Here is a 41285-nt window from a genome sequence, read left to right as displayed (position 1 = left end):
CCCTGACCGGGTTTCCGTCGGCCCCCCGTGCGGGTTTCGTGTGGCTTGGCGCGTCGTTTCTCGTGCCCCTGGCGGGGCATTGTTCCTGGGCCCCCGCCCGGGGCGCGGGGCTAGTGAGGGGGTGCCGTGTCTTCCAGGGCTTGGCCCTTTAGGAGGAACCACGCCGCCGCTGCCGTGGCGAGCAGGACCGCCGCTCCTACGCCCGACGCCAGGCGCAGGCCGTCGACGAAGGCCGTCTGGGCGGAGGCCAGCAGCGCGTCCGCCTGGTGGGCCGGGAGGCCGTCGACCGATTCCACCGCGCCGCCCAGGGACTCGTGCGCCGCCGACGCCACCTCCGGCGGGGTCCCCTGGGGGGCCGTGAAGTCGCGGTAGACGCCCGTGACGACGGAGCCGAGCAGGGCGATGCCGAGCGCGGCGCCCAGTTCGTACGCCGTCTCGGAGACCGCGGAGGCCGCCCCCGCCTGTTCCTTGGGGACGCTGGAGAGGATGACGTCGGCGGTCACCGTGAACGAGAAGCCCGCCCCGATGCCGACCACCAGCAGCGAGGCCCCGAGCAGCGGGTAGCCGGTGTGCTGGCTGAGCCCGGTGAGTACGGCGAGCGAGAGCCCCACCGCCGCGAGCCCGCCCGCGACGACGACGCGGACGGAGAAGCGCCGCGCGACCACGCCCGCGATCAGCCCCGCCCCCACCGCGCCGACGGCGGCGGGCAGTTCGGCCAGGCCCGCTTCGAACGGCCGCCTGCCCTGGACCAGTTGCAGGAACTGGGAGAGGAAGAAGACCAGGCCGGACAGGCCGAGCACGGTCAGCAGGTCGGCGAGGACCGCCCCGGAGAAGCCGCGGTTGCGAAAGAGCCGCATGTCCAGGAGCGGCGCGGGCAGCGTCAGCTGACGGCGCACGAACCAGGTGAGCGCCCCCGCGCCCACGGCCGCGGCGGCTGCGACGTCCCAGCGCACGCCGTGGGCCGCGGCCTCCTTGATGGCGTACACGACGGCGATCATGCCGATGAGCGAGAGCACGACGCTGATCAGGTCCCAGGGCCCCGGCGCCGGGTTCTTCGACTCGGGCAGCAGTTTGATGCCGACGAGGACGAGGACGGCCATGACCGGCAGGTTGATCAGGAAGACCGAGCCCCACCAGAAGTGTTCGAGCAGGAAGCCGCCGACGACGGGGCCGACGGCCGCGCCCGCCGAGGCCATGGCGCCCCAGATGCCGACCGCGAGGCTGCGCTCGCGCGGGTCGTGGAAGATGTTCCGGATGAGCGCCAGCGTGGACGGCATCAGCGTGGCGCCGGCCACGCCGAGCAGCGCCCGGGCCAGGATCATCAGCTCGGGGCTCGTGGCGTAGGAGTTGAGCACGGAGACCGCGCCGAAGGCGACGGCGCCGGTGAGCAGCAGCTTCTTGCGGCCGATGCGGTCGCCGAGGCTGCCCATGGACACCAGCAGGCCGGCGATGACGAAGGAGTAGACGTCGCCGATCCACAGCAACTGGGTGCCGGACGGCTTGAGGTCCTCGCTGATGTACGGCGTCGCCAGGCCGAGCACGGTCGCGTCCACGGCGACCAGGAGCACGGCGAGGACGAGTACGGCGAGCGCGAGCCAGCGGCCGGGGCCGCGCTCCACGTCCGCCTCGGCGGTCCGCTGATGGGTGCTGGTCATGATTCCACTCTCCGCCGTGCGCCGCCGATCAGCAGCTCGGCGATCATGTACGAGAAGTCCTTGGCGGCGACCCGGCCGTCCAGGACGGCCCAGGCGCCGGAGCCGATCAGGCCGTAGAAGGCCTCCGTGAGCCAGACCGGCGTGAGGTCGATGCGGAGCTCGCCGTTCTCCTGCCCCCGCCGGAAGAGGGCGGCCAGCCGGGCGTCGATGCGGGACCAGCCCTCGTTCTGCGTGCCGCCCTCGAAGAGCTGGTTCTCCGTGTAGAGGAAGGCGAGGAGGCCGGCGGCGGGCTCGACCTCCGTCACCAGGCGCCGCAGCGCGTCCTCGGCGCTGCCGTCGTCGAGAGCCGCCCGGTCCAGGGCCGCCTCGCACTCCTGGAGCCCCAGCCCCTCCAGGGCGAGTACGAGTGCCTCCCGGCCCGCGAAGTGGCGGTGCAGGGTGGCCCTGCTGATGCCCGCCGCGCGGGCGACCTCGTCCATGGTGGAGGTTGACTTACGGGTGAGCAGGGCCGCGGCGCTGCGCAGAACCTGCTCGCGATCGACTGACATGAGACAAGACTAGCCCCACTGAGACGGCCTTGTCTCAGCGGCGCATCGCATCGGCGGTGTGCGACGGTCTCGCCTCACCGGCATACCATCGCCTCGCCGCACACCCCTCGGCGGCCGCCGTTCAGTGCCAGGGCAGCTCCCCGCGCCGCCCCCAGTACGCCCCCGGCTCCTCCACCAGCCCCGCCAGGCGTTCCAGGCGGCCGGGGTCCAGGTCGACCGCCGCCGCGTGCAGGTTGGACACGAGCTGCGCGGAGGTCGCCGCCCCCGACAGGACCACGCCCGCCCACGGTTCGCGCAGCACGGCGGCCAGTGCCACCGCGTCACACCCGTACCCCGTCTCCTCGGCGACCTCGCGCAGCGCGGCCGGCGCGTGCGGGGCGGCGAGGCGGCCGTTGGCCATGCCCTCCTTGACGATCACGGTGAGACCCGCGTCGTACGCCTCGGCGAGCGCGGGGCCCGCCGAGGTCTCCAGGAGGTTGTACGTCGCCTGCACGGTCCGGAACAGCGGCGCTCCGTCGACAGTCACGGCGAGGGCGGCGCGGATCGCGGCCGCCTGCTCCGGGCCGCTCACGGAGAGGCCGACGGTGACGCCCTCGGCGGCCAGGGCGGCGAGGCGGGCGTGGAGTTCCCGGTCGGTGAGCGCCGGGCTCCCGGGCGTGACCGAGTGGATCTGGTAGAGGTCGAGCCGGTCGCCGAGCAGCTCGGCGCTCTCGGCGCGCTGCCGGTCGTACGCGGCGGCGCCGTGGTCCTTGACCTCGTGCGGCCCCTCGGCGTCGGTGCGCCAGTCCGCCGTGTACGTGTAACCCCACTTGCTGCCGACGACGACGTCACGGACGTCGGGCCTGGCCCGCAGCCAGTCGGCGAGGAACTCCTCGGCGCGGCCGTAGGAGCGCGCCACGTCGACGTAGCGCACACCCGAGGCGTACGCGGCGTCGAGGAGTTCGAAGGCGCGCTCGCGCAGGGCGGCCACGCCGCGGGACGGCGGCAGGTCGGCCTCGCGGCCCAGCGTGATGTAGCCGGGCCTGCCGACCGCGGCGAGGCCGAGCCCCAGACGCGCGGTCGGGGTGGTGGCCTTGGCCAGCCGGGCGAAGGACATCGCGGGCTCCTCGTCGTAGGGGATCTTCCCGCCAACGTAACCCGCGACGCCCTCGGCTCACCCGCGGGCCGCCGCCCACTCCTCCTGGAGCGCCAGGTCCGCCTTGACCTCGGCGAGCTGGACGGCGACGGCCGAGGGGGCGGTGCCACCGCGGCCGTCGCGGGAGGCCAGGGCGCCGGGGACATCGAGGACCGTGCGCACCTCGGGGGTGAGGTGCGCGGAGATCTTGGCGAACTGCTCGTCGGTGAGTTCGTCCAGCTCCTTGCCGTCGGCCTCGGCGACCTTCACGCACTCGCCTGCGACCTCGTGCGCGACCCGGAACGGCACGCCCTGCCTGACCAGCCACTCGGCGATGTCGGTGGCGAGCGAGAAGCCGGCCGGGGCCAGCTCCTCCATCCGCTCGCGGTGGACGGTGAGGGTCGCCATCATGCCGGTGAACGCGGGCAGCAGGATTTCCAGCTGGTCGCAGGAGTCGAAGACCGGCTCCTTGTCCTCCTGGAGGTCGCGGTTGTAGGCGAGCGGCAGGGCCTTGAGGGTGGCCAGCAGGCCGGTCAGATTGCCGATCAGGCGGCCCGACTTGCCCCGCGCCAGCTCGGCGATGTCCGGGTTCTTCTTCTGCGGCATGATCGAGGAGCCGGTCGAGAACGCGTCGTGGAGGGTGACGAAGGAGAACTCCTTCGTGTTCCAGATGATGATCTCCTCCGCGACGCGGGAGAGGTTCACGCCGATCATCGCGGTGATGAAGGCGAACTCCGCGACGAAGTCACGCGAGGCCGTGCCGTCGATGGAGTTGCCCACGCTGCCGCGCTCGAAGCCGAGGTCCTCGGCGACCGCCTCCGGGTCGAGGCCGAGCGAGGACCCGGCGAGCGCGCCGGAACCGTACGGCGACACGGCCGTGCGCGCGTCCCACTGCCGCAGCCGCTCCGCGTCCCGGGACAGGGACTGCGCGTGGGCGAGGACGTGGTGGGCGAAGAGCACCGGCTGGGCGTGCTGGAGGTGCGTGCGGCCCGGCATGGCGACGTCCGGGTGCGCCTCGGCGAGGCCCACGAGCGCGCCCTGGAGGTCGGCGAGCAGGCCGCCGATGATCCGCGCGTGGTCGCGCAGGTACATCCGGAAGAGCGTCGCCACCTGGTCGTTGCGCGAGCGCCCGGCCCGCAGCTTGCCGCCGAGGTCGGGGCCGAGCCGTTCGAGCAGGCCGCGCTCCAGGGCGGTGTGGACGTCCTCGTCGGCGATGGTGCCGACGAACGAGCCGTCGGCGACGTCCCCTTCGAGTTGGTCGAGCCCGGCCAGCATGCGGGTCAGCTCGTCCTCGGTGAGCAGGCCCGCCTTGTGGAGCACGCGCGCGTGGGCACGGGAGCCGGCGATGTCGTACGGCGCCAGACGCCAGTCGAAGTGGACCGACGCGGACAACTTGGCCAGGGCCTCGGCGGGCCCGTCGGCGAACCGTCCGCCCCAGAGCCGGACGTCACCGCCGTTGTTGCTGCTCACTGCACGTGCTCCTCATGGCTCATGGCCGTCACTCACCGGGTCACTCTTCTTGATGCATGAGTATGCAGAACTCTGCATGATTCGTCAATCGTTGCCTCGCGGCACCTGGGGCGCGGCGCCGCCACATTCATCGGCAGATTCATTAGACAGGCAAAGGTTTTCGGAGAATAATCCTTAGCCATGGGAAAGACCTACGAACACATAGACGGCCGGTTCCGCGCCTTCATCGAGGCGCAGCCGATGTTCTTCACGGCGACCGCGCCCCTCTCCGGGGACGGCACGATCAACCTCTCCCCCAAGGGCCTCAAGGGCTCCTTCGCGGTCATCGACGAACAGACCGTCGCCTACCTCGACTTCGCCGGCAGCAACGCCGAGACCGTCGCGCACCTGCGCGAGAACGGCCGCATCACCCTCATGTGGTGCGCCTTCCAGGGCCCGCCCAACATCGCGCGGGTGCACGGCCGCGGCGAGCCGGTCTTCCGCGACGACCCGCGCTTCCAGGAGCTGCTCGCCCACTTCCCCGACATCGACCCCGCCCCGCACGGCCTGCGCGCCATCATCGTCGTGACGGCCGAACTGGTCCGGGACACCTGCGGCTACGCGGTGCCCTTCATGACGTACGACGAGGACCGCGACCTGCACAGCAGGCGCTTCGCACGGGAGGACGACGCCTCGCTGAGCGCCTACTTCACCAAGAAGGAGCACATCGCGCGGAGCATCGACGGCCTTCCCGGGCTGCCGCTCCCGCTGCCGCCCACTAGCGTCTGAGCCATGCGCCCCAGAGCTGCCGTCCTCGCCCGTGCCGCCCTTCTCGCCGCCCTCGGCACGCTCGGGGCGGCGCCCGGCTCGAACCCGCCGCTGCCGGAGCGGATGGCCGACACGGGCGGCGGCAGCCAGCTCATCACCGCGCAGGCGCCCCGCGCCGACTCCACCACCGGCACGCTCACCTGGTGGGACCGGCGTGGCGGGCGCTGGGTGCGGGCCGGCTCCGCGCCCGCCCGCTTCGGCGCGAACGGACTGGCGGCGGGCGCCTCGCGCCGTCAGGGCACGGACACCACCCCCACGGGGCTGTACGCGCTGCCGTACGCCTTCGGGCTCGCGCCACGGCCCCCCGGCACCCACTACCCCTACCGGCGCGTGACGAAGGAGTCCTGGTGGTGCCAGGACAACCGCTCGCAGTCCTACAACCGCTGGTCCGAACCGCTCGCCGCCGACTGCCGGGCCGCCGAGTCCGAACACCTCGTCACCTACGACCCGCAGTACCGGCACGCCCTCGTGATCGGCTTCAACTACGACCGTCCCGTGCGCGACCGGGGCGCCGGGATCTTCCTGCACGTCAACGGGCGCGGTGCGACGGCCGGCTGCGTGTCGGTCTCCGAGGAGGCGATGCGCGCGGTGCTGCGGTGGGTGAGGCCGGACGGGATGCCGCACATCGCGATCGGCACGACGTCGGGACCGACGGCTCTGGCACAGAACTGACGTCACGTCACCCCTTAGGGCATGGCGCGACCACCTGACGTACATGTAGCGACCACATACCGAGACGGGGTTGCGCGGGCGCCGGGCCGCGGCGTTGCATCACGCCGTGCGACCCGAACAGACCATCCCCAGTGACACCGGCCCCGCCGACGGCGAGGGCGGGAGCGGCGGCGACAGGGCGGCCCGCCGGGCCGTCACCGTCTTCCCCGTCCTCGTCCTGGCCGCGGGCGGCCTCGGCATCGCCGCGCCGGGCGCGTTCGAGGGCTGGGGGACGAACGTCCCGTACCTGCTGGGCGTGGTGATGTTCTGCATGGGGCTGACCATGACCCCGCTCGACTTCCGGGGCGTGGTCAAGCGGCCCTGGGCCGTGGCGCTCGGCCTCGTCGCGCACTACGTCATCATGCCGGGGCTCGGCTGGCTGATCGCCCACGCGCTCGGCCTGTCGCCGCAGTTGGCGGCCGGGGTGATCCTGGTGGGCTGCGCGCCGAGCGGCACCGCGTCCAACGTGGTGACCTATCTGGCGCGCGGCGACGTGGCGCTGTCGGTGTCCGTCGCCACCGTCTCGACGGTCCTCGCCCCGCTGGTCACACCGCCGCTGACCCTGCTGCTCGCGGGCGAGTACCTGCCCGTCGACGCGGGCTCGATGGTCACGGACATCCTCAAGACCGTCCTGCTGCCGGTCGTCGCCGGACTCGCCGTGCGACTGCTCCTCGGGCGGTACGTCGACCGGGTGCTCGGCGCGCTGCCGTGGCTGTCGGCGCTGACCGTCGCCGCGATCGTGGCGATCGTCGTCGCGGGCAGTGCCGCGGCCATCAAGTCGGCCGCGGCACTGGTGTTCCTCGCGGTGTTCCTGCACAACGGCCTGGGCCTCGCGCTCGGTTACGGCGCGGGCAAGCTGGCCCGCCTCGGCCCGCCGGCGTCCCGGGCGATGGCCTTCGAGGTCGGCATGCAGAACTCCGGCCTGGCCGCGTCCCTGGCGACGGCGCACTTCAGCCCGCTGGCCGCGCTGCCCTCGGCGGTCTTCTCCGTGTGGCACAACGTGTCGGGGGCGCTGGTGGCCGCCTGGATGGCGCGCTCCCAGAAGTCACCGGACGGCTCCCGGATTTCGCCGGACGGGCGGATATCAAGCCCGCCCGGCGACTGAGGACGAGTCACTCGTTCGAGGCCAGCCGCAGCAAGTGGTCCGCCAGCGCCTGGCCCCCCGCGGGCTCCCTGCTGATCAGCATCAACGTGTCGTCGCCCGCGATCGTCCCGAGGACGTCGTGCAGCTCGGCCTGGTCGATGGCCGAGGCGAGGAACTGGGCCGCGCCCGGCGGCGTACGGAGCACGACGAGGTTGGCCGAGGCCTCCGCGGAGATCAGCAGCTCCGCGGACAGGCGCCGCATCCGCTCTTCCTTGGCCGACTCCCCGAGCGGCGCGCGCGGGGTGCGGAAACCGCCCTCGCTCGGCACCGCGTAGATGAGGTCGCCCTCGGCGTCGCGGATCTTGACCGCGTTCAGCTCGTCCAGGTCCCGGGAGAGCGTCGCCTGCGTGACGGTCAGGCCGTCGTCGGCGAGCAGCTTCGCCAGCTGGCTCTGGGAGCGCACCGGTTGCCGGTTCAGGATGTCCACGATCCGGCGGTGGCGTGCGGTGCGGGTCTGCGGCACGGCGGGACCCGCGTGGTCGCCGTGCTCGTTGCCTTGCGCCTGGCTCATCGTCGTCTCATTCTCCGGATCGTCCGTCCCCGTCGGCCTCGGCGGCCTTGTCCAGTACGCCGGGCAGGGCCCGGAGGAACGTCTCCACCTCGTCGTCGCGCACGTTCAGCGGCGGCATCAGCCGTACGACATCGGGGGCGGGCGCGTTGACCAGGAAGCCGGCGTCCTGAGCCGCCTGCTGCGCCCGTGGCGCGAGCGGCTCGGTGAGCACGATACCCAGCAGCAGGCCCGAGCCCCTGACACGGGCCACGAGCGGGTGGCCGAGTGACTCGATCCCGTCGCGGATCCTGTCGCCCGCCCGCTTGGTGTTCTCCAGCAGTCCCTCGGCGGCGATGGTGTCGAGGACGGCGAGTCCGGCGGCGCAGGCGACCGGGTTGCCGCCGAACGTCGTGCCGTGGTGCCCGGGCCGAAACAGCTCGGCGGCGGCGCCGAACGCGACGGTCGCGCCGAGCGGCAGACCGCCGCCGAGACCCTTCGCGAGTGTGACGATGTCCGGTTCCACGTCCTCGTGCGCGAGGTGCTCGAACCAGTGGCCGGTGCGCCCGATCCCGGTCTGCACCTCGTCCAGGACGAGGAGGGTCCCGGTGGCCCGGGTGATCTCCCTGGCCGCCGTGAGGTAACCCGCGGGCGGCATGACGACGCCGTTCTCGCCCTGGATCGGCTCGATGATCACGAACGCCGTCTCGCTGGTCACGGCAGTACGCAGGGCTGCCACGTCGCCGTACGGGACATGGGTGACGTCACCGGGCAGGGGCAGGAACGGCTCCTGCTTGCCGGGCTGGCCGGTGAGGGCGAGCGCACCCATGGTGCGGCCGTGGAAGCCGCCGTCGGTGGCGACCATGTGCGGGCGGCCGGTCAGCCGGCCGAGCTTGAAGGCGCCCTCGTTGGCCTCGGCGCCGGAGTTGCAGAAGTACACGCGGCCTTCGCGGCCGAAGAGCTGGAGCAGCCGTTCGGCGAGCGCGACGGGCGGCTCGGCGACGAACAGGTTCGAGACGTGGCCGAGCGCGGCGATCTGGGCGCTCACGGCATCGACGACGGCCGGGTGGCCGTGGCCGAGGGCGTTGACCGCGATGCCGCCGACGAAGTCGAGGTACTCCTTGCCGTCGGCGTCCCACAGCCTGGTGCCCGCACCGCGCACGAGGGGCAGCCGCGGGGTGCCGTAGTTGTCCATGAGCGCGCCCTGCCAGCGCTCGGTCAGCTCCTGGTTGCTCATGACTCCCCCTCGGTGTCGTGTGGCGGCGTGGCGTGGGCCGGCGCGTCGGGCACGACCATGGTGCCGATGCCCTCGTCGGTGAAGATCTCCAGCAGGATCGAGTGCTGGACCCGGCCGTCGATGACGCGGGCCGTCTCGACGCCGTTGCGCACGGCGTGCAGGCAGCCCTCCATCTTCGGGACCATGCCGCTGGCCAGCTCGGGCAGGAGCTTCTCCAGCTCCCTGGCGGTGAGGCGGCTGATGACCTCGTCGGAGTTCGGCCAGTCCTCGTACAGGCCCTCGACGTCGGTCAGGACCATCAGGGTCTCGGCACCCAGCGCCGCAGCGAGTGCCGCAGCCGCCGTATCAGCATTGACGTTGTAGACATGGTGATCGTCCTGGGAACGGGCGATCGAGGAGACGACCGGGATGCGGCCGTCGGCGAGGAGCGCCTCGATGGCGCCCGTGTCGATCTCGGTGATCTCGCCGACCCGGCCGATGTCGACCAGTTCGCCCTCGATGCGGGGCTGATGCTTGGTGGCGGTGATGGTGTGCGCGTCCTCGCCGGTGAGGCCGACGGCGAGCGGGCCGTGCCGGTTGAGCAGCCCGACCAGCTCGCGCTGCACCTGCCCGGCGAGCACCATGCGTACGACGTCCATCGCGTCCTCGGTGGTGACCCGGAGGCCCGCCTTGAACTCACTGACGATGCCGTGCCGGTCGAGGGCCCTGCTGATCTGCGGTCCGCCGCCGTGCACGACGACGGGCCTGAGGCCCGCGTGGTGCAGGAAGACGACGTCCTGGGCGAAGGCCGCCTTCAGCTCGTCGTCGACCATGGCGTTGCCGCCGAACTTGATGACGACGGTCTTGCCGCGGTGCCGGGTCAGCCAGGGCAGGGCCTCGATGAGGATCTGCGCCTTGGGCAGCGCGGTGTGCTTGCGGGCGGTGGGCTGGCCGCCGGCTTCCTTGCTCATGAGGAGTACGCGCTGTTCTCGTGGACGTAGTCGGCGGTGAGGTCGTTCGTCCAGATCGTGGCGCTCGCCCCGCCCGCGGCGAGGTCGGCGGTGACGACGATCTCCCGGTAGCGCATGTCGACCAGGTCGCGGTCCTCGCCGACGGATCCGTTCCTGCAGACCCAGACGCCGTTGATGGCGACGTTCAGCTCGTTCGGGTCGAAGGCGGCGGACGTCGTGCCGATCGCGGAGAGCACCCGGCCCCAGTTGGGGTCCTCGCCGTGCAGGGCGCACTTGAGGAGGTTGTTGCGGGCGATGGACCGGCCGACCTCGACGGCGTCGGCCTCGCTCGCCGCGTTCACGACCTCGACCTTGATGTCCTTGCTGGCGCCCTCGGCGTCGCCGATGAGCTGGCGCCCCAGGTCGTCGCAGACCTCGCGGACGGCCTCGGCGAACTCGGCGTACTCCGGGGTGACCTCGGCCGCACCGGAGGCGAGCAGGAGCACGGTGTCGTTGGTGGACATGCAGCCGTCGGAGTCGACCCGGTCGAAGGTGAGCCGGGTGGCGTCGCGCAGCGCCCGGTCCAGGGCGTCGGCCGCCAGGTCGGCGTCCGTGGTCAGCACGACCAGCATCGTGGCGAGGCCGGGGGCGAGCATGCCCGCGCCCTTGGCCATGCCGCCGACGGTCCAGCCGTCCCTGGTGACGACGGACGTCTTGTGGACGCTGTCGGTGGTCTTGATGGCGATGGCGGCCTTCTCGCCGCCGTGCGCGGACAGTTCACCGGCCGCCTTCTCGACGCCGGGCAGCAGCTTGTCCATCGGCAGGGTGACGCCGATGAGCCCCGTCGAGGCGACCGCGACCTCGCCCGCGTTCAGGGAGAGCACCTCGGCGGCCTTCTCGGCGGTGGCGTGGGTGTCCTGAAAGCCCCGGGGGCCCGTACAGGCGTTGGCGCCACCGGAGTTGAGGACGACGGCGGAGACGAGACCGCCCTTGAGGACCTGCTCCGACCACAGGACGGGCGCGGCCTTGACCCGGTTGGAGGTGAAGACGCCGGCGGCCGCCAGGCGGGGCCCGGTGTTGACCACGAGGGCCAGGTCCGGGTTGCCGTTCTCCTTGATTCCGGCGGCGATGCCCGCGGCCGTGAATCCCTTGGCTGCCGTCACACTCACGGCGCGACTCCGATCGTAGTGAGCCCGGTGGCCTCGTCGAGGCCGAGGGCGATGTTCATGCTCTGCAGGGCGCCGCCGGCGGTGCCCTTGGTGAGGTTGTCGATGGCGCTGATCACGATCACGCGGCCCGCCGCCTCGTCGTACGCGACCTGGACCTGTACGGCGTTCGAGCCGTACACGGCGGCGGTCGCGGGCCACTGCCCCGCGGGGAGCAGGTGGACGAACGGCTCGTCGGCGAAGGCCTTCTCGTAGGCGGCCCGCACCGACTCGGCGCCGACGCCCGCCCTCGCCTTCGCGCTGCACGTGGCGAGGATGCCGCGGGGCATCGGGGCCAGGGTCGGCGTGAAGGAGACGGAGACGGGGGTGCCCGCCGCGGCGGAGAGGTTCTGGATCATCTCGGGCGTGTGCCGGTGGGCGCCGCCGACCCCGTAGGGCGACATGCTCCCCATGACCTCGGAGCCGAGCAGGTGCGGCTTGGCCGCCTTGCCCGCGCCGGAGGTGCCGGACGCGGCGACGATCACCGCTTCGGGTTCGACGAGGTCGGCCGCGTACGCGGGGAAGAGCGCGAGGGAGACGGCGGTGGGATAGCAGCCGGGTACGGCGATGCGCCGGGCACCCGCCAGCGCGGCCCGCGCGCCGGGCAGCTCGGGCAGCCCGTACGGCCAGGTGCCGGCGTGCGAAGTGCCGTAGAACTTCTCCCAGTCCCCCGCGTCCTTCAGCCTGAAGTCGGCGCCCATGTCCACGACGAGGACGTCGGGGCCGAGCTGCTCGGCGACGGCGGCGGACTGCCCGTGGGGCAGCGCGAGGAACACGACGTCATGCCCGGCCAGCACGTCGGCGGTGGTCGGCTCCAGGACGCGGTCGGCGAGCGGGAGCAGATGCGGCTGGAGCCCGCCCAGGCGCTGCCCCGCGTTCGCGTGCCCGGTCAGGGCACCGATCTCCATCTCGGGGTGGGCGAGCAGCAGGCGCAGCAATTCGCCGCCCGCATACCCGCTCGCCCCTGCCACTGCTGCGCGTACCGCCATGGAACCCTCCTCCTGGATGGCATGACTATACGCAGAGCCGCACTTTTATGCAATCGCCGACCCTTTATGCGATCGGCTGCCGGGCTCCTTCGAACGCCATCGCCGTGAGCTCCTTCGCCACCGTGTCGGCGATGAGCCGGGAGTCCGCCGGGCGCAGGTGGCTCACGACGGTGAGGAGGTAGGTGTCGCCGTGCTGGGCGAGGCCGAGGTTCGCGGTGCCGGGCGGGGAGAGGGCGGGCAGGGTGACGATGCCGTTCAGGCGGCGGCCGTGCAGGCGGCTGGGGCCGTCCCGCCATTTGAACGCCGTGCACACCGCGGTGGTCACCTCCGGCCGGGCGATGCGCCGGGCCAGGGTCGCGGTCAGCCAGGGCGCGACCCGGGTGACGCCCTCCAGGATCGGCAGGACCACGTGGTGCGCCCGGGACCGCTCCTGGAGTGCGGCCAGCAGGTGCTGGCACGCGTGCAGGCGGCCGGCCGGGGTGTCGGCGCCCAGGGGCAGGGGGACGCGGATGGCGGTGATGAGGTTGCCGAGGTCGTCCGTCTCGTGCCGGGCGCGCAGGTCCATCGGCACCGTCGCGAAGAGCGCTGTGTCGCCGTCGGCCGGGGACGCGAGGGCGTCGTAGCAGGTGGGAAGGGCCCCGGCGAAGGCGCCGAGGAGCAGTTCGTTGAGTGTCGCGCCCCGCCCCGTGGAGGGCCGGCGGCGCGCGGAGCGCATCACGTCGGGGTCGAGCCGGGCGACGGCGACGGACGCCTGGGGCTCGCCGGGCGCCAGCGGCAGGTGCCGACCGCGGGCGTTGCTGTCGCGCCACTCCTTGAGCAGGGTGGCGGCCGGGACGCGGGGGCGCTCTCGCGGTGGCGTCGCCAGAGGCGCCGGGGGCCGCGTTCTGAGGTCGTCCATGAGCAGGCGGAGCAGGGTGAGGAGGGAGCTGCCGTCCAGGAGTGCGTGGTGGGCGAGCAGCAGCAGGGGCTGTTCGCCGCTCGGCGTGGGCTCGGGGACCAGTAGGTGCCACAGCGGCCGGTCGGTCGGCAGGCGCCGGGTGACCGACGCCGTCAGGAGCGGCTCCAGCTCCTGGGCGCAGGCGGTGACGTGTGCGGCGGCGTCGAACGGCGCCGGGGCCGACCAGCGGTGGCCCAGCAGCGCCGCGGTCCGCGACGGCTCGGGGAGCCGGCTCATCCGCTCCAGCGCGCCCCACCGTTCGCCGACGCGGGCGCGGAGTTCGGCCAGGTCGAAAGGGTCACCTGTGAACAGCACGGCCGCGCCGATCGTCTCGGGCAGTCCATTGCACAGGAAGCCTTCCTCCAATGCGGTCAGCCTCATGGGTGCGCCCCTTTCCGGTTGGTCGGCACAGTCCTCTTGGTCGGCACGGTCCTCGGCCTCGGTCCGCCCGCCGGGTCAGGGCCGGGGGGTGTCGAGGACGACGCAGGCGTTGTGGCCCCCGAAGGCGAAGCTGTTGCTGATGGCCGGCCCAGCGGGCACCTTGCGCGGCCCTGCGGTGATGAGGTCCAGGTCGCACAGGGGGTCGAGGCGGGTGAGGTTCGCGGTCGGCGGCACGAGTCCCTCGTACAGCGACAGAGCGGTGATCACGGCTTCCAGGGCTCCCGCCGCCCCGATGGCGTGCCCGGTGACGGACTTGCAGGCGGTCACCGGGACGGCGGCGGGCCCGAAGAGGTCGGAGAGGGCGCGGGCTTCGGCCAGGTCGTTCAGCGGGGTGCCGGTGCCGTGCGCGTTGACGTGGGTGATGGCGTCGGCGGGGGTGCCGGCGTCGGCGAGCGCCTGCTCCATGCAGGCCCGGGCGCCGACGCCTTCGGGCTGCGGCGCCGTGAGGTGATGGGCGTCGGAGGTGCAGGCGTATCCGGTGAGGGTGGCGTAGACCCGCGCGCCGCGGCGGCGGGCGTCGTCCAGCCGTTCGAGCACCAGGAAGGCCGCCGCCTCCGCGAGGAGGAACCCCTGGCGTCCGGCGTCGAACGGCCGTGCGGCGCGGGTGGCGTCGTCGCACTCGGTGACCAGGGCACCGGAGCGGCCGAAGGACAGCGCGGTCGTCGCGGTCATCGGGCTCTCGTGGCCGCCGGCCACGACGACATCGGCGCGCCCGGTCCGGATCAGCTGCATGGCCTCGCCCACCGCGTGGGTGCCGGAGGCGCATGCCGTGGAGAGGGTCAGGGTGGGGCCGGTGACGCCGAGCTTGTCGCTGAGCCAGTACGCGCCGGCGTTGTGCATGTGCCGGGGTGTGTACAGCACGTCGGGCTGCCCGACGCCCCGCTCCTGGCTGATCATTCCGCCGTAGGCGGTGCCGGTGACGACGGCCCTGCGGCCCGCCGGCGGGCGCAGCCCCCCGGCGTCGGCGACCGCGTCCGTGGCGGCGCACACCGCCAACTGCACGGATCGGTCCGTCCGCCGCACCTCTTTCACGCTCAGGTAGCCCTCGGGCGTGAACGCGGGCATGGGGCACGCGGGGCGCACGACGGTGCCCTCGTCGTCGAAGGCGTGCATCGTGGCCGCGGAACGGGAGTTGAGGAGGTTCTCCCACAGTTCGCCGACGGTCGCCCCTGCTCCGCAGCGGACCCCGAGGCCGGTGATCGCGACAGTGTCCTTGGGAGTCATGCAGTGACCACGCCCGGGGCGGCGACGGTGCGCAGCCGCGCGATGAGGTCGGCCACGTCACCGACGGTGCTGACGGCGGCGGGGTCGGTGCCCTTGAAGGACACGCCGAAGTGTTCCTCCGAGGCGGCCTGGAGTTCGGTGATGTCCAGACTGTCGGCTCCGAGGTCGGCCACGAGCAGGGCTTGCGGTACGACGTCCTGCGCCGGCACGGACATGATGCTCGCGCACAGGGTGCGCAACTCGTCCCAGAGGTCTAGCCGTTCTGTGTCCACGGTGCCTTTCCCTTGTCCTCGTGCCGTCCGGTGTGCCGGTGCGGCGTCGCCCGCGTCGCGGTGGCCATGCCCGGCACTCCGTACGCGTGTCGGCACGTCGTCCTCGTGACGGCGAGCGCGCGGGCGTTACGGTTCCGCGCCGCCGGGCCGACGGGCGGCCGACGCTTGAGACCGGCGCCGGGAAGGCCGACGCGGGCGCCCGGTGCCGGTGCTCACGGTCACAGAAGGGAACGAGTTACGGGGCGGCGGGTTACGAAGGGCGGGCGATCACCGTGCCGCGAGGGTGAGTTGGGGATCATGGTTCCCGAGGGCCGTCAGCTCGCGCCCGAACGCGTCGGCGAGGTTCTGCGCGTGACCGGCGGGGGTGTGGCCCACCACGCAGAGGGTGAAGGTGCGCGCGAGGTCCACGAGCGCGAGGGTGACCGTCCCCGGGATCGGCACCTGCGGCAGCGGGATCACCCTCGTCAGCGGCGCGCCGTCCAGGGACCGGGCGCCGCGCGGCCACTTGATGGCGATGCAGGTCACGGGGGCGTAACGGGGTCTCCTGGACTCCATGACGAGCAGGCGCAGCGCCCAGGGGCCGAGCGCGGAGGCGGCGCCGATCAAGCGGGTGGCGGTACTCGCGCCGTACACCGGTCCCGAACCGGAGAGCGTGGCGCGGCAGGCTCTCAGCCGCTCCCGTGGGCCGTCGGCCGCCACGGGCAGCGGGAGCCGCACCACCGAGACGATGTTGCCCAGTTCCTCGCTCCGCTCCGGGGTGCGCAGGTCCACGGAGAAGATGCCGAAGAGCGGGCGGGACGGTCCGGGCCAGGTGTCCGGCGCACCGTGGACGGCGCGCAGGGCGCCCGCGGAGCAGGCCAGCAGCACCTCGTTGAGGGTCGCCCCGAGCCCCGGCAGGGCGCGGCGGGCCGCTCGAACGGCGTCCGCGTCGAGATCCACCCAGGCGAGGTCCCGTTGCGCGCGGGGCGGACCGGCGTCGAGCGGCAGGGCGCGCCCGGGTCGCACGCTGTCCAGGACGCGGCCGGTGCGCTTGGCCCACCGGGCGGGCGCCTCGCGGACGGGCCCGGCGGCCTGGGGCGTACGGACGGACCGCGCGCCGGCGTACGCGCCGTCGCGGCCGGTGGCGCCGTCCAGGAGTCCGCTCAGCAGGCGCTCCAAGGAGCGGCCGTCCATGAGGGAGTGGTGGGTGGTCAGGACGAGCGCGAACGCCTCCCGGGGGGCGTGCTCGCGCCCCGCGTGGACCAGGTGCAGGCGCCAGGGCGGCAATCCGTGGGGCACCGGCTCGGCGACCAGGCGGCCGAGCAGGTCGGTGAACGCCGTGCCGTCCGCGTCCGCGTGCGGGACCTCGACGCGTGTCTCGACGACCTGGGCGCGGACGTCGAACGCGGCGGCCGGTGACCAGCGGTGACGGCGCGTCCAGGTGGGAGGCGGTGGCCGCAGCAGCGTCCGGGACAGCAGGGGGGTGCCGCCCCAGCGGTCGGCCACCCGGTCGCGCAGCTCATCGAGACGCGGCGGCCTTCCCTCGAACAGCAGGGCCATTCCGATGGGGGGCTCGGGGAGCGCGCCGTTCCCGCAGAGAAGTTCCTCGACGGGCGTCAGGACGGTGCCGCCGACGGGGCCGGGGCACTTCACGCTTCGCATGAGGCGTTGGCCTCGCGGGAGGCGTCGATGACGGCGGCGATCTGGCTCAGCGTCGTGTCCAGGGTGACCTGGTCGTCGCTGAACCTCAGGCCGGTCCGGTTCTCCAGGGCGACGGCGAACTCGACCTGTGCGAGCGAGTCCAGGTCCACGTCCTCCATCGTGGTGTGCGGTGTCAAGTCCCGCGCCACACAGTCGAATTGGCCGGACAGAACTTCCACGACAATGCTGTATCCCGTGCTCACTGCTGTCTCCTCGCGAGGTCACTCGAACCGGCTGCTGCCACCGGCTGTAACTCTCGATCCTCGCGACAGGGCCCGGGAATGACCGAACACAGGCGAACAATTCACCCGGACGAGGGGCCTGGGCGTCACCCTGACCCGTCGCCGTCCTCCATCACTCGACGGCGAGCACGCAGAACTCATGCCCCTCGGGGTCTCCCAACACTCCGGTCTAGCGGTTCTGGAGTGCGGTCATGGTCGCGTCGGTCCTGGTCAGGGAGCACAGCAGCACGGGGAACCCCTCGGTCCCTACGGGGGGCATGCCCATACCCCAAAATCCCCTCGCGGGCACGGTCTACACCGAGACCCTTCGGGGTGTGCGGTGCGTGCGCCTGTCCGTGCTCACCGACGAGACCACCAGCCCGGAGCGGCAGCGCGAGGCCGACGACAAAGTTGCGGCAGAACTCAACATCGACTTTGGGTCCGGTGACACGCTCCGCGAGGCCGTAGACCTTGACGTGTCGGCGAGCAAGATTGCCCCGTTCGACCGTCCCGCCCTCGGACAGTGGCTCGCGCGCCCCGAGCAATACGACGTGCTTGTCTGGTGGCGCTTTGACCGTGCCATCCGGTCTATGAGCGACATGCACGACCTTGCGAAGTGGGCGAAGCAGTACCGAAAGATGTTGGTCTTTGCCGAGGGCATCGGCGGGGGCAAGCTCGTTTTCGACTTCCGCAATCCGATGGACCCCACGTCGGAACTCATGATGATGATGCTTGCCTTTGCGGCACAGGTGGAGGCGCAGAGCATCACGGACCGCGTTACCGGCGCCATGGCTGCCATCCGGAAAATGCCGCTGCGGTGGGGTGGCGGTCGTCCGACGTACGGCTATATGCCCGCCCCGATGCCCAAGGAACACGGCGGTATCGGCTGCACCCTCGTCCCCGACCCGGACGCCGTTGTGATCATTGAACGGATCGTCCGTGAGCTGTTGGAGGGGGCGACCGTTTCGGCTATCGCAGTCGGGCTCAACGCTGACGGCATCCCGAGCCCGCGTGATCACTGGGCCGTGAAGATGGAGCGACAGAAGGGCGGAAAAACCGGCGGGGTCAAGGGGTCGTACGTCGTGTGTGACGTGTTCAAGTGGAAACCCACTGTTATCTCCCGGATGCTCCGCAACCCGACGTTGCTCGGTTGGAAGATGCACAAGGGCCACCCCGTACGCGACGCCGCGGGCGACCCGATCATGAGCACCGAGACGCCGATTATGACGCGCGAGGAGTTCGACCGCATCGGCGCGTTGCTCGACTCCCGCAGCATCGACAACCCGGAACGCAAGGACACGGACTCACTGCTGTTGCGCGTGATCCACTGCGACTCTTGCGGAGGCCGGATGTACCTGTCCAAGCCCACCAAGAACAGCGCGTCCGTGAACTCGTTCTACAAGTGCAACAGCTACACGCGGGGCGAATTGTGCGCGCTGCCCGCGAGCATCCGGGCGTCATGGGTGGACGAGCACGTTGAAGCCGAATTCCTGCGCGTGGTCGGCACGATCCAGACGACTCACGTGGTCGAGACTCCGGGGTACGACCCCGAGCCCGAGTTGCGCGCGACCGTGGCGGAGTTCGAGGAGCACCAGCGGCAGGAAGGGCGCCAGAAGTCCAAGCACGCCGCGCGGGCGTGGCAGGAACGGGCGGACGCGCTCGACAACCGCATAGCCACGCTGGAGGCAGCCGAAAAGGTCGAGCCGCGAAGGGTCGTCACCCCGACCGGCCGCACGTTCGCGGACGAGTGGGCCGAGAAGGACACCGCGGGCCGGCGAGCCATGCTGGTTGAAGCGGGCGTGCGGCTGGACGTGCGGCGCGGTGTGCGTGGCGGTTGGCGGAAGCTCGACGTGAGGCGCGTCACGTTCACTATGTCCGGTGAGCTGGACCCCGCCACGGAAGCCCTCGCGGGTGTCGCGTCCGCCCTTGAGTCGGCGGCACGTGGGGACGAGCCCACCCCAGGCGCGAGTGTGCGCTTGGTCGAGCCCGCGACGGCCGCCGAGCCCGCCCGCGAACTGGTGGCCGCGTAGCACCCCTGTGCAGCCCTCAAACAAACCCGGACTGGTCCCCGCGACCGCCGGGGCTGTTTCACGTCGTGCTACCCCTCGGCGGTACGCTGCCGCACGCGGCTAGTTCACCCAGGTTGTATGCGGTGCAGTACACCTAGCCGCGCAGTGCCCCGGTAGGTCCCCGTGGACTCGCCGGGGCTTTCTGCTGTCCGCCCTCGGGCGTGCGGGCCCTCGCCGACTGCCCCCCGGGCCGAGCGGCCCAACAGCGAGGCAGAAAGGTGTTGAGGGTGTCGAACTTCGACACTTTTTGAGGTAGCCAAGAAAAACCAAGAGAGAAGAGAAAACGGGGTCTCCGTCGGCACCCCAACACCCCTCGGCCCCTCGGCCCCTCGGGAAACCTTCGGTCCCTACTAGTGGGGCACCAGGGAGAGACCGAGAGCCCGACCGCCTACCGCACGATGCGGGCAGGGCGCGGGAAACCTTCGGTCCCTACTACTGGGGCAAGAGAGAGCGCAGGAATACCGCGCACCCACCCCGAGGGGGAAACCGGCGGTCCGAGTACCGGCGCTCTCTCACCAGCGTTGCCCGCGCACCACGCACCCGCGAGGGTGGCCGCAGGGGTCATGAGGCAACGCGCGGGGACCGCACCGCCCACCAGTAACCGCCCCTCGCGGGCGCTGAACAGGGTTGCAAGTTCGTGCGGTCCCCACGTCGTCCCCGACTCGTCCACGAGCGCCAGGACGACGACCAAGCCCGCTGACCCAACGGCAGAGGTGCGCGGTACCGGCCCCCTCGGGGAGATCCGTACGCAATCCGCAGAGTTCCCCGGTTCAAGTCCGGGGGCGGGCACGACGACGAGCGACCAGATGCCCAACAACACGCTGCCCATGGGGACCGGCATGTTGCCCATCCGGTCGCCCACCCATCCAACACGACCACAGGGGGCCGCACATGCGCTGTATCGACTGCACCGAGCCCGCCACGCACCGCGGGCGCTGCAACGCTCACCACGGGGCGTACGAGGGTCGTCCGAACGTCCGCTCGCGGCGGGCACGGGGACGACGACGGGCGAACCGCCGGGACGCTGCGGCTCGGCTCCGCCGGCGAGTGCAGGAACGGGGCAAGGCTTGGTGCGACTGGTGCTTGGGCGACTTCCCCGCGGACGGGGTGGACGTGGACCACGTGCGGCCCCTCGCCCTCGGTGGTGAGGACGTGGACAGCAACGTTCAAGTGCTGTGCCACGGATGCCATGGGCTCAAGACCCGTGCGGAGTTGAGGCGGTCAGCGTGAGAACGCTTCCCATCCTTGGGGGCCCTCATCACTCCCCCGCCAACGGGCGAGTACTTGTGTCAGCCCTTGCACCAGGTCCCGCGCGTCATCTTCCGTCAGGTACAGGCTGGACGGCTTTCCGTCCTCGCTGTGCCCCTCAAGGCGGATCGTGTGCCACGGGGTGTAACCGATGTGGGTCAGGTTCCGGGCGGGTTTTTCGGGCTTAGGGCTCATGACCCGAGAACTACCCAACCGCGTGGGAAGCGACCCGCCTAACCCTCGCCCCTTCCGAATGGTGCCGCTCACCGTGCCGTGAGCCACGCTACGAGCCCGCTTCCAGTAGCCGTGCCGAGAGCTGCCACCAGCCATCCGGGTACGCGCTGGACAGTCAAATGCACTCCGCCGCAACGGAGTTCGAACACAGGTGAAGCGGTCTCGTCAGATGCCATGTACCTAGCGGACCACATGTGAACCCCGCTTGCCTATCACGCAAAAAAGCGCACATTCGCGTCTCTCTGAAGCTATGCCCCCATGCCGTAAAAGGAGGTGCCCTCGGTGCCCCGTAAGCCCCGCCCTCCGTGCTCTGTTCCCGGGTGCCCCGAGCTGACCCCCCGTGGTGGTCGCTGCCCGAAGCACACCAGGGAAGCGAACGCGGACCGTGCGTCGCGTGGTGGAGCCGTCTACACAACGTGGTGGCAGCGCATCCGGCGCGCGTACCTGTACGCGAACCCGTGGTGTGTGCTCTGCGGGCAGCCGGCGAACGTGGCCGACCATTTCCCGCTGTCCCGACGCGAGTTGATCGCACGAGGCGAGCCGAACCCTGACGCGGCGAAGCATCTGCGTCCGCTGTGCGTCGCGTGCCACAACTGTGAGACCGCGCGCAATCAACCGGGCGGTTTTGCCGCGGAAGCGCGGTCACGGCGCGAGGCGAACGAACGCCCACCGTTCTGACCAGGGGGGTACTCCCCTCTCCTCCCGAGATTGAGCGGCAGGGAGGCAAAAAACTCGCATGGCTCATTGAGCCCTTTCGGTGGAGGTGACTTAGCGTGGCAATTCCCGGGCAGAAACCCAAGCCCCACATTCAAGCGGTCCGCGAGGGCACTTACCGCCCCGACCGCAATTCCGAGGGTGCTCGGTTTTCCCCGCTGTCCCCCGTCGAGCCCGATTGGGCCGAGCTACTTCCGGGGGACGCGTCGGACGACGTTCGGGTGAAAGCGGCGGACGTGTGGGCGAGGACGATTCCCGCCCTGGTGCACTCCGCTGGTCTCACTGACCCGCAGCGAGAAACAGCTATTGAGTATTGCGTGACGGTCGCCCGACTCTGGCAGGCCGAACGCGAGTTGAGCCGTACCGGCCTAGTGGTCGAAACGGAGCGCGGGAACGTGAAGTCCCCGTGGGTGACGATTGCTGGTCAGTACCGGAATCACTTCCGGTCGCTGGTCGGCGAACTCGGGCTTAGTCCCGCGGCAGCCACGCGGATTACCCCGCCGGAAAGCGGGGGCGCAGATGACGACGGGATCTTTGACTGACGGGCTGCCGGTCCCATATGAGGCACTGCTAGAACTCGGTCTCACCGAGGACGAGATAGCCGATGCGGTGAAGTCCCGTCCGCTCGTCCTTGCTCATCAGGCCCCGCAGCGCGAGGGCGCATATTTCGATGTGCCCGCCGCCCGCCGAGCGATATCGGCAATCGAGACCATGAAACACACCAAGGGTCGTTGGGGCGGGACTCCGCTCAAGTTGGCCCCGTGGCAAAAGGTCTGGATCATTGCGCCGATTTTCGGTTGGCTGTGGCTCGACCCCGAGTTGGGGCGGCCCGTCCGCGTGGCCCGAACGGTGTGGATCGAGGTTCCCCGTAAGGCGGGGAAATCAACGCTGTCGTCGGGTATTGGCTTGGTGCTGCTACTCGCCGACCGCGAGATAGGCGCGGAGGTGTACGCGGCTGCCGGCTCGCTGCCGCAGGCAGAGCGAGTCTTTGACGACGCTAAGCGCATGGCGCTGACAAGTCGCGCTATCCGTGGTCGCGTTGAAGTGCTCCGCGGGCTCATCCGCGTACCGAGGACCGGCGGAGTTTTCCGGGCCCTCTCCAAAATCGCCGAGACCGCCCACGGGCTGAACGTGTCCGGGGCGATTGTCGATGAGGTTCACGTGCACAAGCGCCGTGACCTTATCGACGCTATCGAGACTGGCACGGGTGCCCGCGATCAGCCTTTGGTCGTCTACATCACGACTGCTGATGAAGGCACCGAGGGCAGCATTTACGACGAGAAGCACACGTATACGCGCCGCTGTGCGGACGACGTGATTTCCGACCCCGGGCACTATGGGGTCATTTGGGCCGCCGAGGAAGGCGACGACCCCTATACGGAAGAGACTTGGCGTAAAGCCAACCCGGGGCTGGGTGTCTCGCCCTCGCTCGCCTACATGCGCCGCGAGGCTGCTAAGGCCAAGTCCACCCCTTCCTATTTCCCAACGTTCTGCCGACTGTCCCTGAACCGCCGTATGCGCTCGGCCTCGCGATGGCTGCCGCTGACGTTGTGGGACGAGAACGCGGGGGCCGTGGACGAGAAGCGGTTCCGCTATCGGCGTGCATGGGGCGGGGTGGACCTGTCCGCGGTGTCCGACCTTTCCGCGTGGGTCCTCGCTGTTGAATCGCGCAAACCAGGCGTCGAGCTGGAATTGATCTCCCGCTTCTGGCTGCCCGAGGAGCGAATAGACGAGCTGGAACAACAGCTACAGGTACCACTCAGGCAATGGGCGGACGACGGGCTGTTGACCCTCACCGAGGGCGACGCCATCGACTACGGGGCGATTGAGAAACAGATCATTGCGGACTGCCGCCGGCTGGACGTGCAGCGGATTTCCTACGACCGAATGTTTGCAGGTCAGCTCGTCCAGCGCGTTGAATCGAAAACCCGTGGCGTAGACCTGGTGCCGATTGCGCAGACGTATCTAGGCATGAGCCCCGGCAGCAAGGAACTTGAAAGGCTGCTGCGCGAGGGCCGCCTACACCACGGCGGAAACCCGATCCTCCGTTGGAATGCAAGCGTGGTTGAGGTGTACCGGGACGGAAACGATAATCTCCGCCCCGTGAAACCCGACCGCGGGAAGTCGAGCGCCCGCATTGACGGTATCGCTGCGACGGTTATGGCGCTGGACGGATATGTCCGCCGACCGCTCAAGCGTGCCCGTGCGGCGAGCGCTTAGCCCGAGGGGGATTATGACAGAGACACCGCTACAGATGACGGAACGGTTGTACGGGAAGCTACAGCGCCGCAGGCACCAGGCTAAGAAGTGGTCGGAGGCGTACGAGGGTGACCGTCCGCTGTTGTTCGCGTCGCCGGAATTCAGCACACAGACGGGCGGGCTCTTTGACGAGTTCTCCGATAACTGGTGCGCCGTGGTGCCCGACGCGACCGTTGAACGGCTCATGCCGATCGGCTTCCGGCTGGAAGACGGGTCGATTGACAAGGATGCCGGAAAGGCGTGGAAGCGCTCGGAAGCCGATGTAGAGATTGGACTAGCGCTGCTGGAGGCACTGATCACGGGGCGCTCGTACGCCCTGGTCTGGAACAACGATGGCAGTTGAGATCACCTTTCAAAACGCGTCCAACGCCATAGTTCAGTACGTCCCTGGTCGTCGCCGGCTCCGGAAAGCGGGGCTCATGACGTGGCGGGACTACGACACCGAGTTCGCAACGCTGTTCACGCCGAGCATGGTCTACCGGTGGCAGCGTCCGACCCGCGAGGGCGGGCAATGGACCGGCCGCACCGCGGGACTTCCCCGGGGCGAGTCGAGCCACCTTCCTAACCCCCTCGGCGTGGTGCCGCTGGTCGAGCTGCCGAACCGCTCACGGTTGCACGGAAAGCCCCGCAGCGAGATAGCGACGGTCCTTCCGCTACAGGATGCGGTGAACACCCTTTGGGCTCACCTCATGACCGCATCGGACGGTTTGGCGCTGCCCGCTCGTGCGGTGCTCGGAATGGACCGGCCCGTCCGCGAAATCGTGGACCCCGAGTCGGGTGAAGTGGTCGGCGAGGAGGATCTACCGCTTGACCGGTTCCGGTCGGACCGTCTGCTGTGGCTTGAGAAACAGGGCGCGTCCATCGCGGAATTTTCCGCCGCCGATCTCGACAACTACCTACGCGTTATTGCGGTGGCAGTCGAGCACATCGCAGCACAGACCCGCACACCGCCTAGCTATCTGGCGGGAACTCTCGTCAACGTCTCACCCGATGGCGTCGCCGCAAGCGAGGCGGGTCTAGTCGCCAAGGTGAGCGAAAGACAACGTCACTTCGGGAGTGCGCTCCGCGAAATCATGCGGCTAGAGGCACTGGCCCAGGGCGAGGCTCGGCGCGCGGAATCCCTCGCCCTGGGCTCCGTGGTCTGGAGAGACCCGCAGTTCCGCAGCGATGCCCAATACTCCGATGCGCTCGTGAAGTTGAAGAGTATCGGCGTGCCGGATGAGGCTCTGTGGGAGCGTATTCCCGGGGTCACGCCGGACGAAATCGAGCGGTGGAAGCAGATGCGCACGGATGCGGCGGGCGCGATTCTCGGCGGGGACATGTCCTCGCTGTTCGGGGTGAAGCCCGACCCGGGCGAGGACGACGACCAGGCCGACGAACCCGAGGACGCCAAGGGGACCGCCTAGTGTCCCGCATGGCGGAGTTGGCAGCCGAGCGATACACCCAAGTCCAGAGCGTTTCCAGGGCCGTTGTGGAGGCGATACAGGGGCTTTGGAAGGACGTTCCGGCCGACCGCATTCTGTCCGCCATGCAGGGCGAGGCGGGGCGGGCAATCCTCGCCGCGGTGACTGCCGGACAACTCTCCGCGGTGCAGGGGGCCCAACTGTTCGTCGGTGCGTCCATGGCGGCCCAAGGTGCCGGTGCGGCCCCGCTCGGCGTGCTCGACCCCGCGGCCCTGGTCGGTATCGCTGCGGACGGTCGGCCCCTCGCCTCGCTGCTGCAACTCCCCGCCATCACCACGGCTCGGGCACTGGCAGCCGGCGAGAGTGCCGAACTCGCGGCGGCCCGAGGTCTTACCCAACTGGCCATGATGGCGAGCACGCAGATTGCCGACGCGTCCCGTACGGCTACGACCATCGGCATGGCAGCCCACCCGCGCTGTATCAGCTACGTCCGCGTAGTGCGGCTACCCGCGTGCGCTCGGTGCATCATCCTGGCGGGTCGGCAGTACAGCTATTCCACGGGCTTCAAACGGCACCCCCGCTGTGACTGCGGCATGGAGCCGATGACCGACGCCGAGTGGAAGGTGAGCAAGTCCCCCGAAGACTTGTTCCGCGAGATGAGCCCCGCCGAACAACGGAAACGACTCGGGGCCGCCGGGGTCAAGGCACTGGAGGCAGGCGCAGACCTCGGGCAGATCATCAACGCGCGCCGAGGAATGACAACCGCGGTGACCGGTCGTGGCCCGATGCGCGTCACGACCGAGGGCACCACCAAACGCGGTATCGGGGCTAAGGCCATGGGTGCCCCGTTCGAGAAAGTCCCGGGTCAGAGGTACACACGGGCCCGCGAGGCGCGGCTAATGCCAGAAACCATTTTCAAGCTCGCGAGAGACAACCGCGAACATCAAGTAGCGATGCTCAAGAAGCACGGATACATCGTGTGATTCAGGGGGGAACACCAATGGCTGACGACCCGCAGAACACCCCGGGCAACGGGCCCGAGGGCGACCAGGGCGAGCCCAGTACGGCCACCGGCAGTGAGCGCCAGGGCGAGCCGGGCAAGGGGGCCGAGGGCAACCAGGCCGACGCGGTGAAGACCGCCGAGACCGCCCGAGCGGCTGCCGAGGAGCGCGCCACCGAGGCAGAGCAGGAGGCCGCGCGGCTCCGCCGGTCGAACGCTGCGACCAAGGGCACCGACCTTGACGCGATGCGCGCGGAGATCCGGCAGGAGTTCACGGAACAGCTCGTCCGCGCCGAGCTGCGCGCGGCTGCTGCGGGCAAGCTCCGTGATCCGGCGGATGCCCTCGCGCTGCTGGACGTGTCCACGCTCGCCGGCTCCGGGGGCGATATCGACGCTGCCGCGGTGGCTGCTGCCGTGGACCAGCTCGTCAAGGACAAGCCTTACCTTGCGGTCGCCGAGACCGACCCCGCGCGGTCGTGGGGCGACGTGGGCGCGGGTCCGCGTGAGTCCGCCGAGCCCGAGCCGGCGACCCCGCTTGACCGTCTGCGCCGCGCGTACGACGCGTAAGGAACCTTCCCGCAGGAACGTTCCTGCCACCCATTCCAGGGGACGCACCTTCAATAGGTGCCGTCCCCTTTTTCATGCCCAAAATCAGGGGGAATTCAACACATGGCACTGACTCTTGCCGAGGCTGCCAAGCTCTCGACCGATGACCTTCAGCGGGGCGTCATCGAGACTTTCGTGCAGGAATCCAGCGTTCTGGACCGGCTGCCGCTGCTGACCATTCAGGGCAATTCCTACTCGTACAACGAGGAAGCGACGCTGCCCGGAGTCCAGTTCCGTTCGGTGAACGAGGGCTATTCCGAGTCCACGGGCACGGTAAACCAGAAGTCGGAATCTCTGGTCATTCTCGGCGGTGACGCCGACGTGGACAAGTTCATCGTTCGCACCCGCGGCAATCTGAATGACCAGCGAGCCATCCAGACCCGCATGAAGATCAAGGCCGCCGCGTACCGTTTCCAGGACGCGTTTTTCAACGGTGACGTTGCCACCGAGCCGAAGGGTTTCGACGGTCTGCGCAAGCGGCTGGTCGGCGCTCAGGTAATTTCCGCCGGGGAGAACGGCGCTCCGATTGTGGGTGACGGCAAGGACGACCCGCAGGCGTTCTTTGACCTGCTGGACCGGCTGATTGCGCAGGTCCCGGGCCTGAACGCCTCTAACGGCGCGCTCTACGCCAACGCGGGCGTAATCGCCCGAGTCAAGTCGGCTGCCCGCCGGATCGGCGGTTACGAGATGGTCCGTGAGGCGCTTACCGGAAAGGTCGTCGCGACCTATAACGGGGTGCCGCTGCTCGACCCGGGCCAGAATGCCGCGGGCGCGGACATTCTTCCGCAGACGGAGACTCAGGGCACAGCAACGGACGCGTCCAGCGTTTATGCGGTCCGCTTCGGCCAGGCCGAGGACGACCGCGCGGTGACCGGTCTCACCAACGGCGGTATTCAGGTGACGGACCTCGGCGAGCTGGAGTCCAAGCCGAGTTACCGCACGCGCATTGAGTTCTACACCGGTCTCGCCGTTTTCGGCGGCCGTGGTGCTGCCCGCCTTAACGGCGTTCTCGCCAAGTAACGGAAGGGGACGGAATGCCGCCGCGTAAGCGGGCAGCGTCCGCCCCGAAGATTCCGCACACGGATTCCTGCGGTGCCCCGGAACGGGTCGAGTCCTTCCCGGTACTCGATTCCTCCGGGGCACCGCGGACCGTGGCGCGGTGTCTGGCGTGCGGCGCTCAGACAGCGAAATAGCGAAGGGGGGTAACGCGTTATGGCACTCCCCGCACTGGCCACGCTCGACGAGCTGGCCGCGTGGTTGCAGCGCGAGCCGGCCGAGCTGCCCGAGGGGGCCGCCCTGGTGCTCGACACCGCGTCTGCGATCGTTCGCGCCGAGGCACGGCAGCGCTTCACCCGGGGCACGACGACGGTTGCACTTGCCCCGCGGGACCAGGTGGTCACGCTGCCCCAACGGCCGGTCGTCGCGGTCGAGTTGGTCCGGGCGGGCGGGCGGGAGCTGCGGCCGGATGAATACCGGTTGTGGCGCGATGAACTGTGGTTCGCCGGCTCGTTCGGCTCGGTGGTGGTCACCTACTCCCACGGGTACGCAGACGTTCCCGCCCCCGTGCGGGCAATCGTGCTCACCCTCGCGGGACGGGTGCTGACCAATCCGAACGATCTCCGGCAAGAGTCCGTGGGCAGCGTGTCCGTGACCTACGCGGCCGAGACCATCGGCGCGAGCCTCGCCCCCATCGAGCGGGACGCCCTCGCCCGGTACCGGCCGCGCGCTGCCGTGGTCCAGCTCGGCAAGGGGCGGCCCTGGTGACCACGCTCCACTACACACAGACGGTCGTGATCCTGCGGGCCCCGTTCGTGGTGGACCGGTACGGCAACACCACATCCGAACGCGACTGGTCGAGCGCGACCAGGACCACCGTCCGGCGGGTGTCTGTCCAGCCCGACACGTCCACCGAGGACGACGGGGACCGCCCCGCGGTGACCACGGGCCTACGGCTGACCACGCGCCGAGGGGTCTATATCGACCTGAACCCCGGGGACCGCGTGGTTGCCATGGGCCGACTGCTGGAGACCGACGGGGACGTTGCGCGGTGGGTCGTCGGGGGGCGACTGCACCACGTAGAGGCACGGCTTAAGGAGGTGGCCGGCTGATGCGTTTCCGGCCGAACATGAACGGCATTCGCTCGCTGATGCGCACCCCGGAAGCGGGGCGGGAAGTCGAGCGCATCGCGGGGCGTATCGCGTCCTCGGCCGAGTCGGCGACCGGCGGGGAATTCCGGACCGACTCCGCTTTGGGGCCCCGCCGTTGGCGTGCTGCGGTGATCGGGAATTACCAGAAGCACAACGACGCCGAGGGCACCCGTAGCGCGCTGCTGCGAGGCATGGACGGGGCCGGTAGTGACTAGACCGGTGGTCGTCATGCCGGATGCGGTGGCGGTCGTCACGGGCTATCTGCGGGGCGCTCTCAAGGCGCACGGCGAGCCCGTTCCCGTCGTCTCCCGCATCCCTTCCCCGCGGCCCCCGGTATTCGTCCGGGTGCAGCGCATCGGGGGCACCAGGCAGACACCCGTTTCTGACCGCCCTCGGCTCGACGTTCATTGCTGGGCTGAGAGCGAATCCGCCGCTCAGGATCTCTCGGCGCTCTCCCGCGCACTGCTCGGTGACATCTCCGGGGTGCGCGACGGGGTGACGGTCTACGGGGTGTCGGAAGTCGGGGGCCCGATGTGGCTGCCCGACGACCAGACCAGTGCCCCACGGTACGCGTTCGCCGTGGAAATCCACATGCGCGGACGGGTGCTTTAACGGGGTCGATCTTTATTCCTGCTGCCGTCATCTTCTATAGATTGCTGTGCAGCGGAAGCAAAGATTTCTAGATCACGGTATACCGCATCTGCCGCCGAATCGAGTTGTGCGAAACTTTCATATACCTCATCGGTGATTCTCTGTCGCGATTCCGGAGAGTCACCGTCTTCGGTACTTCCGGCGCGCGAAGCCCTGTACATGGTGGATGTAATGCTCAGGCTGCTGGCCCTAAGAGCATTAGCCGGTTCTAGAACGTATGCGGGTCCGAGTAGCGAAATCTCTACCCATTGGGCTTTAACCTCGTTTTCCAACGTGCGAGCGATTTGGAATGCCTCATCCTCTGTTCCGTGTGAACGTGAGATCTCTGCTAGCTCTGCACAGGCTGAAGAGAACGCCTTGTAGGCATCGTAGCGAGGCTGCCGCTGCTCCTTCTTGTGGTCAGCTCGTACCGCCATCTGTGCACTCTCCCGCTGCCACCAACCAGCCGCAAACGAAGCGCCGATAGTGCCGAGGGAACCCGCCAATGCGCCGCATACCGCGGCTAGACCTGCATCCATGTGGCGATTTTACCGCCCCTCGCCAAGCTCATTCAACAAAGGGAAACCTATGCCTCTAAACGCCAACGCTGTACGCGTAGCAGTTACGGGCGCTGCCTATGTGGCTGCCCCGAAGTCCAAGTTGCCGACGGATGCAACGACCCCTTGGGATGCCGCATTCACCGATGTTGGCTGGATCTCGGACGACGGGATCACGGAGTCCAACTCGGCGGACTCCACCGAAATCAAGGGGTGGCAGGGCGGTGCCACCGTGCGAAAGGTCATTTCGTCCAGCGAAATGTCTTTCTCCTTTACCGCAATCGAGACCAGCAAGACGGTTCTTGAGCTGTACCACAAGGGCTCAAAGGTGATCACGACTTCCGGCAAGAGCGTGCTTGCGATCAAGGCCCCGGGCCCGGACCGTCGGTCGTTCGGCTTCGATGTGATCGACGGCAATAGTCACATCCGGATCGCCATTCCAGACGGCGAGGTCACCGAGACCGGAGACATTACCTACAAGGGCGATGAGGCCCTTTCGTACGAGCTGACCATTACCGCCTATCCGGGCGCAGACGGGACGGTCGCAATCAAGTACAGCGATGACCCCGCGTGGGGCTCGACACCCGCGCCGTAATCATCCGCTGAAACGTTCCGTCTACATTGCTAAGAGGTACAGCACATGAGCAACCCTTTTGACCTTGACGTGTGGGTCAAGGAGGCCCGTAAGGAGCCTTTTCGTTTCACCCTGTCGGGGCTGGTGTTCACCATGCCCGCCGCCGGCGAACTGGACAAGAAGATCCTGGGTGCCGTCAACGTCGATAACCCTTCCGCCACCGATATTGAGACGCTGCTTAAGGCGGGTCTCGGTGACCAGTGGAGGCAGTTTGACGAGACACCCGCGCCGCTTGAAGCCCTCGGTGAACTTTTCCGGCAGTGGCAGAAGCACGAGGGTACGCCCCTGGGGGAATCCTCGGCCTCTGCCGACTCCTGAGTGAGTACGGCGAGGCCATAGAAGCGGATTTGCAGCGGTATTACGGTACTGACCTGCGCGACCTTTTCCGCCCGGGATCGGGGCTCACCTGGCGTCGGTTGGGGGCCCTGGTGGCTAATCTCCCGTCCGACTCGGCGTTGGCCCGGACGATATCCGGGGACGATTCTGTGTGGACGCTAGAGACGCAGCTACTCGCAGCAGTGCACGACCGCTTGAGCGAGGCCAATTGGCAGCGCGCTAACGCGGGCTCGAAAAACCCGAGCCGGCGCCCGCAGCCTATTCCCCGCCCTGGTGTTCACACGGACCGGATCGGCGGGACGAATCGCGACGTGCGCGAGGTCGCAAGCTATCTCGTGCGGTTCCAGCCGGAGAACGGGGGGTGATCCGGTATGGCTGTTGAAGTGGGAATGGGCTATGTGTCCATCGTCCCCGAAGTGCAGGGCTTTGCAGGAGAACTCCGGAGGCACGTCACCGGGCCCGCGGAGAGCGCCGGACAAGAGGGCGGGTCGGCAGCCGGCGAGGGCTTCAAAGGCAAGATGGGGGGCGTTCTCAAGGGCGGTCTAGCCGCTATCGGTCTCGCTGCTGCGGCGGTACTGACCAAGGGGTTCATGGACGCGCTCGACCAGGGCCCTATTAACGGCAAGATCCAAGCCCAATTGGGCAGCACGCCCGACGAGGCAGCCCGTTACGGAAAGGCCGCGGGGCAGCTCTACGCCCACGGGGTTACGGACTCGGTCGAAGAAGCGGCCGAGTCCATCACGGGTGTGATGCGGTCCGGAATTCTGCCCCCGGACGCCACTAATGCGCAGATTGAATCCATTACCGGGAAGGTCACCAACCTTTCAAAGACCTTTGAGCTAGACCTAGGCCAGACCAGTAATGCGGTCGGTCAGATGCTCAAGAACGGTCTTGCCAAAGACGGTACAGAAGCGCTCGATATTCTGACCGCCGGAATGCAACGGATGGGTCCGCGCGCTGATGACATGGCGGACACATTCAATGAGTACTCGACCAAGTTCCGGGATCTCGGCCTATCCGCAGCGGATGCCATGGGGCTCATGTCCCAGGGTCTCCAAGCGGGTGCCCGTGATACCGATACGGTCGCTGACGCTCTGAAAGAATTTCAGATCAGGGCGACGGACGGCAGCAAGTCGAGTGCCGAAGCCTATAAGGCTATCGGGCTCAACGCCGAGGAGATGACCCGCAAGATTGCGGCGGGTGGCCCTGGTGCCCGCAAGGGGCTGCAACAGGTTCTCGACGGGCTCAAGGGAATTAAGGACCCCGCCGAACGCAGCGCCGCAAGCGTCGGACTTTTTGGCACGAAAAGTGAAGACCTTGGCCGAGCCCTCTATGCGCTTGACCCGAAGACCGCTGTAAAGGCGCTCGGGGACACTGCGGGGGCAGCTGACAAGATGGGCGACGCATTGCACAACAATGCGGGCGCTCGGATTGAACAGTTCAAACGGACTTTTGAAGTCGGCCTGACCAACTTCATGGGTGACAACGTGATTCCCGCACTGACCTCTTTCGGTGGCTTCCTGGGGACCACGTTCGGGCCGGCGCTCAGTCAGGGAAAGGAACTCGTCTCCGGTTTTTTCGGGGTCTTTTCCGGATCGGCCGGCGGTTCCTCTATTGCAGCGTTCGGTCAGTCAGTCGTTACCGCGGGGACCACCCTGCGGGACAACTTCCTACCCGGTTTGCACGGGCTCGCAACGGTCGCTCAAACGACCGTTCTTCCGGCCCTGAGAGGACTCGGGGGCGTTCTGTTTAATCAGCTCGTCCCCGCGTTCATGACGCTCTCTACGAGCGTCGTCGGTGCGGTCGTCCCTATCCTGTCGTCGCTCGGCCGTATTCTGCTGGAAGTAATTTGGCCCGCAGTTACGCGCGTCTATGCGTCGATTTTTGAGAATCTGCAACCGATCTTCGCTGCCCTGTCGGCGTTCATAACGCAGCGCGTAGCCCCTGCGGTCCAGATAGTCGGCGAGAAGCTACGCGGAGTGGTCGAGAAGGCACGCCCGCTTATCGCGGTAACGACCACGGTGGTGTCGTGGCTCGCACGCCTCGCCGCTGAAATTCTCGGCGCTGCGATACCGGTGATCATCAGACTCGCCGGACCGGTCTTCTCCGCGCTTTTTTCGGCTATAGGTACTGCCATCGACTGGATCGGCAACATTATCGGTTTCGCCGGAAAGCTCGGTACTGCTTTTGTCGACGCTGTGCGCGGGGTTGGCGAGTTCGGTCGCGAAGGAAAGAAGAAGCTAGGCGACTTCACAGACTGGATACGCGGATTCCCCGGGCGCATCAAGAAGAACTTGGGGGATTTCAAGAACCTGCTGGTTGACAAGGGTGCCGACCTTGCCCGAGGGATCTGGGAAGGTATCAAGGGGATGGGAGGCTGGCTCAAAGACAAGTTGATCGGTTGGGCCAAGTCGGCCATTCCTGGGCCTATTGCCGACGCCCTAGATATCAACAGCCCATCCGGTCTCATGCGCGACATGATCGGCCGTTGGATTCCACCGGGCATCATCGAGGGTATCGATGATGGGCAACCCGCACTTGATCGCCGGCTGCGCAGCATCGTGGACTTGCCGAAGCGTATTCAACACAAGGTTGTTGCTGTCCCGCACTACCAACCCCGGTACGACCTCTCTCGGTATGACGACTTCTGGGACTTCCTTACGGAGACGCAGAAGCTCACACAGCGCGACATCGTGTTGCGGGTCGGTCACGAAGAACTGGCGCGCGTGTCCGCCCTCGGGCGGCGCCAACTCGACAGGAGGTGAAGGCTTGGGGATGTGGATAGGGCACCCCGGAGGGCTCTACGAGATGCAGGACGGTGCGTCCAAGTTCGACCGGTCCCCTGATATCGGCGCAACCGAGTTCCGGGCTTTGAGCGGGGCTGTCACCACCTGGTCGCCGCCCACTGTCCCGCGTCGCATGTCGCTTACGTGGTCGGGCATGGATCCTGACGATGCATCACGTATCGACCGGCTAGCACGTCGCGTCGATGGCCCCGGGCCTATCGCCGTGCTCGACCCGCTCACGCGGAATTTGCTCGGGGGCACGCAGTCCCTCGGGCAGGGACCGGCACGGCAATGGTCGGTGTCCTCGGGCACTCTCCTTGCTCCTGGTGGTCCCGCCTCCGTGGTGAACACAAAAACCGACGCCGAGTTGTCGTGGGTTCACCCCGCGTGGCCGGGCTTTCCCGTGACGCCAGGGATGACGGTCTGGTGGTGGGTCCCCAGCTTCGCCGGCGTAGCAGGGGCAACCTTGCGTCTGCTGTGGCACTCAGCCACGGATGACCGCCGATGGGTGACATCGGGGGACGCCGCCAAGGGGCCCCTAGCTGGTGGAGTCCCCGCCGAAACGGCCTACGTGACGCCCATGGTGGGGCTCGCCGCCCCTGGTACCCACGTCATCGGGGCGTCCGTGCTCAGTCTGTACCAACCGTCAGACAGTGCTGTTCCCCCGCTCGGCGAGGGATGCCCCGCCATGAGCATTACGGACTACAGCCACGCAGCAATGCCCGGTAACGGCACCTACCGGGACGTGGCTCTGACGCTGGTGGAGGTGACGAATGCGTCCGGCTAGCTCGGCGCTGCTGTCGGCTCTCCAGTCCGGAGAGCGCCAGCTTGCTCAAACAGTGCGGCTCGGCGGTGCGGAGATGGCCGCACAGGTGCAGTCGTGGACGCTGGAGCAGAGCTACAGCACCGATTTGCCCACGGCGATGCGTGCATACAGCGGCTCGTCCAGTGCCCAACTCTCCCTCTCGCTCGGGGGGATCAACGGACGCCCCGCACCTGCCCTGTACGGCCCGTGGGCACCCCGCGCGACGGGGGATGTGGTGCGCCCGGGTCAATCAGTCGTGCACGGGTGGGGGCTCGGCGACCAGGTCGTGCCCACCTTCCGCGGCAGTGTGCGGGCCCGCTCGGCGCAGTCCGGTACGGACACCGTGAGCATCACAGCGCTGGACGGTGCCGAGCGGCTACGTCAGCCGGCCTCGCTGCCGCGCCCGTCCGGGGGCATAGATCCGGATACACCGTTTGGGAGTGACACCAATTGGGTGGCCTCGCCGACGTGGTGTGTGGACCACCTTTTGCGGCGCGCGGGGATTCACACGTGTCCGCCGCCGCGGAAAGAGGCACTGCTCTACGCGAGCATGCACGGCGGGGCGGCTGCCAATATTGGATTCCTGAAGTCACTTTCTGGCGACTGGTCTGCGTGGCCTAAGACGAACGCGCCCTGGGAATGTTCGGTCCAAGGGGCAGCGAACGGCACGACGAGGGCGGAGTATGCGCCGCAAAAGCGGTCCGTAAACCGTCACCACTCCGAAGGCTTCTTCTTCGAAGCATGGGTGGACAATACGGGTGTAACTACCGGTAGTCGCAGCTTGGATATTTCGCTGTCATGGGTACGCGGGTCAGCTGCACCCGTATACACCACTATGCGCGTTGATTTCTCTGACGTTGGGACGATTGCGTTCTCGAACGGAACTGATCCCGCCCTCACTACGAATCCATCGGTGCAATCGCCCGTCGTAGACATGTATCAGTACGGGCGCTTCTACTTCGGTATGTGGATCAAGTTTTCGTCAACTGGAGTGGCGACCGCCGAGGCGATCCTAGGATTCCCCGACGGCACTGAACAGATAATTAAACTGGGCTCAGCCGGAAGTGCTATTCCAGCAAGTGCAATGGGGAACGTGATTCTACGGATCGGGGGCCTGCGGGTAGAAGCCCTACAGGTCTCACAACTCCCCAAGAGCCCCGCAAACTTGGCAGATGCCACGCAGGCGGGAAAATGGAAAAGGGCTGCCCGTCTCGATGAGCCGATCATCCCTTTGCGGGTAATTCCCGTGGTGAGCGGAAGCGCCTGGGAGGTGATTACGTCCATCGCCAAGGCGACCCTGTCCACTGCGGCTTTTGACGGGGACGGGGTATTCCATTGGCGCAACGGCTCTCGGTGGGCAACGGCTCCGACAACGCCTGATCTCACGGTCACTTCTGCCCGCGATATTGCGTCGCTCACGATCACGGAGGAAATCGACGCATGCCGAAATCATTGCTCCGTCAAGTGGGCAAACTGGTCTAGGGTCAAGGCCAACAAGGCGACGACGAAAAAAGCGTCGCCTAGTGCGCGAGAAATCGCCGCCGGTGGCAGCTATACGATGAGTTGGACGATTGGGGATGACGAGCTAGATACGTCGCCGCCTTTCACGTTCGATGATTCGGCGCCGGACTGTATTCGCTTTTCCACGGAAAGAGCCGGTGCTGGAGTGGTATATGGGGCGGTCGAAGTGCAGGTCACCCGCGAGGCGGGAACGCTGGTGCTGGAGATGTACAACCGCTCTGCATCCGTTGTCTGGCTCACGGCGAAGTCGCTTGTAAGTCCTCCGGTCACTCTGCTGACACCGAGCGTAGATTCGGGAGCCTCCCCTTCGGATCACTGGTCGGCAGCGTGGAATGCGAACAGCCAGAAGATGTACGGAATTCAGGAATTCGAGCACGATTCCGGCGGCTGGGTGCAGGACTCCAGGTCGGCCTCTGCGGTGGCATCAGTTCTGCGGGATGCGGGAGCCTACCCAATGCCGCTGCTCGGGGATGTGGAAATTCTTCCCGACCCCCGTATTCAACTCGGCGACGTAATTCGAGTCATAGACTCTACGGGCGCCAGTCTCGACACACTCGCATGGATCATTGGTATCCGCACGTCGAGCACAGACGGAAGCGTTCGCCAGACGCTCACGCTGCGGGCCACTTCCTACAATGGCACCCCCCTTGACGCAGGGTTGAAACCTGATCCGCCCGTTGATCCGTCCGTCTCTCTTTAGGAGCCACATTGACACAGGAGGAAATAGAGGCACTAGCCGACGAGATAGCCAGGCTTCTTCCCGGCTATCTGCTGTACAGGGACCCGCCCCAAGTAGCGGTGGGGTCACCCGAATCAGGGATCGGCTCAGGAATGACCGTCACTACCGAAGACGAGCCGCACACTGCTGATGAATGACGACCAGGACGAGCCCCTAGGCGTACGCATCGGAGCCCGTGAAATCTACGACGAGGTGGTAGGGCTCCGCGGCGACGTGCAGCGGCTCGGGCAGCAGGGGGAATCCGTGGACGAGACGCTAGAGGACCACGAGACACGTATCCGCGGACTTGAGAGCGAGCGAGGCAAGTTTGTGTTGCCCGTCGCCCTGATTACTGCTGTGGCGACCGTAGTTGCTGCGGGTCTGACTGTCGCACGCCTCGCCGGCTAGAGAGCCGCACACAACCACCAGCCCCGTTCGGGCTTACCGAGCGGGGCTTTTTCATGCCTGAAACCAGGGGGATTCAATGCCAGGTGTTGATGCCATGCTGTCCGCTGCTGTTGCGGATGTTGGCTATAAGGAGGGCCGTAACAACGATACGAAGCACGGTCGTTGGTATGGGATGAATTTCAATCCGTGGTGCGACATGGCGGTAAGCAAGTGGGCCGCGGACAGCGGCAACGCTGCGGTCGTCGGACGCTTCGCCTACTGCCCGAGTCACGTGAATTGGTTCCGTGCGCGGGGTCAGTGGGTGAGCAAGAACGCACCCGCGAAGCGTGGGGACGTTGTGTTCTTCACGTGGGACGGCGGACCGGTCGCCGATCACGTCGGCATCGTCACCGAGGACGCCCCGGCGAGCGCGAGCGTGCGCACCATCGAGGGCAACACGTCCTCGGGCAACGCGGGCTCGCAGGGCAACGGGGACGGCTGCTACCGGCGCGTGCGCTCACGGGTGTTCATCCTCGGGTTCGGCCGTCCCGCCTACTCGGGCAGCTCGACCCCGGGCAAGCCCACCACTCCGAAGTACGCCCCTTTTCCCGGGGTCGCGTGGTTCAAGAAGTCCCCGCGGAGTCCGCTCGTGACTGCCATGGGTCGCCGGCTGGTGGCCGAGGAGTGCAGCGCGTACAGCGACGGTCCGGGCCCGCAGTGGACCGAGAGCGACCGCAAGTCCTACGCGAAGTGGCAGCGAAAGCAGGGATACCGGGGCGCCGACGCGGACGGATGGCCGGGTGCAAAGACCTGGGCCGCCCTCAAGGTCCCCACGGTCTGACCACGGCCCGTAACAGCGGTCCCCCTCGGCGGGGACCAGCTCGGGAACGCAAACGCGGACCCGTTCACACTCAGCAACTTTCAGGGGGAACACCCATGCAGTTCATCAAGGCACATCCGGCCCGGATCTACGCCGTAGCGGTCGCCGCTCTCGCACTGGTCGCGCACTACGTCCCCGAACTTCCGAGCGCGCTCGTCCTCGGTCTGGTCGCCGCGGTGCTCGGTACCGGTGAGGCTGTCCAGCGCGCCGAGGACCGGAAGACCGCAGAGGCCGGCGAGGATGAGCACCAGGACGACCAGGCCGACGCCATCGACGAGCGCCAGGGCGACGACCAGGCCGACGCCGACGAGCTGTCCGCGTGAGCTATCGGCACGTCGCACTGATGGGCCGAGCGGGGTCGGGGAAGGACTCGGCAGCCGCTCGGCTCGTCCGCCGGTACCAGTTCGTCCGGGTCGCGTTCGCGGACCCGCTCAAGGGCTGCGCCCTAAGGCTGGACCCCATCGTTGGGGGCGAGAGCACGTCTTACGGCTCGCTCCCGATCCGGCTGTCTGACGTGGTACGGCGGTACGGGTGGGACCGCGCGAAGACCGCCTATCCCGAGGTACGGCGCACGTTGCAGAACCTCGGCGAGAGCGTCCGGGCGGACGACCCGGACTTCTGGCTCCGCATGGCGCTGGACAAGATCCGGACCGCCGACCGGTGGTCCTTGCCCGTGGTCGTCTCGGACGTGCGCTACGCCAACGAGGCGGACGCGCTGCGGTGCGCGGGGGCCCTCATGGTCCGTATTGAGCGGCCCGGGGCGAGCGCGGGGGGCGAGGCCGCGCGGCACGTCTCCGAACTCGACCTGGACGCGTACCCCGCAGACGTGACGATCCCGAACACGGGGACGCGCGAGGACCTTGACGCCCTGGTGGACGCGCTCGCGGTCCGCCGCTGACGACCAGCGGTGACGGGGTGGTGAAAGTGGCCCCTGTCTTTCTTTCTTTTGGTTTTTTCTTGTTCACCAAAAAAGTAAGGGTAGTTCGACACCCCATCACCCCTCTCCCCGCTGGTCGCTTTCAAGCAAGCAACAACGAGGGGGAACAATGCCCGGAACCATCCGGACGATTCAGCGCGGGGGTTCACGGTGGTACGTGGACCCGGAAACCGCCATCAAGTACCCGGGCGTGACGAGCATCATCGCGATGCTACCCAAGCCGTTCCTTGTCTGGTGGGCCGCTCGTATGACCGCGGAAGCGGCGGTGTCGAATCTGCCCGCCGTGGCATCCATCGCCGAGCGCGACGAGGCGGGGGCCGTGGACTACCTGCGGAACGCGCACAGCCGTTACACCAAGCTCCGCGCGAGGATCGGCAGCGAGGCACACGACCTTTTTGAACGGATGATCCGGGGCGAGGCCATCGGCCGAGTGCACCCTGACCTAGAGCCGTACCGCGAGGGGTTCGCCGAATTCCTGGACGTGGTGCGTCCCGAGCTGGTCCGCGCGGAAGATATCGCATGGTCGGACACGCACGAATACGCGGGTTCTTTTGACGCGATCCTGCGGGTTCGGCTCGGCGAGGACGGTAAGCCCGACCATCAGGCCGGCGAGTGGCACACACTGATTGTGGATTGGAAGACTTCCAAGTCCACGTATCCCGATGTGGCGTTGCAGATGGCCGCCTATGCGCACGCCGACAAGGTTATTGCCCCGGACGGGACCTCCGAGCCCATGCCGGAATTCGACGGCGCGGCGGTCCTGCACATCACCCCGGACGGTTGGGCTTTCAAGCCCGTGCGTATCGACCGCGAGGTTTTCGACGTGTTCCTAACACTGCGAAAGGTCTTCACGTGGGACCGCGAGACCTCTAAGACCGTGCTCGGTCGAGCGATTGCCGAGAGCGCCCGCCGGCTCATCACCGGAACGCAGCGCCGCACCTAATTCCGCACCCATCACACCAGGGCGGGCCGAACCGAATCGGCTCGCCCTTTCTCATGCCCAAACTCAGGGGGACTTAGCACCATGGCACTTCGTATCTTCGAGACCGACCCGAACGCCAAGCCGAAGCAGTCTTTTTCGGATGACACCGTTGGCCGTTTTCACGGTGGTAAGCAGGTGGACAACCTTCCGGTCGCTCTTTCTGAGTGGCGAGTGACGACCGGCGATCCGGCGGTTGCCGACGCTGTCGCTCAGCTCATGGGCGGTACTCCGGTCGAGACCGATTCCACGTCCGAGAATTTCATTGAAGTTCTGACTACTCAGGATAAGGTCAAGGTCGTTCTCTCGGGCCCGGACGCGATTTCCTCGGACCTCAAGCTGTGGAACGGTGCGGCCCTCATTCACCACTGCGACGGGGTTGAGTTCCTTTCGCCCGAGGAGGACAAGGGCAAGCCGTGCCGCTGCCCGGAACTGATGGAGGACCGAAAGGCCGCCGCTAAGACCAAGCGGGGCCCGTCGCCCTCTATCGCCGTATCGTTCCGCCTCGCCGACGACTACGACCTCGGCCTTTTCAAGCTCCAGACAGGTTCTTGGAAGCTCGCCGAGGTTCTTTACCAGGTGGAAAACGCGCTCGACAAGATCGGGGGCGAGGCGCTGTGCTCCATTGAACTGGAACTCGTGGAGTACACCACCAAGAAGGGGCGCGACGTGTCTTACCGCAAGCCGGTTATCCGCGTCCTCAAGGCGTGGTCAGACGCTATCGCCGACGAGCCCGCTTACTAAGCCCACGGCGGTTAGGGGGCTCCGGACAGAGCATTCCTGGGGCCCCCATTGCCGCCCCTCACAAGGGGATCACTTGCCCATTCTTGAGCTGTGCGCGGGGTACGGCGGGCTCGGCCTCGCGGTCGAGCGACTGACCGGTGATCAGGTGCGATACGTCGCAGAGGTGGACCCGGCAGCATCCCAGATTCTCGCAGCACGATATCCGCACGCGCCAAACCTCGGCGATATTACGAAAATCGACTGGTCGTCCCTCGCTGGGGAAGTGACCACCATTACGGCCGGCTTCCCGTGCCAGGACATTTCCATTGCAGGGAGAGGGGCGGGAATCAATGGCACGCGCTCGGGTATCTGGACGCACGTCACTGATGCCATTCGCACAATACGACCGGGGCTTGTGTTCCTGGAAAACGTTGCAGTCATTCGAGGCCGCGGAATGCCGGACGTTCTCGGGGAGCTGGCCCAGATCGGGTACGACAGTCGGTGGTGTTGCTATCGAGCATCCGCAATTGGTGCCCCCCACCACCGAGACCGATGGTTCTGTCTCGCCGTGCCTGAAAACCCCGACCGCAAATCTTGGGTCGAATGGCGGGGCACAGCACCCGCACATTCGTACTGGGAAG

General features: G+C 68.0%; 42 protein-coding genes and 2 pseudogenes. 29 read left to right on the top strand and 15 right to left on the bottom strand.

The annotated features are described in order from the left end of the window. Positions 1–110: 110 nt before the first annotated feature. The 4 genes from ABZ385_RS20805 to argH form a co-directional block, all read right to left on the bottom strand. Positions 111–1655, bottom strand: coding sequence for an MFS transporter (locus ABZ385_RS20805; RefSeq protein WP_358912539.1), 1545 nt, complete (start codon positions 1653–1655; stop codon positions 111–113). After that, on the bottom strand, positions 1652–2203 hold the full coding sequence (locus tag ABZ385_RS20800; RefSeq protein ID WP_358912537.1) for a helix-turn-helix domain-containing protein: 552 nt from the start codon (positions 2201–2203) through the stop codon (positions 1652–1654). Before ABZ385_RS20800 ends, ABZ385_RS20805 begins: the two co-directional genes overlap by 4 nt. A gap of 121 nt (positions 2204–2324) precedes the next feature. Continuing rightward, positions 2325–3299 carry an aldo/keto reductase gene (locus ABZ385_RS20795; RefSeq protein ID WP_358912535.1) on the bottom strand — a complete coding sequence of 325 codons (975 nt, stop codon included), beginning with the start codon at positions 3297–3299 and terminating at the stop codon, positions 2325–2327. A 57-nt stretch (positions 3300–3356) separates the two neighbouring features. Further along, on the bottom strand, positions 3357–4787 hold the full coding sequence (gene argH, locus ABZ385_RS20790) for an argininosuccinate lyase (protein ID WP_358912533.1): 1431 nt from the start codon (positions 4785–4787) through the stop codon (positions 3357–3359). Between the two features lie 180 nt (positions 4788–4967). Here argH and ABZ385_RS20785 point away from each other — a divergent pair, with 180 nt between their 5' ends. The 3 genes from ABZ385_RS20785 (at position 4968) to ABZ385_RS20775 (ending at position 7410) form a co-directional block, all read left to right on the top strand. Next, complete coding sequence (locus ABZ385_RS20785) at positions 4968–5555, top strand: pyridoxamine 5'-phosphate oxidase family protein (protein WP_358577896.1); 588 nt, start codon at positions 4968–4970, stop codon at positions 5553–5555. 3 nt (positions 5556–5558) lie between these two features. Beyond that, positions 5559–6266 carry a L,D-transpeptidase family protein gene (locus tag ABZ385_RS20780; protein WP_358912531.1) on the top strand — a complete coding sequence of 236 codons (708 nt, stop codon included), beginning with the start codon at positions 5559–5561 and terminating at the stop codon, positions 6264–6266. Positions 6267–6390: 124 nt separating this feature from the next. Beyond that, positions 6391–7410, top strand: coding sequence for a bile acid:sodium symporter family protein (locus ABZ385_RS20775; RefSeq protein ID WP_358577968.1), 1020 nt, complete (start codon positions 6391–6393; stop codon positions 7408–7410). 7 nt (positions 7411–7417) lie between these two features. Here the strand turns inward: ABZ385_RS20775 and ABZ385_RS20770 are convergent, their stop codons facing one another. The 10 genes from ABZ385_RS20770 to ABZ385_RS20725 form a co-directional block, all read right to left on the bottom strand. Further along, on the bottom strand, positions 7418–7960 hold the full coding sequence (locus ABZ385_RS20770; RefSeq protein ID WP_358577893.1) for an arginine repressor: 543 nt from the start codon (positions 7958–7960) through the stop codon (positions 7418–7420). A gap of 7 nt (positions 7961–7967) precedes the next feature. Next, positions 7968–9173 carry an acetylornithine transaminase gene (locus ABZ385_RS20765; RefSeq protein ID WP_358912529.1) on the bottom strand — a complete coding sequence of 402 codons (1206 nt, stop codon included), beginning with the start codon at positions 9171–9173 and terminating at the stop codon, positions 7968–7970. Then, the gene (argB, locus tag ABZ385_RS20760; protein ID WP_358698266.1) at positions 9170–10123 is read right to left on the bottom strand and encodes an acetylglutamate kinase; all 954 of its coding nucleotides are present in this window, start codon (positions 10121–10123) and stop codon (positions 9170–9172) included. Before argB ends, ABZ385_RS20765 begins: the two co-directional genes overlap by 4 nt. Next, positions 10120–11271: a bifunctional glutamate N-acetyltransferase/amino-acid acetyltransferase ArgJ gene (gene argJ, locus ABZ385_RS20755; RefSeq protein ID WP_358577884.1), complete on the bottom strand. Its 1152-nt coding sequence runs from the start codon at positions 11269–11271 to the stop codon at positions 10120–10122. The genes argB and argJ overlap by 4 nt, the downstream gene beginning before the upstream one ends. Continuing rightward, entirely contained in the window at positions 11268–12296 is a 1029-nt protein-coding gene (gene argC / locus ABZ385_RS20750) for an N-acetyl-gamma-glutamyl-phosphate reductase (RefSeq protein ID WP_358912527.1), read from the bottom strand. The genes argJ and argC overlap by 4 nt, the downstream gene beginning before the upstream one ends. 64 nt (positions 12297–12360) lie before the next feature. Continuing rightward, a complete protein-coding gene (locus ABZ385_RS20745) occupies positions 12361–13614 on the bottom strand; it encodes a wax ester/triacylglycerol synthase domain-containing protein (protein WP_358912525.1) in 1254 nt (417 codons plus the stop codon). A 75-nt stretch (positions 13615–13689) separates the two neighbouring features. Beyond that, positions 13690–14898 carry a beta-ketoacyl-[acyl-carrier-protein] synthase family protein gene (locus tag ABZ385_RS20740; RefSeq protein ID WP_358577875.1) on the bottom strand — a complete coding sequence of 403 codons (1209 nt, stop codon included), beginning with the start codon at positions 14896–14898 and terminating at the stop codon, positions 13690–13692. Next, on the bottom strand, positions 14895–15170 hold the full coding sequence (locus tag ABZ385_RS20735; protein ID WP_358700307.1) for a phosphopantetheine-binding protein: 276 nt from the start codon (positions 15168–15170) through the stop codon (positions 14895–14897). The genes ABZ385_RS20740 and ABZ385_RS20735 overlap by 4 nt, the downstream gene beginning before the upstream one ends. 267 nt (positions 15171–15437) lie before the next feature. Beyond that, positions 15438–16811, bottom strand: coding sequence for a WS/DGAT domain-containing protein (locus tag ABZ385_RS20730; RefSeq protein WP_358577871.1), 1374 nt, complete (start codon positions 16809–16811; stop codon positions 15438–15440). Next, entirely contained in the window at positions 16799–17053 is a 255-nt protein-coding gene (locus ABZ385_RS20725) for an acyl carrier protein (RefSeq protein ID WP_358577869.1), read from the bottom strand. The genes ABZ385_RS20730 and ABZ385_RS20725 overlap by 13 nt, the downstream gene beginning before the upstream one ends. A 296-nt stretch (positions 17054–17349) precedes the next feature. Between ABZ385_RS20725 and ABZ385_RS20720 the strand changes: the two genes are divergently transcribed. From ABZ385_RS20720 to ABZ385_RS20660, 13 genes are all read left to right on the top strand, one after another. Continuing rightward, positions 17350–19101: a recombinase family protein gene (locus tag ABZ385_RS20720; RefSeq protein WP_358577867.1), complete on the top strand. Its 1752-nt coding sequence runs from the start codon at positions 17350–17352 to the stop codon at positions 19099–19101. 930 nt (positions 19102–20031) lie between these two features. Beyond that, on the top strand, positions 20032–20370 hold the full coding sequence (locus tag ABZ385_RS20715; protein ID WP_358577864.1) for an HNH endonuclease signature motif containing protein: 339 nt from the start codon (positions 20032–20034) through the stop codon (positions 20368–20370). 1025 nt (positions 20371–21395) lie between these two features. Then, complete coding sequence (locus ABZ385_RS20710) at positions 21396–21878, top strand: P27 family phage terminase small subunit (protein ID WP_358577860.1); 483 nt, start codon at positions 21396–21398, stop codon at positions 21876–21878. Then, positions 21856–23556: a terminase TerL endonuclease subunit gene (locus tag ABZ385_RS20705; RefSeq protein WP_358577858.1), complete on the top strand. Its 1701-nt coding sequence runs from the start codon at positions 21856–21858 to the stop codon at positions 23554–23556. The genes ABZ385_RS20710 and ABZ385_RS20705 overlap by 23 nt, the downstream gene beginning before the upstream one ends. A gap of 34 nt (positions 23557–23590) precedes the next feature. Continuing rightward, positions 23591–23938 (top strand): hypothetical protein, encoded by a 348-nt coding sequence (locus tag ABZ385_RS20700; RefSeq protein WP_358577856.1) that lies wholly within the window; start codon positions 23591–23593, stop codon positions 23936–23938. Next, complete coding sequence (locus tag ABZ385_RS20695; protein WP_358577853.1) at positions 23928–25001, top strand: phage portal protein; 1074 nt, start codon at positions 23928–23930, stop codon at positions 24999–25001. The genes ABZ385_RS20700 and ABZ385_RS20695 overlap by 11 nt, the downstream gene beginning before the upstream one ends. 8 nt (positions 25002–25009) lie before the next feature. Further along, positions 25010–25981, top strand: a complete 972-nt coding sequence (locus tag ABZ385_RS20690) for a hypothetical protein (protein WP_358912523.1) — start codon at positions 25010–25012, stop codon at positions 25979–25981. A gap of 17 nt (positions 25982–25998) precedes the next feature. Further along, positions 25999–26565: a hypothetical protein gene (locus ABZ385_RS20685; RefSeq protein ID WP_358912521.1), complete on the top strand. Its 567-nt coding sequence runs from the start codon at positions 25999–26001 to the stop codon at positions 26563–26565. Between the two features lie 102 nt (positions 26566–26667). Continuing rightward, a complete protein-coding gene (locus ABZ385_RS20680; protein WP_358577847.1) occupies positions 26668–27624 on the top strand; it encodes a major capsid protein in 957 nt (318 codons plus the stop codon). A 192-nt stretch (positions 27625–27816) separates the two neighbouring features. Next, positions 27817–28368 (top strand): hypothetical protein, encoded by a 552-nt coding sequence (locus tag ABZ385_RS20675; RefSeq protein ID WP_358577844.1) that lies wholly within the window; start codon positions 27817–27819, stop codon positions 28366–28368. Then, positions 28365–28712: a hypothetical protein gene (locus tag ABZ385_RS20670; RefSeq protein WP_358577842.1), complete on the top strand. Its 348-nt coding sequence runs from the start codon at positions 28365–28367 to the stop codon at positions 28710–28712. The genes ABZ385_RS20675 and ABZ385_RS20670 overlap by 4 nt, the downstream gene beginning before the upstream one ends. Then, positions 28712–28966 (top strand): hypothetical protein, encoded by a 255-nt coding sequence (locus ABZ385_RS20665; RefSeq protein ID WP_230900599.1) that lies wholly within the window; start codon positions 28712–28714, stop codon positions 28964–28966. The genes ABZ385_RS20670 and ABZ385_RS20665 overlap by 1 nt, the downstream gene beginning before the upstream one ends. A gap of 13 nt (positions 28967–28979) precedes the next feature. Beyond that, on the top strand, positions 28980–29363 hold the full coding sequence (locus ABZ385_RS20660) for a hypothetical protein (protein ID WP_358577966.1): 384 nt from the start codon (positions 28980–28982) through the stop codon (positions 29361–29363). Here ABZ385_RS20660 and ABZ385_RS20655 read toward each other — a convergent pair. Further along, a complete protein-coding gene (locus ABZ385_RS20655) occupies positions 29360–29920 on the bottom strand; it encodes a hypothetical protein (RefSeq protein WP_358912520.1) in 561 nt (186 codons plus the stop codon). The two genes, ABZ385_RS20660 and ABZ385_RS20655, sit on opposite strands and share 4 nt — an antisense overlap. Before the next feature lie 100 nt (positions 29921–30020). On the opposite strand from ABZ385_RS20655, the gene ABZ385_RS20650 reads away from it, so the two are divergent. From ABZ385_RS20650 to ABZ385_RS20590, 13 genes and pseudogenes are all read left to right on the top strand, one after another. Continuing rightward, positions 30021–30533 carry a hypothetical protein gene (locus tag ABZ385_RS20650; RefSeq protein ID WP_358577840.1) on the top strand — a complete coding sequence of 171 codons (513 nt, stop codon included), beginning with the start codon at positions 30021–30023 and terminating at the stop codon, positions 30531–30533. 45 nt (positions 30534–30578) lie between these two features. Then, positions 30579–30890 carry a hypothetical protein gene (locus ABZ385_RS20645; RefSeq protein WP_358912518.1) on the top strand — a complete coding sequence of 104 codons (312 nt, stop codon included), beginning with the start codon at positions 30579–30581 and terminating at the stop codon, positions 30888–30890. Beyond that, entirely contained in the window at positions 30833–31273 is a 441-nt protein-coding gene (locus tag ABZ385_RS20640; protein WP_358912516.1) for a DUF5361 domain-containing protein, read from the top strand. Before ABZ385_RS20645 ends, ABZ385_RS20640 begins: the two co-directional genes overlap by 58 nt. A gap of 6 nt (positions 31274–31279) precedes the next feature. After that, positions 31280–33673: a phage tail tape measure protein gene (locus ABZ385_RS20635; RefSeq protein WP_358577829.1), complete on the top strand. Its 2394-nt coding sequence runs from the start codon at positions 31280–31282 to the stop codon at positions 33671–33673. A gap of 794 nt (positions 33674–34467) precedes the next feature. Beyond that, positions 34468–36720 carry a hypothetical protein gene (locus ABZ385_RS20630; protein ID WP_358577826.1) on the top strand — a complete coding sequence of 751 codons (2253 nt, stop codon included), beginning with the start codon at positions 34468–34470 and terminating at the stop codon, positions 36718–36720. Between the two features lie 168 nt (positions 36721–36888). Next, on the top strand, positions 36889–37146 hold the full coding sequence (locus tag ABZ385_RS20625; protein ID WP_230900591.1) for a hypothetical protein: 258 nt from the start codon (positions 36889–36891) through the stop codon (positions 37144–37146). A gap of 76 nt (positions 37147–37222) precedes the next feature. Continuing rightward, a pseudogene (locus ABZ385_RS20620) lies at positions 37223–37570 on the top strand (CHAP domain-containing protein); the annotation flags it as partial. A gap of 138 nt (positions 37571–37708) precedes the next feature. Next, positions 37709–37966, top strand: a pseudogene (locus ABZ385_RS20615) (peptidoglycan-binding protein); the annotation flags it as partial. A 95-nt stretch (positions 37967–38061) separates the two neighbouring features. Next, positions 38062–38328, top strand: a complete 267-nt coding sequence (locus tag ABZ385_RS20610) for a hypothetical protein (protein WP_358577824.1) — start codon at positions 38062–38064, stop codon at positions 38326–38328. Continuing rightward, positions 38325–38903, top strand: a complete 579-nt coding sequence (locus ABZ385_RS20605; protein WP_358577822.1) for a hypothetical protein — start codon at positions 38325–38327, stop codon at positions 38901–38903. Before ABZ385_RS20610 ends, ABZ385_RS20605 begins: the two co-directional genes overlap by 4 nt. A 196-nt stretch (positions 38904–39099) precedes the next feature. After that, the gene (locus ABZ385_RS20600) at positions 39100–39885 is read left to right on the top strand and encodes a hypothetical protein (RefSeq protein ID WP_358577819.1); all 786 of its coding nucleotides are present in this window, start codon (positions 39100–39102) and stop codon (positions 39883–39885) included. 81 nt (positions 39886–39966) lie between these two features. Continuing rightward, positions 39967–40665, top strand: a complete 699-nt coding sequence (locus tag ABZ385_RS20595) for a hypothetical protein (RefSeq protein ID WP_358577818.1) — start codon at positions 39967–39969, stop codon at positions 40663–40665. 73 nt (positions 40666–40738) lie between these two features. Beyond that, positions 40739–41285 (top strand): DNA cytosine methyltransferase (locus tag ABZ385_RS20590; RefSeq protein ID WP_358912515.1); only part of this gene is annotated, 547 nt, incomplete at its 3' end.

This window comes from Streptomyces sp. NPDC005898 (genome assembly GCF_040629635.1).
GTDB lineage: Bacteria > Actinomycetota > Actinomycetes > Streptomycetales > Streptomycetaceae > Streptomyces.
This window is presented reverse-complemented; position numbering and strand designations above follow the sequence as displayed.

What these genes read in the sequence shown, in the direction of transcription:
- ABZ385_RS20805 (WP_358912539.1), bottom strand. Translation starts at nt 1,655, where the DNA reads ATGACCAGCACCCATCAGCGGACCGCCGAGGCGGACGTGGAGCGCGGC.
- ABZ385_RS20800 (WP_358912537.1), bottom strand. Translation starts at nt 2,203, where the DNA reads ATGTCAGTCGATCGCGAGCAGGTTCTGCGCAGCGCCGCGGCCCTGCTC.
- ABZ385_RS20795 (WP_358912535.1), bottom strand. Translation starts at nt 3,299, where the DNA reads ATGTCCTTCGCCCGGCTGGCCAAGGCCACCACCCCGACCGCGCGTCTG.
- ABZ385_RS20785 (WP_358577896.1), top strand. Translation starts at nt 4,968, where the DNA reads ATGGGAAAGACCTACGAACACATAGACGGCCGGTTCCGCGCCTTCATC.
- ABZ385_RS20780 (WP_358912531.1), top strand. Translation starts at nt 5,559, where the DNA reads ATGCGCCCCAGAGCTGCCGTCCTCGCCCGTGCCGCCCTTCTCGCCGCC.
- ABZ385_RS20770 (WP_358577893.1), bottom strand. Translation starts at nt 7,960, where the DNA reads ATGAGCCAGGCGCAAGGCAACGAGCACGGCGACCACGCGGGTCCCGCC.
- ABZ385_RS20765 (WP_358912529.1), bottom strand. Translation starts at nt 9,173, where the DNA reads ATGAGCAACCAGGAGCTGACCGAGCGCTGGCAGGGCGCGCTCATGGAC.
- argB (WP_358698266.1), bottom strand. Translation starts at nt 10,123, where the DNA reads ATGAGCAAGGAAGCCGGCGGCCAGCCCACCGCCCGCAAGCACACCGCG.
- argC (WP_358912527.1), bottom strand. Translation starts at nt 12,296, where the DNA reads ATGGCGGTACGCGCAGCAGTGGCAGGGGCGAGCGGGTATGCGGGCGGC.
- ABZ385_RS20745 (WP_358912525.1), bottom strand. Translation starts at nt 13,614, where the DNA reads ATGAGGCTGACCGCATTGGAGGAAGGCTTCCTGTGCAATGGACTGCCC.
- ABZ385_RS20740 (WP_358577875.1), bottom strand. Translation starts at nt 14,898, where the DNA reads ATGACTCCCAAGGACACTGTCGCGATCACCGGCCTCGGGGTCCGCTGC.
- ABZ385_RS20730 (WP_358577871.1), bottom strand. Translation starts at nt 16,811, where the DNA reads ATGCGAAGCGTGAAGTGCCCCGGCCCCGTCGGCGGCACCGTCCTGACG.
- ABZ385_RS20720 (WP_358577867.1), top strand. Translation starts at nt 17,350, where the DNA reads ATGCCCATACCCCAAAATCCCCTCGCGGGCACGGTCTACACCGAGACC.
- ABZ385_RS20715 (WP_358577864.1), top strand. Translation starts at nt 20,032, where the DNA reads ATGCGCTGTATCGACTGCACCGAGCCCGCCACGCACCGCGGGCGCTGC.
- ABZ385_RS20705 (WP_358577858.1), top strand. Translation starts at nt 21,856, where the DNA reads ATGACGACGGGATCTTTGACTGACGGGCTGCCGGTCCCATATGAGGCA.
- ABZ385_RS20700 (WP_358577856.1), top strand. Translation starts at nt 23,591, where the DNA reads ATGACGGAACGGTTGTACGGGAAGCTACAGCGCCGCAGGCACCAGGCT.
- ABZ385_RS20695 (WP_358577853.1), top strand. Translation starts at nt 23,928, where the DNA reads ATGGCAGTTGAGATCACCTTTCAAAACGCGTCCAACGCCATAGTTCAG.
- ABZ385_RS20690 (WP_358912523.1), top strand. Translation starts at nt 25,010, where the DNA reads ATGGCGGAGTTGGCAGCCGAGCGATACACCCAAGTCCAGAGCGTTTCC.
- ABZ385_RS20685 (WP_358912521.1), top strand. Translation starts at nt 25,999, where the DNA reads ATGGCTGACGACCCGCAGAACACCCCGGGCAACGGGCCCGAGGGCGAC.
- ABZ385_RS20680 (WP_358577847.1), top strand. Translation starts at nt 26,668, where the DNA reads ATGGCACTGACTCTTGCCGAGGCTGCCAAGCTCTCGACCGATGACCTT.
- ABZ385_RS20675 (WP_358577844.1), top strand. Translation starts at nt 27,817, where the DNA reads ATGGCACTCCCCGCACTGGCCACGCTCGACGAGCTGGCCGCGTGGTTG.
- ABZ385_RS20665 (WP_230900599.1), top strand. Translation starts at nt 28,712, where the DNA reads ATGCGTTTCCGGCCGAACATGAACGGCATTCGCTCGCTGATGCGCACC.
- ABZ385_RS20660 (WP_358577966.1), top strand. Translation starts at nt 28,980, where the DNA reads ATGCCGGATGCGGTGGCGGTCGTCACGGGCTATCTGCGGGGCGCTCTC.
- ABZ385_RS20655 (WP_358912520.1), bottom strand. Translation starts at nt 29,920, where the DNA reads ATGGATGCAGGTCTAGCCGCGGTATGCGGCGCATTGGCGGGTTCCCTC.
- ABZ385_RS20645 (WP_358912518.1), top strand. Translation starts at nt 30,579, where the DNA reads ATGAGCAACCCTTTTGACCTTGACGTGTGGGTCAAGGAGGCCCGTAAG.
- ABZ385_RS20635 (WP_358577829.1), top strand. Translation starts at nt 31,280, where the DNA reads ATGGCTGTTGAAGTGGGAATGGGCTATGTGTCCATCGTCCCCGAAGTG.
- ABZ385_RS20630 (WP_358577826.1), top strand. Translation starts at nt 34,468, where the DNA reads ATGCGTCCGGCTAGCTCGGCGCTGCTGTCGGCTCTCCAGTCCGGAGAG.
- ABZ385_RS20625 (WP_230900591.1), top strand. Translation starts at nt 36,889, where the DNA reads ATGAATGACGACCAGGACGAGCCCCTAGGCGTACGCATCGGAGCCCGT.
- ABZ385_RS20610 (WP_358577824.1), top strand. Translation starts at nt 38,062, where the DNA reads ATGCAGTTCATCAAGGCACATCCGGCCCGGATCTACGCCGTAGCGGTC.
- ABZ385_RS20595 (WP_358577818.1), top strand. Translation starts at nt 39,967, where the DNA reads ATGGCACTTCGTATCTTCGAGACCGACCCGAACGCCAAGCCGAAGCAG.